This is a genomic window from Collinsella aerofaciens, assembly GCF_015553355.1.
Taxonomy (GTDB): domain Bacteria; phylum Actinomycetota; class Coriobacteriia; order Coriobacteriales; family Coriobacteriaceae; genus Collinsella; species Collinsella aerofaciens_V.
Genome location: NZ_JADNGN010000003.1, coordinates 1 through 57,384, shown reverse-complemented (window position 1 = coordinate 57,384; position 57,384 = coordinate 1). Strand labels below are relative to the sequence as shown.

General features: G+C 59.2%; 52 protein-coding genes, 1 tRNA gene and 2 pseudogenes (1 of these 55 only partly in view). 15 read left to right on the top strand and 40 right to left on the bottom strand.

What is annotated here, in order from left to right:
• Positions 1-231, bottom strand: partial view of a LacI family DNA-binding transcriptional regulator gene (locus I2D57_RS01745; RefSeq protein WP_040358938.1) — the 5' portion only. The gene continues 798 nt to the left of window position 1, outside the view; only the first 231 of its 1,029 coding nucleotides appear in the window; its start codon is at positions 229-231; its stop codon lies beyond the left edge, outside the window.
• A gap of 350 nt (positions 232-581) precedes the next feature.
• On the opposite strand from I2D57_RS01745, the gene lacG (I2D57_RS01740) reads away from it, so the two are divergent.
• Both lacG (I2D57_RS01740) and I2D57_RS01735 read left to right on the top strand, forming a co-directional pair.
• Positions 582-2,024: a 6-phospho-beta-galactosidase gene (lacG, locus tag I2D57_RS01740; RefSeq protein WP_195361262.1), complete on the top strand. Its 1,443-nt coding sequence runs from the start codon at positions 582-584 to the stop codon at positions 2,022-2,024.
• Positions 2,025-2,200: 176 nt separating this feature from the next.
• Positions 2,201-3,961, top strand: a complete 1,761-nt coding sequence (locus I2D57_RS01735; protein WP_022094682.1) for a PTS lactose transporter subunit IIBC — start codon at positions 2,201-2,203, stop codon at positions 3,959-3,961.
• A gap of 178 nt (positions 3,962-4,139) precedes the next feature.
• On the opposite strand, the gene I2D57_RS01730 is transcribed toward I2D57_RS01735, so the two are convergent.
• On the bottom strand, positions 4,140-5,141 hold the full coding sequence (locus I2D57_RS01730; RefSeq protein ID WP_195361261.1) for a LacI family DNA-binding transcriptional regulator: 1,002 nt from the start codon (positions 5,139-5,141) through the stop codon (positions 4,140-4,142).
• Between the two features lie 381 nt (positions 5,142-5,522).
• Between I2D57_RS01730 and I2D57_RS01725 the strand changes: the two genes are divergently transcribed.
• From I2D57_RS01725 to I2D57_RS01715, 3 genes are all read left to right on the top strand, one after another.
• The gene (locus I2D57_RS01725) at positions 5,523-7,202 is read left to right on the top strand and encodes a PTS lactose transporter subunit IIBC (protein ID WP_324249182.1); all 1,680 of its coding nucleotides are present in this window, start codon (positions 5,523-5,525) and stop codon (positions 7,200-7,202) included.
• Between the two features lie 76 nt (positions 7,203-7,278).
• Positions 7,279-8,700: a 6-phospho-beta-galactosidase gene (gene lacG, locus I2D57_RS01720; protein ID WP_229055563.1), complete on the top strand. Its 1,422-nt coding sequence runs from the start codon at positions 7,279-7,281 to the stop codon at positions 8,698-8,700.
• 367 nt (positions 8,701-9,067) lie between these two features.
• Positions 9,068-10,300, top strand: coding sequence for a Fic family protein (locus I2D57_RS01715; protein WP_195361260.1), 1,233 nt, complete (start codon positions 9,068-9,070; stop codon positions 10,298-10,300).
• 48 nt (positions 10,301-10,348) lie between these two features.
• Here I2D57_RS01715 and I2D57_RS01710 read toward each other — a convergent pair whose 3' ends face one another.
• Both I2D57_RS01710 and I2D57_RS01705 read right to left on the bottom strand, forming a co-directional pair.
• A complete protein-coding gene (locus tag I2D57_RS01710) occupies positions 10,349-10,678 on the bottom strand; it encodes a sugar phosphate isomerase family (protein ID WP_324249181.1) in 330 nt (109 codons plus the stop codon).
• Positions 10,679-10,840: 162 nt separating this feature from the next.
• Positions 10,841-12,535: a PTS lactose transporter subunit IIBC gene (locus I2D57_RS01705; protein WP_195361259.1), complete on the bottom strand. Its 1,695-nt coding sequence runs from the start codon at positions 12,533-12,535 to the stop codon at positions 10,841-10,843.
• A gap of 356 nt (positions 12,536-12,891) precedes the next feature.
• On the opposite strand from I2D57_RS01705, the gene I2D57_RS01700 reads away from it, so the two are divergent.
• Together I2D57_RS01700 and I2D57_RS01695 are read left to right on the top strand one after the other, a co-directional pair.
• Positions 12,892-13,812, top strand: coding sequence for a DUF7916 family protein (locus I2D57_RS01700; protein ID WP_022094155.1), 921 nt, complete (start codon positions 12,892-12,894; stop codon positions 13,810-13,812).
• Between the two features lie 72 nt (positions 13,813-13,884).
• Complete coding sequence (locus I2D57_RS01695; protein WP_172678010.1) at positions 13,885-14,604, top strand: GntR family transcriptional regulator; 720 nt, start codon at positions 13,885-13,887, stop codon at positions 14,602-14,604.
• A 271-nt stretch (positions 14,605-14,875) separates the two neighbouring features.
• Here I2D57_RS01695 and I2D57_RS01690 read toward each other — a convergent pair whose 3' ends face one another.
• Positions 14,876-15,640 carry a DeoR/GlpR family DNA-binding transcription regulator gene (locus tag I2D57_RS01690; protein ID WP_271755878.1) on the bottom strand — a complete coding sequence of 255 codons (765 nt, stop codon included), beginning with the start codon at positions 15,638-15,640 and terminating at the stop codon, positions 14,876-14,878.
• Positions 15,641-15,846: 206 nt separating this feature from the next.
• Between I2D57_RS01690 and I2D57_RS01685 the strand changes: the two genes are divergently transcribed.
• Entirely contained in the window at positions 15,847-16,899 is a 1,053-nt protein-coding gene (locus tag I2D57_RS01685; protein WP_195361258.1) for an aldose epimerase family protein, read from the top strand.
• A 91-nt stretch (positions 16,900-16,990) separates the two neighbouring features.
• On the opposite strand, the gene I2D57_RS01680 is transcribed toward I2D57_RS01685, so the two are convergent.
• A complete protein-coding gene (locus I2D57_RS01680) occupies positions 16,991-17,461 on the bottom strand; it encodes a PTS system mannose/fructose/N-acetylgalactosamine-transporter subunit IIB (protein WP_195361257.1) in 471 nt (156 codons plus the stop codon).
• A gap of 157 nt (positions 17,462-17,618) precedes the next feature.
• Here I2D57_RS01680 and I2D57_RS01675 point away from each other — a divergent pair.
• Positions 17,619-17,694 (top strand) — tRNA-Thr (locus I2D57_RS01675).
• Positions 17,695-17,900: 206 nt separating this feature from the next.
• On the opposite strand, the gene I2D57_RS01670 is transcribed toward I2D57_RS01675, so the two are convergent.
• The 3 genes from I2D57_RS01670 to I2D57_RS01660 all read right to left on the bottom strand — a co-directional run bounded on the left by I2D57_RS01670 (position 17,901) and on the right by I2D57_RS01660 (position 20,456).
• Positions 17,901-18,374, bottom strand: coding sequence for a YhcH/YjgK/YiaL family protein (locus I2D57_RS01670; RefSeq protein WP_117778978.1), 474 nt, complete (start codon positions 18,372-18,374; stop codon positions 17,901-17,903).
• Between the two features lie 205 nt (positions 18,375-18,579).
• Complete coding sequence (locus I2D57_RS01665) at positions 18,580-19,515, bottom strand: hexose kinase (RefSeq protein WP_195361256.1); 936 nt, start codon at positions 19,513-19,515, stop codon at positions 18,580-18,582.
• A gap of 59 nt (positions 19,516-19,574) precedes the next feature.
• On the bottom strand, positions 19,575-20,456 hold the full coding sequence (locus I2D57_RS01660) for an aldose 1-epimerase family protein (RefSeq protein WP_195361255.1): 882 nt from the start codon (positions 20,454-20,456) through the stop codon (positions 19,575-19,577).
• A 156-nt stretch (positions 20,457-20,612) separates the two neighbouring features.
• Here I2D57_RS01660 and I2D57_RS01655 point away from each other — a divergent pair, with 156 nt between their 5' ends.
• The gene (locus tag I2D57_RS01655; protein WP_195246910.1) at positions 20,613-21,197 is read left to right on the top strand and encodes a flavodoxin domain-containing protein; all 585 of its coding nucleotides are present in this window, start codon (positions 20,613-20,615) and stop codon (positions 21,195-21,197) included.
• Positions 21,198-21,272: 75 nt separating this feature from the next.
• On the opposite strand, the gene nagA is transcribed toward I2D57_RS01655, so the two are convergent.
• From nagA to tmk, 21 genes are all read right to left on the bottom strand, one after another.
• Positions 21,273-22,442, bottom strand: coding sequence for an N-acetylglucosamine-6-phosphate deacetylase (nagA, locus tag I2D57_RS01650; protein WP_195361254.1), 1,170 nt, complete (start codon positions 22,440-22,442; stop codon positions 21,273-21,275).
• A 117-nt stretch (positions 22,443-22,559) separates the two neighbouring features.
• The gene (agaS, locus tag I2D57_RS01645; protein WP_035137674.1) at positions 22,560-23,726 is read right to left on the bottom strand and encodes an SIS domain-containing protein; all 1,167 of its coding nucleotides are present in this window, start codon (positions 23,724-23,726) and stop codon (positions 22,560-22,562) included.
• Between the two features lie 114 nt (positions 23,727-23,840).
• Positions 23,841-24,572, bottom strand: coding sequence for a GntR family transcriptional regulator (locus I2D57_RS01640; protein WP_022094608.1), 732 nt, complete (start codon positions 24,570-24,572; stop codon positions 23,841-23,843).
• Positions 24,573-24,757: 185 nt separating this feature from the next.
• The gene (locus tag I2D57_RS01635) at positions 24,758-25,840 is read right to left on the bottom strand and encodes a PTS system mannose/fructose/sorbose family transporter subunit IID (RefSeq protein ID WP_022094609.1); all 1,083 of its coding nucleotides are present in this window, start codon (positions 25,838-25,840) and stop codon (positions 24,758-24,760) included.
• Positions 25,830-26,630 (bottom strand): PTS mannose/fructose/sorbose/N-acetylgalactosamine transporter subunit IIC, encoded by an 801-nt coding sequence (locus I2D57_RS01630; RefSeq protein WP_035137676.1) that lies wholly within the window; start codon positions 26,628-26,630, stop codon positions 25,830-25,832. Before I2D57_RS01630 ends, I2D57_RS01635 begins: the two co-directional genes overlap by 11 nt.
• 90 nt (positions 26,631-26,720) lie before the next feature.
• A complete protein-coding gene (agaV, locus tag I2D57_RS01625) occupies positions 26,721-27,203 on the bottom strand; it encodes a PTS N-acetylgalactosamine transporter subunit IIB (protein WP_195361253.1) in 483 nt (160 codons plus the stop codon).
• Positions 27,204-27,239: 36 nt separating this feature from the next.
• Positions 27,240-27,521 (bottom strand): preprotein translocase subunit YajC, encoded by a 282-nt coding sequence (gene yajC / locus I2D57_RS01620; protein WP_195361252.1) that lies wholly within the window; start codon positions 27,519-27,521, stop codon positions 27,240-27,242.
• Complete coding sequence (locus tag I2D57_RS01615) at positions 27,521-27,964, bottom strand: PTS sugar transporter subunit IIA domain-containing protein (RefSeq protein ID WP_117772902.1); 444 nt, start codon at positions 27,962-27,964, stop codon at positions 27,521-27,523. The genes yajC and I2D57_RS01615 overlap by 1 nt, the downstream gene beginning before the upstream one ends.
• Before the next feature lie 630 nt (positions 27,965-28,594).
• A complete protein-coding gene (locus I2D57_RS01610; protein ID WP_195361251.1) occupies positions 28,595-29,677 on the bottom strand; it encodes a hypothetical protein in 1,083 nt (360 codons plus the stop codon).
• A 126-nt stretch (positions 29,678-29,803) separates the two neighbouring features.
• Positions 29,804-30,889, bottom strand: a complete 1,086-nt coding sequence (locus tag I2D57_RS01605) for an isocitrate/isopropylmalate dehydrogenase family protein (RefSeq protein WP_195361250.1) — start codon at positions 30,887-30,889, stop codon at positions 29,804-29,806.
• Between the two features lie 6 nt (positions 30,890-30,895).
• Complete coding sequence (locus I2D57_RS01600; protein ID WP_117564743.1) at positions 30,896-31,594, bottom strand: HEAT repeat domain-containing protein; 699 nt, start codon at positions 31,592-31,594, stop codon at positions 30,896-30,898.
• Positions 31,595-31,609: 15 nt separating this feature from the next.
• Entirely contained in the window at positions 31,610-32,038 is a 429-nt protein-coding gene (locus tag I2D57_RS01595) for a hypothetical protein (protein ID WP_118081574.1), read from the bottom strand.
• A 5-nt stretch (positions 32,039-32,043) separates the two neighbouring features.
• Positions 32,044-33,123 carry an NAD(P)-dependent oxidoreductase gene (locus I2D57_RS01590; RefSeq protein ID WP_195361249.1) on the bottom strand — a complete coding sequence of 360 codons (1,080 nt, stop codon included), beginning with the start codon at positions 33,121-33,123 and terminating at the stop codon, positions 32,044-32,046.
• Between the two features lie 92 nt (positions 33,124-33,215).
• Positions 33,216-34,169 (bottom strand): DegV family protein, encoded by a 954-nt coding sequence (locus I2D57_RS01585; RefSeq protein ID WP_195361248.1) that lies wholly within the window; start codon positions 34,167-34,169, stop codon positions 33,216-33,218.
• Between the two features lie 79 nt (positions 34,170-34,248).
• Positions 34,249-34,833, bottom strand: a complete 585-nt coding sequence (gene hpf, locus I2D57_RS01580) for a ribosome hibernation-promoting factor, HPF/YfiA family (protein WP_035137685.1) — start codon at positions 34,831-34,833, stop codon at positions 34,249-34,251.
• A gap of 317 nt (positions 34,834-35,150) precedes the next feature.
• Positions 35,151-36,161 (bottom strand): substrate-binding periplasmic protein, encoded by a 1,011-nt coding sequence (locus I2D57_RS01575; RefSeq protein WP_229055566.1) that lies wholly within the window; start codon positions 36,159-36,161, stop codon positions 35,151-35,153.
• A gap of 733 nt (positions 36,162-36,894) precedes the next feature.
• A complete protein-coding gene (locus tag I2D57_RS01570) occupies positions 36,895-38,004 on the bottom strand; it encodes a hypothetical protein (protein WP_195361246.1) in 1,110 nt (369 codons plus the stop codon).
• Positions 38,005-38,014: 10 nt separating this feature from the next.
• A complete protein-coding gene (locus I2D57_RS01565; protein ID WP_229055562.1) occupies positions 38,015-38,821 on the bottom strand; it encodes a phosphoribosyltransferase family protein in 807 nt (268 codons plus the stop codon).
• A gap of 102 nt (positions 38,822-38,923) precedes the next feature.
• Entirely contained in the window at positions 38,924-40,624 is a 1,701-nt protein-coding gene (locus I2D57_RS01560; RefSeq protein WP_195361245.1) for a regulatory iron-sulfur-containing complex subunit RicT, read from the bottom strand.
• The gene (locus I2D57_RS01555; protein ID WP_195361244.1) at positions 40,615-41,742 is read right to left on the bottom strand and encodes a DNA polymerase III subunit; all 1,128 of its coding nucleotides are present in this window, start codon (positions 41,740-41,742) and stop codon (positions 40,615-40,617) included. The genes I2D57_RS01560 and I2D57_RS01555 overlap by 10 nt, the downstream gene beginning before the upstream one ends.
• Before the next feature lies 1 nt (position 41,743).
• Entirely contained in the window at positions 41,744-42,427 is a 684-nt protein-coding gene (gene tmk / locus I2D57_RS01550) for a dTMP kinase (protein ID WP_195361243.1), read from the bottom strand.
• 241 nt (positions 42,428-42,668) lie between these two features.
• Here tmk and I2D57_RS01545 point away from each other — a divergent pair, with 241 nt between their 5' ends.
• Positions 42,669-43,652, top strand: coding sequence for a zinc-ribbon domain-containing protein (locus I2D57_RS01545; protein WP_195361242.1), 984 nt, complete (start codon positions 42,669-42,671; stop codon positions 43,650-43,652).
• Positions 43,653-43,793: 141 nt separating this feature from the next.
• Here I2D57_RS01545 and I2D57_RS01540 read toward each other — a convergent pair whose 3' ends face one another.
• From I2D57_RS01540 to I2D57_RS01510, 7 genes are all read right to left on the bottom strand, one after another.
• Positions 43,794-46,388, bottom strand: coding sequence for a DNA topoisomerase I (locus tag I2D57_RS01540; protein ID WP_195361241.1), 2,595 nt, complete (start codon positions 46,386-46,388; stop codon positions 43,794-43,796).
• A gap of 54 nt (positions 46,389-46,442) precedes the next feature.
• A complete protein-coding gene (gene hypB / locus I2D57_RS01535; RefSeq protein ID WP_138374518.1) occupies positions 46,443-47,126 on the bottom strand; it encodes a hydrogenase nickel incorporation protein HypB in 684 nt (227 codons plus the stop codon).
• Positions 47,127-47,181: 55 nt separating this feature from the next.
• A complete protein-coding gene (gene hypA, locus I2D57_RS01530) occupies positions 47,182-47,538 on the bottom strand; it encodes a hydrogenase maturation nickel metallochaperone HypA (protein ID WP_022093859.1) in 357 nt (118 codons plus the stop codon).
• Between the two features lie 6 nt (positions 47,539-47,544).
• A complete protein-coding gene (tatC, locus tag I2D57_RS01525) occupies positions 47,545-48,336 on the bottom strand; it encodes a twin-arginine translocase subunit TatC (RefSeq protein WP_055285525.1) in 792 nt (263 codons plus the stop codon).
• On the bottom strand, positions 48,336-48,926 hold the full coding sequence (locus I2D57_RS01520; RefSeq protein WP_172676307.1) for a twin-arginine translocase TatA/TatE family subunit: 591 nt from the start codon (positions 48,924-48,926) through the stop codon (positions 48,336-48,338). The genes tatC and I2D57_RS01520 overlap by 1 nt, the downstream gene beginning before the upstream one ends.
• Before the next feature lie 153 nt (positions 48,927-49,079).
• Positions 49,080-49,394 (bottom strand): STAS domain-containing protein, encoded by a 315-nt coding sequence (locus I2D57_RS01515; RefSeq protein ID WP_055285529.1) that lies wholly within the window; start codon positions 49,392-49,394, stop codon positions 49,080-49,082.
• Positions 49,395-49,445: 51 nt separating this feature from the next.
• A complete protein-coding gene (locus tag I2D57_RS01510; protein ID WP_195361240.1) occupies positions 49,446-50,750 on the bottom strand; it encodes an aminotransferase class I/II-fold pyridoxal phosphate-dependent enzyme in 1,305 nt (434 codons plus the stop codon).
• 149 nt (positions 50,751-50,899) lie between these two features.
• Between I2D57_RS01510 and I2D57_RS01505 the strand changes: the two genes are divergently transcribed.
• Positions 50,900-51,154 (top strand): hypothetical protein, encoded by a 255-nt coding sequence (locus I2D57_RS01505; RefSeq protein ID WP_195361239.1) that lies wholly within the window; start codon positions 50,900-50,902, stop codon positions 51,152-51,154.
• A 375-nt stretch (positions 51,155-51,529) separates the two neighbouring features.
• On the opposite strand, the gene nhaA is transcribed toward I2D57_RS01505, so the two are convergent.
• The 3 genes from nhaA to I2D57_RS01490 all read right to left on the bottom strand — a co-directional run bounded on the left by nhaA (position 51,530) and on the right by I2D57_RS01490 (position 55,202).
• Positions 51,530-52,888 carry a Na+/H+ antiporter NhaA gene (gene nhaA, locus I2D57_RS01500; RefSeq protein WP_195361238.1) on the bottom strand — a complete coding sequence of 453 codons (1,359 nt, stop codon included), beginning with the start codon at positions 52,886-52,888 and terminating at the stop codon, positions 51,530-51,532.
• Between the two features lie 267 nt (positions 52,889-53,155).
• Positions 53,156-54,079: a manganese-dependent inorganic pyrophosphatase gene (locus I2D57_RS01495; protein WP_118226883.1), complete on the bottom strand. Its 924-nt coding sequence runs from the start codon at positions 54,077-54,079 to the stop codon at positions 53,156-53,158.
• A 169-nt stretch (positions 54,080-54,248) separates the two neighbouring features.
• Positions 54,249-55,202 (bottom strand): ROK family protein, encoded by a 954-nt coding sequence (locus I2D57_RS01490; protein ID WP_035137699.1) that lies wholly within the window; start codon positions 55,200-55,202, stop codon positions 54,249-54,251.
• 282 nt (positions 55,203-55,484) lie between these two features.
• On the opposite strand from I2D57_RS01490, the pseudogene I2D57_RS10065 reads away from it, so the two are divergent.
• From I2D57_RS10065 to I2D57_RS01480, 3 genes and pseudogenes are all read left to right on the top strand, one after another.
• Positions 55,485-55,673 (top strand): annotated as a pseudogene (locus tag I2D57_RS10065) (winged helix-turn-helix domain-containing protein); the annotation flags it as partial.
• A gap of 107 nt (positions 55,674-55,780) precedes the next feature.
• Positions 55,781-56,203: pseudogene (locus tag I2D57_RS09830) on the top strand (GntR family transcriptional regulator); the annotation flags it as partial.
• Between the two features lie 74 nt (positions 56,204-56,277).
• Positions 56,278-57,210, top strand: a complete 933-nt coding sequence (locus I2D57_RS01480; protein ID WP_411161248.1) for a type I phosphomannose isomerase catalytic subunit — start codon at positions 56,278-56,280, stop codon at positions 57,208-57,210.
• Positions 57,211-57,384 lie beyond the last annotated feature (174 nt).

Below are 57,384 nucleotides of genomic sequence, written 5' to 3'. Positions count from 1 at the left end.
GTTGTACATGCACAGGCCAATAGAACGATACGACCCGCCGCGCAACGCCGCTCCAGCAAAATTGGGACGAAAGCCCAGCTCTTCCATGGCGGCCAGCACGCGCTTGCGCGTCTTTTCCGTCACGTTGGGCATACCGTTGACCACGCGAGACACAGTCTGGCGGCTCACGCCAGCGAGCGCCGCAACCTCTGCCGCGCTCGCCGAACGACCATTCCTTGTCTGCTGATCCATGCCTTCCACGCTAACCTGCTTCCCAACTATTCCCCGCGCCCATGGCGCATCGTACATACATCGATAACGTGCTCATGATACCCGAGCCATATACCACAACATGAAAACTTCTGTCAATCAAAACCGCTTACCGAACAAATACAACCGTTCGCAGCTGTTTGAAGTTGTTTTGTTTCTATACATCCCAGCCGGATGTTAACGTGCTCATTGTCAAATGTTCACGTGCTCATTTTGGTTCTAATCATTTTAAGATAGTGTTTATCGGGCTTTTTCACCGCTGAACGCTAACCAGGGAGCCTCCTGAGCGCAAACGCACAATATCGAACAGCGAGACGAGAGGATGTATGCATATGTCTTTGCTAAACCGCGTACAGCAGCTGCCGAAGGGCTTTGTTTGGGGCGCCGCAACCGCCGCGTACCAAACGGAAGGTTCCACGAAGGTGGCAGGCAAGGGTAAGACCATGTGGGACGATTACCTTGTCGCCCAGGGTCGCTTTTTGCCCGACCCGGCCAGTGATTTCTACAACCGCTACGAGGAGGATATCCGCCTTTCTGCCGAGCATGGACTCAACGCCATTCGTGTGTCCATCGCCTGGACCCGCATCTTCCCCAACGGCGACGATGCCGAACCCCTCGCCGAGGGCGTTAAGCACTACCACGAGCTGTTCGCCTGCTGCAAAAAGTATGGCGTCGAGCCCTATGTGTCCCTGCATCACTTTGACTCCCCCGCCGCCCTGTTCAACCCGGGCGACTGGCTCAACCGCAAGACCGTCGACGCCTATGTGCGCTATGCCGAGTTCTGCTTCCGCGAGTTCCGCGAGGTCAAGAATTGGTTCACCATCAACGAGCTCATCAGCCTCTCGCACTCCCAATACATCCAAGGCAACTTCCCGCCCAACCATCACTTTGATGTGACGAGCGGCATCCAGAGCCAGCACAACGAGCTCGTTGCCCACGCCCGCGCCGTCAACCTGTATAAGGATCTTGACGAGACCGAGCACCTGGGCGGACGCATTGGCATGGTCAACGTCCTGACGCCGGCATATCCTGCCACCGACTCGCCCGCCGACCAGCACGCCGCCGACCTGTACAACGCCTTCTACACCGACTTCATCATGGACGGCGCCTTCCTGGGTCACTACTCCGCGCGCACCCTCTCACTCATCAACGAGATTCTGCGTGCCAACAACGCCACACTTACGGTTGAGGACAGCGACATGGAGGAGCTCGCCAAGGCGGCGCCCCGCAACGATATGTTCGGCCTCAACTACTATCAGTCGGCGTTTATCGCCGCCTACGATGGCGAGTCCACCAACAGCTTTAACGGCACCGGAGACAAGGGCACCTCGTGCTTTAAGTTTAAGGGCGTCGGGCAGCAGGTCGATATGCCGGGTATCCCCACCACCGACTGGGATTGGCTCATCTACCCGCAAGGCCTCTACGACACGCTCAAGCACATCAGCGCCACCTATCCCAACCTCCCCGTCATCTATATCACCGAAAACGGCCTGGGCCACAAGGACCCCGAGCCCGACGCAAACGGCATCGTCGCCGATCCCGAGCGCATCGACTTTGTCGACCAGCACATGGAGAAGGTGCTCCAGGCGCGCGCCGAGGGCGTCGACGTCCAGGGCTACTTTATCTGGAGCCTGCAGGACCAGTTCTCGTGGGCCAATGGCTATAACAAGCGCTACGGCCTGTTCTACATCGACTTCGACACGCAAAAACGCTACATCAAGCAGTCGGCACTCTGGTACAAGGAGCTCGCCGACACTATGGCGGACGCGCAGTAGCGCATCGCCTCGCTTTCCCCCGAGAAGGGAGCGGCCCTATGCGATACAAACCCAGCCGCTCCCCTCTCTCCCCCTGGGACCGACCCCGCCTGCACCCGGGCTTTTAGCAAGCGGGAGACCATATAGGTTTTCAACGTCCATGCCATTAAGATTTCATGCAAAGAGGAGCGTGAACTATGGAATCGATCGTTAAGTTCTTGGAGAAAGGTCAGCCGTACTTCGACAAGGTCTCTAAGAACATCTACCTTCAGGCCATTAAAGACGGCTTTTTGGCAGCAATGCCCATCATCCTGTCTTCTTCTGTCTTCCTGCTTATTTCGACCCTGCCGGGCGTTGTCGCCACGGTCGGCGGCTTTACGCTGCCCGACTGGTGGAACGTCGACGTCGTGAACTTCTGCAACAAGGTTTACAACTTCACGATGGGCGTCGTGGGCATCATGGTCGCCGGCACCACCGCAAGCGCGCTGACTGGCTCCAAGAACCGCCGCATGCCTGCCGGCAAGGCCATCAACGCCACGAGCACCATGGTCGCCGCCATGTGCGCTATGCTCATCTTGGCCGTTACCCAGACGAGTGCCAAGATCGACGGCGCCGATGTCTCGGTGTTCTTTACCGACAACATGGGCACCAAGGGCCTGCTGAGCTCCTTTGTCGCCGCATTTGCCACGGTCAACATCTATGCCTTCTGCATTAAGCGAGACATCACCATCAAGCTGCCCAAAGAAGTCCCCGGCGCCATCGCCCAGAACTTCCGCGACATCTTCGCCTTCAGCTTCTCCATCCTGTTTGTCGCCGTCATCGACGTTATCTGCCGCACCTGCTTGGCCGTCCCGTTTGCCAACGTCATCTCCACGCTGGTGAGCCCGCTGTTCGCCGCTGCCGATTCCTACGCCGGCCTCGCCCTCATCTGGTTCATGATCCCGCTGTTCTGGTTCATGGGCATCCACGGCCCCTCGGTCGTTAAGCCTGCCCTCAACGCCGCGCTGTTTGGCAACATCACCACCAACCTCGCCACGCTGCAGGCCGGCGGTCACCCCGCCCTCGCCCTGACCGAGAACTTCGGTAACTACATCGGCGAACTCGGCGGCACCGGCGCCACGTTCATTGTCCCGATCATCTTCCTGCTCTTTATGCGCTCCAAGCAGCTCAAGGCCGTCGGCAAAGCCTCTGTCGTACCCGTGATGTTCGCCGTCAACGAACCGCTGCTGTTCGCCGCGCCCATCATCCTCAACCCGTACTTCCTGATCCCGTTCCTGTTTGCCCCCGTGGCCAACGTCCTCATTGGTAAGTTCTTCATCGACTTTTTGGGCATGAACGGCTTTATCTATGCCATGCCGTGGGCACTCCCCGGACCGATCGGCACCTTCATCGACACCAACTTCCAGCCGATCTCTCTGGTCCTGGTTGTCGTCCTGCTGGTCGTTGACTTCTTAATCTACTACCCGTTCTGCAAGGCCTACGACAACGTCCTGTGCAAGCAGGAGGCCGAGACCCTGGCCGAAGAAGAGGCCGAGGAGACCAAGGCCGTCAAGACCGCTGCCGCCCCCGCCGTTGAGGCTCCTGTTGTCGAGACCGCTTCTGCCACTGAGGCCTCCGCAGCTCCGTCCGCCCTTAAGGGCAAGGATCTGAGGGTTCTGGTTCTGTGCGCTGGCGCCGGCACCTCTGCACTGCTCGCCAACGCGCTTAAGGAAGGCGCCGACGAGCTGGGCATCGACATTACCGCCAACGCCGGTGCCTACGGCAGCCACTACGCCATCATGGACCAGTACAACGTCATCGTCCTGGCTCCGCAGGTTCGCACCTATTACAACGAGATGAAGGCCGACACCGACCGCCTGGGCATCACGCTGCTGTCGCCCAAGGGCAAACAGTACATCGACCTCACTAAGGATCCCAAGGGTGCCGTCGCCTGGATCGAGGAAAACCTCGAGGCATAAGACGCTGACACCACCTGCCGCTTGCAGACAATAAATGGCCCGTGCATCGATGTGTGATGCGCGGGCCATTTTGTTTAGACCGCACCCGTCCTCCTGTTCATCTCAATCTGTAACATCTAGCCGAGTTTTTCGGTCCTAGCTGTTACAGATCGAGACAAACGGAATAGGCCGAGCACGTCTACGCCCGCAGATCCCGCACGCTCGCGCGCTCGACCAACACGCCCGAGACGAGCGTACGGCTTCTGGAGCTCGGAGCTTCTATGCCCGCAACGACCTCGTTAAGCGCACGGACGCCCAGCTCGCGGTGGCGGAACTTCACCGACGTCAGAATCGAGTTGGGAATCGTCTTGTAGAGCTCATCGTCGAAGCCGATCACGGACACGTCGTCGGGCACACTGAGCCCTTTGTCACGTAGAGCCATCATCACGCCGTTTGCCATGCAGTCGTTAGCAGCGAGGACCGCCGTGCAATCGGGTTTATCGGCAAGCACAAGGCCCGCGGCATAGCCACTATCCGCATTCCAATCGCCTTGCAGAGGCTCGGGCGGCTCAATGCCACGCGTCTCGAGTGCCGCACGCCAACCTTTCATACGGCACTGGCTCGACAGCGACTCTTTCTTACCAGAGACGAAGTACACATTCTTGTGTCCGCGATTCAAGAAGTACTCGCATGCCATGCGCGCGCCGCCCTCTTGGTCGTCACTGACGGTAGAGCAGGTAGGATGTTCCATCGGTGTGATAATCACCGTCTTGAGGTCTTTCGGCGCCTCAAAGGTATCAAAGTCATCGACCATCTGGCGCAGGTTGAAAATCATGCCGTCGACGGGGAGCTGCGACATCCTACGCGCCGCTTCGGCAAGGGTCATCTTCTCCCCCGCCCGCTTTTTAATCATCGTGAGCGCAAAGCCGCGTTCTTCGGCGGCATCGGCGATACCGTCGATCATGTCCACGGCACCGCCCGACAAGTGGAACAGCACGACGCCGATGCACCCGTAACGGCCCAACTTGAGCGAACGCGCGGCAAAGTTGGCTCGAAACCCGAGCGCCTCCATGGCCGAATGAACCTTATCGCGTGTCGACTCTCGCACGCTATCGGGCTCGTTAATCACGCGCGAAACCGTCTTGAGAGAAACACCAGCGGCAATCGCCACATCATTCATTGAGACATTTTTCTTGTCCATCGTTGCCACTGCTTCTCCAGTCGGTTTTACATCGCTTGTTTTTGCGTTCTAGCATACACTACCTGCCTGACTGATAAATCAACCGTTTACCGAACAATATCGACCGCTCACCCGTATATCCTTGTTGCTCTTCCAAAAATGCCTTACGTTGTCATTAACGAAATGACAACGTTGTCATTTCGCAATGCCTTCCTTAAGCAGGAAGGTTTCCGGGCAGTCCTGACCATCCATCGACGACCAGTTCCATCCACATGCATCGCGCATCAAGTAGCAAAGGAGCTCTATGGACGCCATCGTAAAGATGCTCGAAAAGCATCAACCGTTCTTTGAGAAGATCTCGAGGAACATATACCTCCAGGCCATCAAGGACGGATTCCTTGGGTGCATGCCCATTGTCTCACCTCTTCGATCTTTCTGCTCATTGCCACCCTTCCCGGCGTAGTCGGCGTCACGCTGCCCCAGCCGCTCATCGACTGGTGCAACAAGCTCTACAACTTCACCATGGGCGTCATGGGCATCATGGTTGCCGGCACCACTGCCAAGAACTTCACGGCTTCCATGAACCGTCGCATGCCCGCCGGCAAAGTGCTCAACGACGGTTCCACCATGGTGGCCGCCCAGTGCAGCATGCTGCTGCTCGCAGTCACGCAGTTCACCACCAAGTTCAACGGCTCCGAGCTTTCGGTCTTCGATTGCACCAGCATGGGCACGCGCGGTCTGTTCTCGGCCTATATCGCCGCGTTCATTACCGTGTGGGTCTATAAGTTCTGCGTCTCGCGCGATCTGACCATTAAGCTGCCTAAGGAGGTCCCGGGCGCCATCGCTCAGAACTTCCGCGACATCATCCCCTTTGGCGGTGCTGTCATCATCTGCGGCATCATCGATGTCGTCGTGCGCAACCTCATGGGCGTTCCGTTCTCCGAGCTGCTTATCAAACTGCTCTCCCCGCTCTTCACCGCTGCAGAAACCTATCCTGGCCTTATCCTTATCCAGGCAGCCACCGCGTTCTTCTGGTTTATCGGCGTCCACGGCCCCTCGATCGTCCAGCCGGGCATCGACCCCATCCGTCTTGCCAACCAGGCCGAGAACCTGCAGGTTCTGCTGGCCGGTGGCCACCCCGCCCACTCCCTCACCTTTAACATGTCGCTCGTGGGTGAGTTCGGCGGCACCGGCGCCACGTTCATCGTGCCGCTTCTGCTGATTCTCTTTATGAAGTCCAAGCAGCTCAAGGCCGTCGGTAAGGCCTCGATTGTTCCTGTTGCCTTCGCCGTCAACGAACCGCTGCTCTTTGGCGCGCCGATGATCCTTAACCCCTACATGCTCATCCCCTTTGTTGCCGCTGGTTGCGTCAACGTGAGTGTTGCCAAGTTCTTTATCGATAACGTGGGCATGAACGGCTTCTCCTTCGTGGTGCCTTGGGCTACCCCTGCCCCCATCGGCATCTTCATCACCACGAACTTCCAGCTTATCGCCCTGGTATTTGTCGCGATTATCATCTTGCTGGACGCCATCATCTACCTGCCGTTCTTGAAGGCATACGATAAGCTGCTCTGCGACCAGGAGGCCGAGCGCGCCGCCGAGCTGGGTCTCGAGTCCGATGGTGCCGCTGCCATCGCCGCCAACGCCCCTGCGCCCGCTGTCGAGCAGGCTACCGCTTCCGTCGAGACGACTGTTGCCGCCGCCGACAACAAGCCTGTCGTCGATCAGCCCGAGCCCGCTGCCGATGCATCAGCCAAGAAGGATGTCGATGGCCTGAAGGTCCTCGTCCTGTGCGCCGGCGCCGGCACCTCTGCCATGCTCGCCAACGCCATCAAGGAAGGTGCCGCACAGACCGGAGAGAACATCGCTTCCTCCGCAGGCGCCTATGGCCAGCACACTGCCATCATGGATCAGTACGACGTTATCGTGCTTGCCCCGCAGGTCCGTAGCTACTACAACGACATGAAGGCCGACACCGATCGCCTGGGCATTAAGCTGCTCGCCCCGCGCGGCAAGGAATATATCGACCTTACCCGCGACCCCGCCGGCGCCATCAAGTGGCTCCGCGAGAACCTCGACTAGTTACCTCCCTCTGTTGGTGCCCGAATCCCCAGTTCGGACACCTCTCCCTATTCGTATCCCACAGAAAGGATGACTCATGACCAACCCCATGCAGTTCCCCGACGGCTTTGTGTTTGGCGGCGCCACCGCTGCTTACCAGGTTGAGGGCGAGACCCGTACGCACGGCAAGGGCAAAGTGCCCTGGGACGATTTCCTGGCTGCTCAGGGTCGCTTCTCCCCCGACCCCGCAAGCGATTTCTACAACAAGTACCCGGTCGATATCGACCTGTGCCAGCGCTTCGGCATCAACGGTATCCGTGTCTCCATCGCTTGGAGCCGTATCTTCCCCAACGGCACTGGTGAGATTAACCCCGAGGGTGTTGCCTTCTATCACGAGCTCTTTGCCACCTGCAATAAGGCCGGCGTTATCCCCTATGTCACGCTCGATCACTTCGATACGCCCGAGGCCTTTTACCAGAACGGCGGCGAGGGCTTCCTGACGCGCACGACGATCGACGCCTTTGTCGAGTACGCCAAGTTCTGCTTTGCCGAGTTCACCGAGGTCAAGCACTGGTTCACGTTTAACGAGATTCCCGCGACCGCCGAGGGCAGCTTTATCGTCGGCAACTGGCCGCACGGCGAGAAGTACCGCCTGGACAAGGCCTTCCAGCTCATGCACAACATGATGGTGGCCCACGCCAAGGCTGTCGTCGCCTTCCATGAGGGCGGCTTTGAGGGCGAGATCGGCATTGTCCAGAACCTGGAGCCCAAGTATCCCCTCGATCCCAACAACGCCGCCGACTGCGAGGCAGCTCGCATGGCCGACGTCATCAACAACCGCTGGGTACTCGACGCCACCTTCCGCGGCCACTATGCAGCCGATACCATGGAGGCTGCGACCAAGCTGGCCCATATCGCCGGCGGCGAGCTCGACGTTCGTGACGAGGATATCGCCGCGCTGACCGCCGCGCTCCCCTACAACGATTGCCTGGGCGTCAACACCTACAAGTGCCAGTTCCTGCGTGCCGCCGAGGGCGAAAACGACATCAACCACAATGGCACCGGCGACAAGGGCTCCTCGCGCTGGTTCCTCAAGGGCGTGGGCGAGTCATGCGTGCGCGAAGGCATACCCACCACCGATTGGGACTGGATCATCTATCCCGAGGGCCTGTACGACCTGCTGCTGCGTATTAAGAACGATTACCCCAACTACAAGAAGATCTACATCACCGAGAACGGCATGGGCTATAAGGACGACTTCGAGGACGGCTTTATCGACGACGCCCCTCGCATCGACTACATGCGTCAGCATCTCGCATGGATCCTCAAGGCGATTGACGGCGGCGTGAACGTCGACGGCTACTTTGTGTGGTCGCTGCAGGACCAGTTCTCCTGGACCAACGGCTATAACAAGCGCTATGGCCTGTTCTACATCGACTTTGAGACCCAGAAGCGCTATCCCAAGGCGAGCGCGTACTGGTACAAGAACGTCGCGGAGACCGGCCTGCTCATGGCCTAACTTCAGCCGCGTATCCCCTGTCGGCCGCATGCGAATCCCCCACGGGTTCGCATGCGGCCTTTTTTGTTTTTGGTGAGCCCGAGCAGGCCGTTTATCTCGATCTGTAACATCTAGCAGGGATTTTCAATCCTAACTGTTATAGATTTAGACGAACGGGCGACCAGGGCTGAAAGATCTCAATCTGTAACACGTAGCCCACTTTTAACCGTCTAACTGTTACAGATCGAGACAATAAGATAGTCAAATCCGAACTTCTCAAGCAGTTATGAGGCATGGTTTCTAGTTTTCGGTATCACGAACATATTTTCGGTATCATTTAATGGTATTATGATATCGAAAGTATGTTCGTGATACCGAAAGGAGCCGCATGCGCCAGTTCGATTACACCACAGTCCCAGCGGAACTCGAAGCAACTCCAATCACCAACCTCCTCCTCTCGATACGCGAGCATAAAGGCCGACAGCTTGTTCTGAGTCAAGTCAAACCCGAGCTTCTATCGTCCCTTATGGAGGAAGCTAAGATCCAAAGCACCCAATCCTCCAACGGACTTGAAGGAATTGTTACCACCCAAAAAAGACTCAAAGCAATCATGGCGTATTCCGCCAAGCCAAGCTCCCGCGCAGAGGAAGAAATCGCTGGATACCGAGATGTGCTGTCGCTTATTCACGAGCAACACGATTCCATTCCCGTAACGCCATCGGTCATTCTGCAGTTGCATCGTGACCTCATGGCGCACACGGCAATCTCGTATGGAGGCCATTGGAAAGATAGCGATAACGAAATCGTCTCCATTGACGATCAAGGTAATCGATTTGTGCGCTTTAGGCCCCCTTCGGCTCTAGCAACCCCGGGACTTATTAAAGAAGCCTGCCAGTCCCTCAACGATGCTTTATCTCGCCAAGTTTGCGATCCCCTCCTTATATCGCTCCGCTTTATCTTCGATTTTGTTAGCATTCATCCCTTCAACGATGGCAATGGCAGGATGAGCCGGCTCCTTACAACGCTGCTACTCGAAAAGACTGGATACGACGTTGCGCGTTACATCAGCATCGAACGACTTATTGAAGACAACGAGGCGCTCTACTACAACGCCCTCGCTGCAAGCTCCACTGGATGGAATGAAAATCAAAACACCGAAGTACCCTTTATCCGTTTCATGCTCGGAACAACCCTGGCCGCCTACCGACAGCTCGAGCAGCGTACCTTAATTGAATCAAGCACTCGTCCCATGTCGAAGCAAGCGCGCATCGCTGTTCTATTTCAACAGAGACCCGGCGTCATTAAGAAATCCGACATCCGGTCCAACTGCCCCGATATCAGCGAGGTAACCATTAAACGAACCCTCGGCCAGCTTGTTAGTTGCAGCGCAATCGAAAAAACAGGAGCGGGTCGTTCGACGGGCTACATACTCAAAGACGTCCATGCTCTAGAACTATTCTTGCAAGCCACAATACCCGATGGCGAGGCCGCAATAACAAAAGAGGCTCCAAAGGATAAGCTCCTTGAACGTGTAAACCACGCCGAGGATGAAAGCAGAGAAGGGCTCTATGAAGACTACGATTCATTCTCAAGGGACATAAAGACGAAATACGGAGTCTAGTCATATCTCAGAATAGCCTCATCCTTGTTGCCCAAAGTTATTTACTCGTCATTTTAAAGCGGTACCCCTGCGCCGGCAGAAGGTGTAGAAGTCGCGCTTGCCGATCTTGCTGGAGTCGGCGATGAGGTAGCGCGAGTCGGCCTTGCTAAAGGCGAGCTGCTGGATGCGGCCCTCTTCCATGTTAGACGTGGACACGTCGCCGTCCAGAATGCCGTTGGCACCGATAAACGCCGTGTCAATCCCTAGTGCGCGCAGGGCATCCTCGGCCGTTGGTCCCACAAAAGCGGCGGTGCGGCGGCGGTACATGCCGCCCACCAGGCACAGCTCGCAGCCCTCGCGCGCCTCGAGCAGGCTAAAGGCCGAAAGCGAATTGGTCACATAGATGGAAGGCAGTTTGTCGGTGACTCGGAGAGCGCCAATGCGATCTCACGACGGTTGCGCTCATTGTCTCAATTAGATACTCAACGAAATACGGCCCCGCAGCTCAATAAGCTGCGGGGCCGTACTATACACCGACGAATCAACGACGGAGTGCATCCACTATTTGGCCAGCTCCTGAACGATCCAGTCAATTGCACCTTCGGGATCGTTGGTAAGGTCGATATACTCCTTGCCCCTTGTGGTGAGCAGTTTAATTCCAAGGCGATCGGTATCGGCCTTCATAGCGTCATAGTACATGCGTGCCTGGGGCGCCAGAACAATCACGTTGTACTGATCCATCGTCTCATAGTGGCTTCCGTACGCACCGGACTGAGAAACCAAATCGATACCCTTAGCAGCGGCACCTTCGCGAAGAGCATTTGCCAAGAGAGTCGAAGTGCCGGCACCCTGGCAAAGCACAAGCACGCGGATCTGCTCCGCCTTGTCCTTTACCGCCTCGAGAGCTTTTGCGACATTTTCCTGTTCGGCAATAGCATCTGCATCCGAGTTTCCTGCAGTCTCCTTTGCAGACTCTTCCAAACAAAGCTGATGGTCATACGCCTTGCAGAACGGATAGTAAATCACAAAGTCAACGACCAACAGCACTGCCATCAATACGAGAGAACGCAGATCGAGACCCGTGGTGAGGAACGCACCAATTGGGCCGGGAAGCGCCCACGGCATGGTATACATGGGGGCGTTCATTCCAATGACGTCAATGAAAAATTTACCGATAATGGCGTTGACCATAGGAGCCACTAGGAAGGGCACGAACATATAGGGATTGAGAACAATCGGCATACCGAAGATAACGGGCTCGTTAACTCCAAAAATCACCGGGATAATCGATGCCTTGCCCATGGCTTTAAGCTGCTTGGAGCGCATAAACATGATCAGGATAATAGGAACGATGAACGTGCAGCCAGAACCGCCCAGACCGCCGATGAAGCTTGTAAAGTCCTGCGTGAGAGCAATTGACGGGTGTCCACCTGCTTGGAAAACCTCAAGATTGGTAACGGTATTGCCGTAGAGCGCAGCATTGATCGGACTCATGACAACCGAAGCACCGTGGATACCCATAAATTGGAAAAGTGCGACGGCGCCTTCGATAAGCGCCATGCCAGGATAGGTGTCGACCGCGGAGAACAGCGGCGAGATGAGAGCGGATACCAAATTGGCGAACGGCACAGCAAGCAGCTTGCGGCTCGCAAGATCGATAAAAGCGCACGCAAGGATCGAAAACCCAAATGCAAAGATATCGCGAAAACTCTGCGCAATAGAGCCAGGGACCTCTTTGGGGAGCTTGATCGTCACATTATGGCTAATGCACACCTTATAGATATTAACGGTCAAGAATGCGGCTACGAACGCAGCGAGAAAACCCTTGGTTCCCATATAGCCGGTTTCAAAAACAGATGTATCTGCTCCGCCAATCGAGACAACATCGTTCGTCACCGATAGCAAGAGCATGCCGCACATGGCACAAACCATGCACGAGGTGGGGTTGAGAGATTTGCCCGAAGGCATGCGACGGTTCATCGACATGGCAAGTGAGCTCGCCGTGGTGCCGGCCACCATAATGCCAAGAAGCCCCATGGTATATGCATAGATTTTATTGAAGAAATCCAGCACCTCAGACGGAAGCGTGATGCCTACATAGGCAGGGAGCGTCGAAAGAAGAAGGAACAGGCTCGAGAACAGCACAATTGGCATATTCGAGAGAAAGCCATCCTTGATCGCCACCAGATAAATGTTCCTCGAGATTTTGTCGAAGAGGGGCTGGTGTTTTTCAAGGAATTTGACGATAGCGTCCATAACACATCCTTTCATGATTCCCGGGCACACAACGATTTATCCGGACTCAACCGTCGTCGTCCCCGTTTGTATCCACGTATGTAAGTGAATACGTTCTCGTGCGAAATGTAATATCATTTGCGCGATTTGTCATAACCAATTCTTTTTCCGCTTTGTCGATATGTCAAGAATTCAAATACTTATTCGGTGAACGGTAGTTGATTAATATAAGGTTTTCCCAGCTAAAGGCTATTTTTTCCAAACAGTACAATAAGCTTGCAACCGTTCACCGATTGGATATAACATATTGAATATATTGTTGTAACAATATTAGAGACAATGTCACAAGCCTGTCGTTCTAGTCAAAGGAAGTAACAATGCCCAAACGATTACTGAACATGTCCGCATCCGATTTTGCCGCCACGTCACCCATGGATCTAAAGCAGGCAATTCTGGCTTCCGAGGGACGTACCATCATGGCGGAAAACGTACCCTCTTCCCAATTTCTCGGCGGCGTTACTAATGCAGAAATCGAACGTGCCGCAGGTGCCGACCTACTTCTGTTTAACGCGCTCGATGTGTTCGATCCAGTTATTGCCGGTATTCCAGATGATCTCAATGAAAACCCGGTCACTTGGGTGAAGCGAGCATGCGGAAGGCCCATTGGCGTCAATCTGGAGCCAGTTGATAACGAGGCAGAGATGTCTGAATCCCGAACGGAAATCCCCATGGGTCGTCGCGTCTCTCCCAAGACCTTAGAAAAGGCTAACGAACTCGGATTTGATTTCATCTGCCTGACGGGCAACCCTGGAACCGGCGTCTCCAACGATGCAATCGCCCATTCGATTAAACTCTCCAAAGAGCATTTCAATGGCCTGGTCATAGCCGGAAAAATGCATGGAGCGGGCGTTGCGGAACCTGTCATGACGCTCGAAATTGCGCGCAAGTTTGTTGACCTCGGCGTCGATATCCTTCTCGTGCCAGCCCCCTACACCGTCCCTTGCTTCCAAGAAGCAGACCTGCGCGCCATCGTAGACTTTGTACGATCCCACAACGTAGGCAAGTCAATTGAAGAGAAGGTTCTCGTCATGGCGGCGAACGGGACGAGTCAAGACTCCTGCGACAGCGAGACCATTAAGAAAATAGGCCTTGCAGCAAAAGCAGCCGGCGCTGACCTCCAACATATCGGGGACTCCATGAACGGTATTTGCCTGCCCCAGAATATCTTCACGCTCGGACAAGCCCTTCGTGGATACAGGCATCAGATCGTCATGCTGAGCCGCTCTGTGATACGTTAAGGTTACCTTGCCCACGCTACATCCCGACTGAGGCAACCATCAGGTATAACCAACATGCAAACTGAGGCTCTAATGCTCGATACACACGAAAAACGGCCACTCTATTTACAGCTCACCGACGCGCTGCTCAAGCAGATCGTCGATGAATATCAAGCAGACGATAAACTTCCAACAGAAATGGAACTCTGCGACGAATACGCCGTAAGCAGAACAACCGTCCGACTTGCCATGAGTGAGCTGGAGCGTCGTGGAAGTATCTATCGAATCCAAGGTAAGGGGTCGTTTGTTGCACCGAAACGCGTTAGCGAGCTCAATTCACTTTTAGACTTTGACTTTGCAAGCCATTGCGATGGCGTTGATCCGGATGCCATCACCAAACATTTCGGCGGCCTCACATCAGGTCGTCCAATTTCCGTAATGATGCTCCAACAATTTGGATGTCAAAGTCGCGATGAAATTCAGCGTCTTGAATTGACCTACGAACTTGAAGGCAGCTTCATAGGCGCTGATACGTTCTTCATTTCAAAGTCGCGCGTTCCGAATAACCAGTTAGATTTTCAGGCATTTAGCAGAATCATGGACGACTTGTCCAAGTCTATCCAATCTGTTAGGGAAAGCTATAGAGCACGTCAGCTTAGCGATTCCGAAGCCAGTAATTATGGTGTTGCAAAACTTCCGGTCATCGAGCTGACTCATTATGCTTACGACTCCGGAGGCAAACTAATCTCAATTGTCTGCCGCACCGTCTTAACTGGGCGAATCCCTTATCAAAACTTTATTTTCAAGTCCTAATGTTCTTTTTCTTTTGTCTCGATCTGTAACACGTAGCCGAGTTTTTAAGTCCTAACCGTTACAGATCGAGACAAACGGAATAGGCCGGGTCAAAAATCTCAATCTGCAACATCTGGTTGGTGGTTTCACCCCTACCTGTTACAGGCTGAGACGATTTGATAGTGGAATCCTCATTTGCGCGTCATATCGCGTAGCGCTGACGCGCTGGTTTCCACAATGACAGGAGGTAAAAGTCCTCCCGCATCGCCTGTTGGCAATCCCGTAGCGCTAGCTAGCAAATGACCTGCGTGTGCTCCTCGATGGCGACACGATCCTCGGCGGCGATACCCGGCTCGCACACCACGGCGTCCAAACTGTCCAGGCGGCAGAAGGTGTAGAAGTCGCGCTTGCCGATCTTGCTGGAGTCGGCGATGAGGTAGCGTGAATCGGCCTTGCTAAAGGCGAGCTGCTGGATGCGGCCCTCTTCCATGTTAGACGTAGACACGTCGCCGTCCAGAATGCCGTTTGCGCCGATAAAGGCTGCGTCGATCCCCAGTGCGCGCAAGGTGTCCTCGGCCGTGGGGCCCACAAAGGCGGCAGTGCGGCGACGGTACATACCGCCCACGAGACACAGGTCGCAGTCTTCGCGCGCCTCGAGCAGATTAAACACCGAAAGCGAATTAGTCACGATGCGTAGGCGGCACGCCGGCAGCATCGAGGCCATCTGCTCAACTGTAGTGCCCGTCCCCAAAAAGATGGTCGAGCCCTCCTCGATGAGCCCAACGGCGCGGCGCGCGATCTGCAGCTTTTCCTCGGCATGCTTAGTGCGCTTTTCACTGTGCGAATACTCATGGCGCAACATAGCGTGCGGGCGACTCTGCGCACTACGGGCGCCGCCGTGCACGCGCTCGATCTCGCCTAGGCTCGCAAGCTCCTCAAGGTCGCGACGGATCGTCATGTCCGAGACACCTAACGCATCCGAAATCTCCTTAACCGAAACCGTGCCCTGCTCATCGAGCAGCTGGCGAACCCTATCCTGTCGCTCTGCCTTAATCACGATGAATCCTCGCCGTTCTATGCGTGCATATCATTCAAACAGTAACGAACAAATTGTATCAGACCCGTGCGCGTCAAAAATGAACGCCCGCACAGCTCCAATCATCACTTTTTTGAGAAAAATACCCCCTGCTTTAGTGGGGTGTAGTGATAATCTCGCCTGTTCGCGCTACAGTTTGTCGGAAATACCTCGATGTTAGGAACCAAATGATCACTTCCGAGCTTTTCGGCACCGCGCCGTGCGGTACCCCCGTTCATCGTTACACCCTCAACGGGCCCGAGATCTGCGTTCGCATTATGGACTATGGCGCCACCGTGCTTGGTATCGACGTGCCCGACATTCCCGGCAACGTGCGCGATGTGGTGCTGGGCTTCGATAAGCTCGAGGATTACTTTGACAACCCCGCCTGCTTTGGCGCGACCATCGGCCCCGTGGCAAACCGCACCGCGGGCGCCACGATCACCATCGACGGTACGGACTGGCATATGCCCGCCAACGAGGGCGCCAACAACCTGCACAGCGATCTTGAGCACGGTCTGCATAAACGCGTGTGGGACGTTGAGCTCGACGAGACTCACAACGCCGTGCGCATGACCACCTCGCTTGAGGACGGTGAGCTGGGCCTTCCCGGCAAACGCACCTTTACGGCCGTGTTTACCGTTACACGCACCGGCGTCTTTCGCATCGAGTATGGCTGCGAGAGCGACCGCGCCACCTACGTGTCCATGACCAACCACACATACTTTAACCTTGCCGGCCATAACGCCGGCATGGACTGCGAGCACTTCTTTGTTGCCAACGCTGCCCACTACCTGCCCATCAACGAGCAGAATATCCCCACCGGCGAGATCGCTCCGGTCGAGGGAACACCGTTTGACTTTCGCGAGCTGCGCCCCGTCGCGCCTGGCATGGAAGCCGACGACCCGCAGATTAAGCAAGCCCGTGGCTACGACCACTGCCTGTGCATCGACGGCTATCAGTACGGGCGCAACCTGCGCCGCGCGATGCACGTCGAGGAAATGTGGACCGGCCGTGAGCTCGACTACTACACCACCGCCCCGGGCGTGCAGCTCTACACCGGCAACTGGCTGGGCGACGAGCACGCCAAGGACGACGCCAACTATGGCTGGGGCGCCGGCTTTGCCCTCGAGGCAGAGATGTACCCCGACACGCCGCACCAGCCGCTGTTCCCGCAGGGCATTGTGGGCCCGGGTCACCCCTACAGCAATGTGATCGAGTACCACTTTATGAGGCACTAAGCCCGCAACGCAACATATCGCACAACAGCGCCCGCCGGCACACCGCCGACGGGCGCTGTTCTACCTAGTCATTGGGGACGTTCTTAAATGACTAGGTAGATGGGTCGGGATTGGAACTGGGGAGATAGCGGATTTCTAGCTCTATGCCGAGCGCCTGCAGTTCTTTGAGGGCAGCGACGTCTGCGTCGCCCACGGCAACCGCGGGCGCTATGGGGCGCTTGCCCTCCCCTGCTTGCATATGGCCAATGCTGATCTTGGTGATTGGCACGCCGCCCTTAACCAGCGCGAGCGCATCGACGGGTGAGGCTACCATGATCAGAATCCATTGACGCGGCGTTGCGGTATGAATGATGTCGATAGTCCTTTGCACCGAGAAAAACCTTGTCCAGACGCCTTCTGGCGCCGCCGCCCTCATGGGTGCCCATTGGCGCGAATCCGCCGCGATCTCATCGTTGACGATTAGGACAAGGTTGGAACCAGTCGCCTCGTTCCACAGCTCAACGTCTTGCCCGTAAATGAAACGGTCATCGATACGCGTGAAAAGAATCTTGGGTTGAGCCATGGCTGCCCCATTCTGTTTGAGACCCATACGAGCGGGACATCACGTCTCCAATATTAGTGCATTTAAAGTGAGAAAAGCCGTCAGAACCCTTGCGCGGATGTGCGATGTCCCGTATCATAAACAGCCGTTGACGCCTCAGTTGCGTCACCACATGGCCGCCAGCGTAGCTCAGTTGGTAGAGCACCGCTCTCGTAAAGCGGGGGTCACCGGTTCGAGCCCGGTCGCTGGCTCCATTGCACAAGATAGCCGCCTTCGGGCGGCTTTTTTCTTGCCGATTTATCGCACAATGCCAATCCAAGCACAACGCCGCCGGCAACTCCCCTACTCAACAAAAAGCCCCGCCAGCCGCAATCCCCAAAGGAACCGCGATCAGCGGGGCCTAAGCGCGCTCCTCCAAAGGAAAACGCTCACAACACGAACAGCTCAGCCGAGCAGCGCGTTACTCCTCCCAGTAAGCGTCTGCAAGCAGCTTAAAGCAGATCTTCTTGACCGGCTGTGCGCCATCGCCCGGGAACTCGAGCGTGGGCATGTGAGGCTCGCCGGCAACGAACAGCGCGAACTTATCGTCGGCAAGATCGCCGGCGATCGAGGCGTCGGAATCGACCAAATCGTAGTCGTCCTTCTCGTCAAACTCCTGGACCAGCGTCAGGCTGCCCGTGGCGACCTTAAAGGCCTCGCGACCCTCGACGTCGATCTGCAGGTCATGATAGCGCTGATGCGTCTCGTAGTGAGCCTCAGCCTCGGGACGCGTCGTGGGAGCCATGACGTTCGCAAAGACCTTGTCGCCCAGAATCGGATGGCTGCCGACCTCGAGCTCCGCCGGGTCGTTCTCCTCGAGCCAGTCGATCAGCACGTCGAGGCCCTTGAGCATTCCGCGGTACTCCTCGATATCGCCCAATGCACCGTAAATCATCTAAATCCCCTTTCGGATCGTTTTTTTTGGCGGCTACTCGGTAAACGCGTTACCGACGCTGTTGCCACCCACATACGTCTCGACCAGGGTAAGGTCGGGATTGAACACGACAGCGTCGGCGTCGCGCCCCGGCATAATGCTACCGCACTTGTCGTCGGCTCTAACTATAAGCAAACAACCGATGCCGGGGCCGTCGCCCAAGCTCTTACAGCTCGGTCACGACAACGCCGTTGTAGACCTCGTCCCAACGGTCCATGACTAGATGGCCAGTCATGGGATCCATGGCATTGAGCTTGCCGCAGGTGTTGGCGGTACGCAGCACCGTCTCGTCGTCTGCGCCAGCAGCAATGGCATGCGCGAAGCCAGCGATAGTGGAGTCACCAGAGCCCGTGGCGTTAACGGCAGGGATATCGGGCGTCTTTGCGCGGAACGCACGGCCGTTGTGGAAGCCAACGGAGCCGGCAGCACCCATGGACACGACGACCCAGGGGATATCGGAGAAGCGGGCATCAGAGGCGAGCGCGGCGCGGAGCTCGTCCACATCGTCGGTGGTAAAGCTCGTGCCCAGAAGGCCGTTGATCTCGGTCAGGTTGGGCTTGACCAGCTCGGGCTTAATTTCGGACTTAAGGGCGGCCTCGAGCGAAGCGCCCGAGGTATCGAGCAGCACCTTGGCGCCGGCGTTCTCTGCAATGCCCGTGATCTTGGCGTAGTAGTCCGCCTCGACGCCGCGGGGCAGCGAACCCGAGATGGTAACGACATCGGCCTTGCTCGCAAGCTCGGCGAACTTGGCGGTAAAGGCATCGAGCTCCTCGGGGGCAATCGTCGGGCCGCTCTCGAGCAACTCGGTCTGGTTGCCAGCATGAAGGATATTGAGGCAAATGCGGGTCTCGCCCTTGATGGGCACAAAATCATTCTTAATGCCGTTGGCATCCATGAGCTCGGCCATATAGGCGCCCATATGACCACCAAGCAAGCCGGTTGCCACGACATCGTCGCCCAGCTGGCCCAGGACGCGGGCCACGTTGAGGCCCTTACCGCCGGCGGTCTTTTCGGGCGTCACGCGGTTGACGTCGTCGATAATGAGCTCATCGAGCTGATAGCGCGTATCGACAGACGGGTTCATCGTAACGGTGAGGATCATTTTTAGCTCCTTATCTCGCAGGCTCCTTATGCCTCGCGATACGAGTCGACAAAACGGAATTACAGAATCTCAATCGTGAACGAGCGAACGACGGTCTCCTTGGGCTTGGCGACAAGGCAGCCGCGCTTATGCTCAAGCACGTCGTCCTCATCGGAGCAGGTCGAAAGGCCGCCCCAGGGCTCAACCGCCACAAAATCGCCCTCGGGCTTGCTCCACACAATGAGATATGGGAAGTCCTCAAAGCTCAGGCGGACGCCCTTGTCCTCGCCCTTTTTGGAAAGCGTGACCTGACGGCTCTCGAGCACGTCAAAGATGGTCTCCGCAAAATCGAAGAGCTCATGTGACAGAGGCAGCGTCTTTCCCACCATGGGGTTCTTGGAGCGATTGGTCACGTCAATCAAGCCAGTCGAGGGGACGGCGGTGCAGAGCTCCGCAGCCTCGTCCTTCTCAAAGCGCAACTCGTAGTCCGTATAGGCCTCGCCCTCATCGAGCGGACACCTAAAGCCGGGATGACCGCCAATAAAGAACGGCATGTCCTCGGTGCCCTCGTTGGTGACCTCATAGGAAACGCGCACGGCAGCGTCCTCGAGCGTATAGCGGGCGACAAGCTTAAACGGATACGGATAATCGCTCAGCAGCGCGGCGTTATCCTCCGAAGCCAGGCACATCGCCAGCTCGTTCTCGCTCTGGCTCAGCAGCTTCCACTCCTGTTTGCGCGCAAACCCATGGCGAGCGAGCTTTACATGATGCCCGGCAAACGTCATGGCGTTGTTATCGCGCAAGCCTCCGCAAATCGGGAAGCAAATCGGTGCCTGGCCGGACCACACGGCGGGATCGCCCTGCCACAGATACTCGCGACCTCCGGCCTCGATCGAGGTAAACGAACCACCAGCCGTGGACACCTTAATAGAAATCGAATCGTTGGAGAGAGCGTATTCCATTGCCCATCCTTTCGAACAACTGCTTTTTGCTCGCAAGTACCCGTCTCGGCCCTGACCAAAGGACAAACCCGCACGTTCATCGATGCGTCCGGTATCCCAGCCATGTAACGGGGTACCATACAGACATTGATGCAATTACAGCTGAAAGGCCTTCTTATGCGAACCATCATCCTCTACGCCTCGCGCCATCACGGCAATACGAAAAAGCTCGTGGACGCCATCGTCGAGGCGCACCCCGAGATCGATACCCTCGACGTGAAGTCACTCGGCAAAAACGAGTACCCCAACCTGCACGAATATCATCTAATCGGCGTCGCCACGGGCATCTATTACTCCGAGATCGACAAGGATATGGCACGTGTACTGACCAACGTGCTGCAGCCGCAGGACAAGGTGTTTGGCCTTATGACCTACGGTGGCAAAAACAAGTGGTACGGCAAGGATATCGATGGCATCTGCCGCATGAGGCAGGCCATCTTTATGGGTGTCTACGGCTGCCCCGGCTTTGATACGTGGGGGCCGTTCAAACTCGCCGGCGGTGTCCAAAAGGGACACCCGACCGCTGAGGAAATTAAGGGCGCCGTCGACTTCTTCGACAAGATCGAAGATGAGTACGGCGATATCATCGTCGAAGAGTACGCCAAACGTGAGAAGCGTCTAGCATACGAGAAGGAGCATCCTGCAGGAGGCCTGGTGGCCGGCGTTAAGCGCACGGCAAAGAAGATCGCTAACAAGCTGTAACTGTGAAGGTGCTTTTGAGCGTTTAACCCATACGGCGGGTCCGAGCAGATTCGGGCCCGCCGTCTTTTTCTATCGTTACTCGGTAAAGGCGTTGCCGACGCTCTGGCCGCCAACATACGTCTCGACGAGGGTAAGCTCATGGTCGAACACGACAAAGTCGGCGTCGCGACCCGGCATGATGCTGCCGCACTTATCCTCGATGTGCGCGGAGCGTGCCGGCACCTCGGTTGCCATGCGAATGGCGATATCGGCGCTGGCGATGCCCCAGTCAACGATGTTCTTGACGCCCTGGGCAAGCGTGAGCACCGAGCCGGCAATGCTCTTGCCGTCGGCGAGCCAGCACAGGCTGTCCTTCATGATGACGTCCATGCCACCACTGGTGTAGCTGCCCTCGGGCATGCCGCCGCAGCCCAGGCAGTCAGTGATGAGCACCGTGTGTTGCCAGCCCTTTGCCTGCAGCAGCGCCTTGATGGCGGCAGGGTTAACGTGCTTGCCGTCACAGATGATCTCGGCGTAGGTCTCGGGCGTGGACATGGCAGCGCCCACGACACCGGGCTCACGGTGATGCAGCCCGCGCTGACCGTTATAGGTATGCGTAAAGCAGCTGGCACCGGCGTTGATGGCGGCGATGCACTCATCGTAGGTGGCGTCGGAGTGACCGATGCTGGTCACCACACCCTTGGCATTCAGAGCAGCCGCATAAGCAGCGGCACCGTCGCGCTCGGCCGCCATGGCGCTCTTGACGATGCGACCACCCGCAGCCTCCTGCCACTGATCGAAGACCTCCTCGGAGGGATCGATCAGGTAAGCGGGGTTCTGCGCGCCCACGTGCTTCATGGTAAAGAAGGGGCCCTCCAGGTAGATGCCCTGAATGCGAGCACCGCAGAAGTCGGGGCCGCGACCCTCGTCCGCCTGAGCGATGGCGGCGCAGGCGTCCTTGATCTGCTCGACGCCATCGGTGAACGTCGTGGGCAGCCAGCTGGTGGTGCCGCGACGGGCGAGCTCGGTCGAGCTGATATCGATGCCCTCGGGATCGTTATCGGTAGTTGAGTGGTTGTAGAAGCCATGGATGTGAGTATCGACCATACCCGGTGCGATCCACGATCCCGTGTAGTCCTTAATCTCGCAAGAGGGCTCGTCGGCCTGCCAGGCGCCAAAGACGCCATCCTCGACCATAAGATAGCCGCCCAGTTGCGGGCCTGCCGGCAAGAAGAACTTGTCAGCCTTAATTGCGTACGTGCTCATATGCACTCCTTGCTTCTAAAGCAGTTGACTGTAGTGATGCTTATACCCAGCTCACGTAAAACAAAAAGCGCCCGCCCGCCGTTATGAGCGGACGGGCGCCCTTACAGGGGGACGCGATTAAGCGGTGAAGGGGTGAATCGTCACGCCCTTAACCACGCGGTTGACCGTGCCGGTGGGGCTCGGCGTATCGGGCGTGTTGCCCACGCGCACGGAGTTGAGCAGGCTGATAGCCTGGGCAAACATCACGAACGGCAGAGCAAGGTAGCCCTCGGGAAGTGCCTCGTAGCCCTTAAAGGTGAAGGACTCGCCCTCGTAGACGGTGGCACCTTCCTGCTGAACGGCGATGGTGTGCTGAGCGATCTCGTCGCCACCGATCTCGTTGAGGATGTCGATGTCGTACTGACGGGTGTAGGCGTCGTTATTGACGAACACGAAGACGAGCGTCTTATCGTCGACGAAGGACTTAGGTCCATGACGATAGCCCATGGAGGTGTCGTAGGAAGTAGCGACCAGACCGTGAGCGAGCTCGAGGATCTTGAGCTGGCTCTCCTGGGCAAGGCCACCGAAGGAGCCAGAACCCAAGTAGGTCACGCGGTTGAAGTCGCCAGCCAGGTAATCGGCGATCTCGGGCTCACGGGAGATGACCTCCTCGCCCATCTTGGCAATCGTCTCGACCCACTCGGCCTTCTGCTCGTCAGAGGCAGTGTCGAAAATAAGGGTGGAGAGCAGGGTCATGCAGGAATAAGAACCGGTCATGGCGAAGCCCTTGTCGTTGGCGCGCGGAATGAGCAGCGTCAGCGCGTTAGGATCATCGGCAGACTCGACGGCGAGCTTGCCCTCGGGAGCGCAGGTGATGTTGAGGAACTTGACGTTGTGGACGAGCTCCTTGGCAACGGCAACGGCGGCAAGGCTCTCGGGGCTGTTGCCAGAGCGGGCAAAGGAAACCACGAGCGTGGGATCCTCGGCGCGCAGGAAGTCGCGCGGGGCGCTCACGATGTCGGTCGTGGCGATGGGCTTAAAGTCGTAGAGATCAGTGTTGCCAGCGTGACGCAGGTACGGGGCGCAGGTATCGCCAACGTAGTCGGACGTACCGGCACCGGTGAAGACAACGGACAGACGCCCCTCGCCCATAGCGCGAGCCTCGGCCAGGAAGGCCTCGATGGCCTCCTTGTTCTCGCGATAGATGTTGAGCGTATCACGCCAAAGCTCGGGCTGCTGAGCAATCTCGGCCGTGGTGATCTGGGCGCCGAGCTCGGTGAGCTCCTCGACACTCTTCTCGAACATTTTTAATACCTCTCTCTAGAAGTAATCCTCTGACGTGCAATTATACACTTCGGTTGGTTATCTGGTAGTAACCAGTTAAATGCAAAGAATCACCATATGGAAACGATGCGAGCACTAGTTACTGCGCTGGTGGTAAACCTTGTATTTAAACTGATCGGCACGAGCAACCGAGAGTGTGTACTCCACTACCTCGTTTGACTCGTTATACGTAGTCCTGACCAAATCGAGCACAGGCGAGCCCTCGACAATTCCCAAAAGGTGGGCATCGGTGGGACGGGCTATGCTCGCATAGAACTCCTCTTCGGCCACGCGAATCTTTTGCTGAAAGTCCTGCTCAATCACATCGTAAAGCGGCTTACGCTCCAGCAGCGGTCGCTTTAGGGACAGAAATTGACGAACCGGTAGATAGCTGCGTTCGACCATCATGGGCATGTTGTCGGCAGAACGAAGGCGCTTGAGCTTAAAAATGCGATCACCGATGCGCAATCCCATATGCTCGGCCAGATTCTTATCGGCCTCCATCTCGCAAAACTCGAGAATCGTGGTCTCGGGTTCTCGACCCATCGCGCGCATCTGCTCGGTAAAGCTGTAGGACTGCATAAGATTGGTTGCCTTTGCCGAACGGTCGGTCACAAAGGTACCGCGACCGTGCTGCCGAACCACCAGTCCTAAACGCTCCAGTTCCTGCAGAGCCAGGCGTACCGTTGTGCGCGAGAGACCATAGCGCTCCGAAAGTTCGCGCTCGGAAGGAATCATGTCACCGGCGCGATATTCATGGTCAATCTTTTCGGTCAGAATATCGACCAGCTGATCGTACAGCGGTTGCTTACGCGCTCCGATCGCCATCCTATCCTCCCTTTTGCTCGAATTCGGCTAACTACCTAGGGTGTTAAGCATTATCAGTCTGCAACATCCGAATCATCAAGAAAACAAAAGCCGCGCGCTCTTTCGAGCACGCGGCTTTTAACATACACATGGCTTAAGGGGTCGGGGTGTGAGCCGCGTAGGGACACACCCCTCAAGCTAGAGCCTTACCAGATGCTCGGCCAGAGACCAAGCGGGCCAGCGCCCAGGATGCCAAGGACGAAGAGCAGGAGAATGCCCTTGGTCGGGGTCCAGCTGTGCTTAGCGAACATGTAGTAAAGCAGCAGCGTAAGCATAAGCGGGACGAGCTTCGGGACGATGGTGTTGAGGGTGTCGGCAACAGAGAAGTTGACCGGATCCTCGGTAACGGTGCCGTAGGTAACGGACTCCATGCCGTTGCCCAGATCGGTGACGCCGCACTCGACAGCGTTGCCGTCGGCATCGGAAGCGGTGAGGGCGTTGCCGTCCTCATCGGTCATGGCGATGGTACCGGCCTCAGCGGTCTCGGTATCGATGCCCTCCATACCGGTGAAGTTCTCGGCCTCCTTCTCGGAGACGATCACGGTAGTAGCGGAGAGGCCACGGGTGGTGCCGTTGGGGATCTGGAGGTTGATCTGGGTGCCACCCATGGTGACGACCAGGCAACCGACGACGAAGACGCCCATGATGGAAGCGGCACGCGTGAAGGCCTGCATGTTGGCAGTCAGAGCGTCAATAGCGCTGGTGCCAAGCTTGTAGGACCAGTTCATGAGCCAGAAGCGCAGAGCGAACTGGACGACGTTGAAGATCACCAGGAAGATGATCGGTGCAGCGGCGTTGCCGTTGATGGCCATGTTGGAGGTGATGCCGGCCGTGATAGGCACGAGCGTCAGCCAGAACAGAGCGTCACCGATACCACCGAGCGGGCCCATTGCGGCAACGCGGACGGCGCGGATCGTGGGGATGTCAACCTTGTTCTGCTCGAGCGAAAGCACGATACCCATAACAAAGGTGACGAGGAACGGGTGGGTGTTGAAGAACTCCAGGTTGTGGCTCATGGAAGCCGCGAGGTCGTTCTTGTTGGTGTGGATCTTCTCCAGACCGGGGATGATGGAGTAGAGCCAGCCAGCGGCCTGCATACGCTCGTAGTTGAACGAGGCCTGCAGGAAGCAGGAGCGCCAAGCCATCTTGTTGAGGGTCTTCTGGTCGAGCTGCGGAGCAGGAGTGAGATCCTCGTAGTGCTCCGGGATCACATACTCATTAGATGCCATCTTCGAAGTCACCTCCGTCAGAAACAGCTGCACCCTTCAGCTCGGTCTGCTGCTGGAAGTCCCAGAAAGCGATGCCGAAGCCGATGAGAGCGAGGATGAGCAGGGCAGGGGTTGCCAGAGAATCGTTGGCAACGGTGATGAGCGCGAGGCCAAAGCCCATGAGGAAGAAGCCCCACATATCGCGGTTCATCATAACCTTGAGCAGGACGGCGAAGCCGACGAAGCGCATCATGCCGCCTGCAGCGGAGAGACCGGTCTGCAGCCAAGTCGGGATGGCGGAAGCGATGGTCTGACCGATGGTAGCGCCAGCGATGAAGAACAGGGTGACGACGACAGCGAAGATCAGGCCGAGCAGAGCCATGGCGAAGTAGTTCAGACGCTCGATACCCTTGGTGTCAGCGTTGTGAGCCATGTTGTCCGCAGAGGACATGAGCGGCGACATAAGCGTGAAGACCAGGGTAACGCCGAGCTGACCAAGCAGAGCGAACGGAATGGCAAGGCCGACTGCCGCGTTGGGCTCGAGGCCCGTAGCGATAGCGAGAATGGCTGCCATGATGCCGCCGATGACGGCGTTAGGCGGCTGAGCACCTCCGATCGGCATGTTGCCGATCGTCATGAGCTGATAAGTACCACCCACGAGAAGACCGGTGTTGAGGTCGCCAAGGATAAGACCGATGACGGCGCCGGTGACGATGGGCTGATAGAGAGACTCGAGGAAGTTAAACTGGTCGATTGCCGCGACGAACGTGACGATGAAGACCAGAGCGACCTGGAAGATCGTGTATTCCATCTTGCTCCTCCTTTCAAAATGTATGTACGCACTTTGGATTTCACGTACAGAATGTCAGGGTTTCACTCCTGACAACGTGGATCACGAAGACTACGAGAAGAGCTTGCTCGTGTCCTCAACAGGCGTGCTCGGAACGCGCCTGATCTCCAACTCCACCCCCAATTCCTGCAGCTCTTTAAACGCAGCGACATCCTCGTCGTTAACTGCGACGGAGGTGGCGACTTGGCGCTTTCCTTCCGACATGTGCATGTTGCCGATGTTTACCTTCTTTATAGGCACACCGCCCTTGACGAGCGTAAGCACGTCTTCCGGTGTTTCGGCCACGATGAAGATCTTCTGGCGCGGGCTCGCCTTGCCAATGACGTCGATGGTCTTCTGCAGGGAGAAGAAACGCGTAGCGACGCCGGTGGGAGCGGCCATCTTCATGAGGTTCTGGCGCATGGTGTTGGTCGCCACGTCGTCGTTGGCGACGAGGATGAGGTTGGAGCCCAGGGTGGAGTTCCACTGGGTGGCAACCTGACCATGAACCAGTCGGTTATCGATGCGGGTAAGAAGAATGTTGGGTTCTGCCATGTTGATCAGCTTCCTTTCGTTATTTGCTGACGACAGTTACTTGATCTCCTGAATCGCGTAACGCGAAACGTCTACGATGGCTCCGGATCGGACTTTGATCTGGACCTTTTCGCCTTCGATGCCTTTTACGGTTCCGTAGATACCGCCGGCGAAAAGAACCTCCTGACCCGGCTTGAGCTCGGTGTGCAGCTCCTTGAAGTACTTCTGCTTCTTCTTCATGTTGATTTGCGACCAGATGGTGTAAATCAAGCCCATGATGACAAGCAGGCCTAAAAGGGCGACCGAGGAGCTCAGGACGTTGGCTCCGAAATCGGCCATTAGATGCCGTCCTCGTCGCCGAAGATATCCTCTTCGTCGGAGCCGGCAACGGATGCGACCGTCTGGGCGGTGACGCCCGTCTGGCCAACGGTCACGGCCTGCTCGCCAAGCTCGGCGAGCGTGGCATTGCCGCGGAGGAACAGAAGCTCAATAACCATGGGGAGGTTAGTGCCAGTCAGAACCTCGACGTTGTCGACATCCTGGGCAATCATCATCGACTGGTTGAACGGGGTGCCGCCAAGCAGGTCGGTAAAGACGAGCACGCCATCGCACTCCTCGCGCATGGCGGTAATAGCGGCGCGGAGATCCTCACCGTAGGAAGCAGCCTGGTCGCCCTCGAAAGGAACGACGGTAAAAGCGGGCTGGTCGCCGGCAACCATAGCGATAGCGCTTGCGAGACCGGGTGCGAACTGTCCATGACCGGTAAGAATAAAGCCAACCATTCAAATTTCCCTTCCGAAGGTGTGTACGATCTGAGTCCGATGATTTTCGGAAGCCAGCGGGCGATCGCCCTTAAAGCTTCTTAGAAAGCGTTCTTTAAAGACCAGTGGTTTCTCAACTGGTAGTAACCACGTGATGTGTTATTGCCACTATATCACCACAGAAGAGGTCGCTTTCGTTGATTCATACGGTAAAACGTTTTTGCACCGCTCACGGTGATAAATCGACCGTTTACCGCTCGTTAACACTTCTACCTGCGGTTTTGAAACCGTTTCGAAACGCTTTGGCAAAAGTTCGGGACTTTTCCTGTGCCTAAACAACGCAGGGCGGCTAAAAATAGCGTAAAGAAAAATTGCAGGTCATTGTGAAGATTTGTGAATTGGTCTTTTTGACTTAATACCAGTTAGAACCAGTTTTGAGATTATCGGTGAACGGTAGTTTTCGACCGTTCACCGGTCACTTGCAATCGTTTGCAGTTGTTTTCCCAGATGAATTAGGGAAACGCGATGGAACGCTTGCGCGGGCGCGAGGCCTATCCTATTGATTTCGGCAACAAAAAGCCCGCTAGAACGTTGTCCGTTCTAGCGGGCTTAATCAGGTGATCGGTTAACGCGCAGTAGTGCAGGCAAACCTTACGCAAACAGGCCGTAGATGCTGATGTTGGCCTTGGCGTAGAGGCCGTTGGCGTACTCGGTCCACTTGGAGCTGGCGCTCGAAGCCTGCGAGGAGTACTGCTGGTAGGCAGTGTAATAGGCGGTCATGGCCTGCTTATAGGTGGCGCTATCGGTCGTAAAGGCATCATCCGCAAAGGCCTTGGCATAGGTGCTGTCGGCATCCTTCCAAGTGCCTTTCTCGCTATCCCACTCGTCGCCGGCAAGGTTGATGATGTAGTCGGCGTAGTCCTTGCTCGCGGTCTCCTCGTTGCCGTCAGCAGGCTCGGTCGGGGCGGTCGGCATGCTTGCGGAGCTGTCTCCGACCTTCTTCTTGTAGAGCTTCTGCAGCGTCGCGGACTGGCGGACGATCTGCTTGGCCTGATCCTTGGACACGCCATACTGCGTGGCCATGGTCTTGTAGTCGGAGGTGCCGATTGAATCCTCGGCGTACTTCTTCATTTCCTTAGAAGAGACGGTGATGCCCTCGTCCTCGGCAGCGTCCAGCAGGATCTTGTTGCGCACGTAGGACAGGATGACGTCGGCAGAAGGAGCGGTGTAGTTGCCATCGCTATCCTTGACGGTATCGAGGCTGTACTGGCTCTCGATGGCCTCGCGCGCAGTGATGTCGCTCTTCTTGCCGTTGTAGCTATAGCTTGCCACGGTCGAATCGAGCTGGTCCTCGGTGAGGGTCGCCGAGCCAACACCCTTGCCGCCAAAGCCGCCATTGCCAATAAAGAAGCCGACCACAGCAGCGATCACGACGGCAACCACAAAGGCGGCAATCATCGTCTTCTTGTGCTTGGATGCATGGTCGTCTTCATCGGAGTCGTCCTCGTCCTGCTCCTCGGGCATGAGGTTCTCGTCAGCGGCATCCGCGGCAATCTGAGCCTCCAGGCGGGCGTCCTCCTCCTCGGCGGTCGTGCCGGCAGCAATGTGCTCGGCAGACGTACCGGCGACCAGGTCGATCTTCTCGTCCTCGTCACCGTCGGGGCCTTCGCCGCGCTCGATGATCTGGATGCCGTCGATCTCGTCCTTCTCGTCCTTCTTTTGAATCAGACCCATATCAGTTACTCCTTGTTAGGAAACATAGTCCGCAATAGAATACGCCCGACAGAGCGCCGGGCGTATTGATTCTCAGGTTATACGCAAACACTTAAGTACTATTTAGGCGTTTGCAGTCTGCATGCCTTAGGCCAGGTGCGCGATGACAGCATCGGCAAAGGCCTGCGTGCCCACAGCGCCCTCAACGGAGCCGGTCTGGGCACGACGAACGTCGCCGGTAACCTGCTCACCCTCGTCGAGCGTGGTAGAAACGGCGGCGCGAATGCGATTGGCCGCGTCGTTCTCGCCCAGGTGATCGAGCATCATCGCAGCAGAGAGGATCTCGGCCGTGGGGTTGGCGATATCCTGGCCAGCGATATCGGGCGCGGAGCCGTGCGTCGCCTCAAAGATTGCGCAGTCGGCACCGATGTTGGAGCCGGGGGCCATGCCAAGGCCGCCCACTAGGCCGGCGCACAGGTCGCTCACGATGTCGCCGTACAGGTTGGGCAGCACCAGAACATCGAAGTCGCTGGGGTTCTGGACCAGGCCCATGCAGGTGGCGTCGACAATCTTGTCGTTGAACTCGATATCGGGATAGTTGGCGGCCACCTCGCGCGCCACGCGCAGGAACAGGCCGTCGGTCGCCTTCATGATGTTGGCCTTATGCACGGCCGTCACCTTTTTGCGGCCGCAGCGGCGGGCGTACTCAAAGGCATACTCCACAATGCGACGGCTCTTGGCGATGGAGATGGGCTTGATCGAGATGGCGGAATCAGCGGCGAAGGTCTTCTGACACGAGCGCTCGACGAGCTGCGAGAGCTCCTCGACCTCGGCAGCGCCCTCATCGAACTCGATCCCGGCGTAGAGGTCCTCGGTGTTCTCGCGCACGATGACCAGGTCGACGTCGCGGAAGCGCGAGCCGTCGCCCGGCTGCGACAGGCAGGGGCGCACGCAGGCATACAGGTCGAAGTGTTTGCGCAGGGCGACGTTAACGCTGCGGAAACCCGTGCCGACCGGCGTGGTGATGGGGCCCTTGATGGCAACCTTGGTCTCGGCGACCGCATCGAGCACGTGTTGGGGCAGCGGCGTGCCAAACTCGTCCATGACGCCGGCACCGGCCTCCTGGACGTTCCAGTTAATCTGGACACCGGCAGCCTCGACCACGCGGCGCATGGCCTGCGTAATCTCGGGACCGATACCGTCACCGGGAATCAGGACTACATCGTGCGCCATAATCTGTTACTCCTCGTCTTCGGCGTCGTCAGATTTTTTAACGCTAGCACGCTTCTTCTTTTTGGAGAGATCCAGGCCAAAACGTTTAACAAGCATTTCGCAAATCTCGCTCGAACGGGCCTTGAGATAGCTGCCCTTGCCGTTCTCGGCATCGAACTTAAGGCGCAGCGCGAGCTTCTCGGCAACCTCGGCGTCGATCTCGCCCTGGCAAAACTCGTACAGGCAACCGAGCATGTCACGATACTCAAGGTCGCCGTGGTAGCACTGGATGGCCTCATCCAGGATGGGCCAAGCCTCGCGCGAACGCTCGACGCTCGTGGCACCCCACACGCACAGCAGGCGGAAGGCGGCATAGCGCAGCGTGGAGGAGATCTCGTCGAACAGTGCAGTCTCGGCGCCCTCAAAGGCATCGCCCAGCTGCTCGGGGCAGGTGGTGGCGAGCGCCGTCAGGGCATCGAGGGCCTCCCAGCGGGTCTGCGCCTCGGGGCGGTCGAGCGCCTCGATCAGCGCGGGCACGCAGGGCACGACGCGCTGCGGATCGCGCTCGGCCAGCAGATGCAACACGCGGGCGGCAAACTGGCGGATGCGGCGCGTGGGGCAGCCGAGCTCCTGGACCAGGCGGTCGACGGCGTTCTCGTTCTCCTCTGCCAGCTGAAGCTGTGCCAGCTCCTCGTCAGTGAGCTGTTCGTCTTTGTTTTCTGCCATAGTTACCTCTTCTTACTATTTCTTAGCGTGCTTGCCAGCACCCTTGCTGTCATCGGTGACCGAGATGAGTTGTCGGTCGGCCGCGCCATTGCGACGCGCACGGCGGCGTTCCTCAGCGTCGCCCGCGTCGGCGGCGGCGCGATGAGCCTTGTTGACGTTAAAGACCTCGTCGTGCTTGCGCCACGGACCGACGGACTCGCCAAAGCTCATCTTAAGGCCGGCGATAAAGCCGCCGAGCCAGCCGATCGGCGCAAACTGCACCAGCGGGAACAGCGAGAACACCCAGGTCAGCAGGATGACTGCCGCCGCTCCCGCAAAGTTGGCAATCCAGTAGTCGCGCTTGGTGATGACGCGCTTTTCGCACGCCCACTGGCCGCACAAAAAGCCGATGTAAATCGCAAAGAGAAAGAGCACCAGCGCAAGCACCACGAACGTCCAGCTCATGGGCGCTACTCCCCGTGATGGTGGCCGCAGCAGCACTCGTGGCCGTCATCATGGCCGTGGCCGCCGCAGCACTCGTGGTCCTCGTCGTGGTGGTGGCCGCAACCGCACTCGTGGTCGTCGCCATGCTCGCCGCAACCGCAGCCTTCCTCGTGAGCGCCATGCTCTTCGGGACGATACTGCGACCAGTCCAGACCGGCGGCGATGGCGTCGGCCTCCTCCTTGTAGAGGACCGTGATGGCCTGGGTGCCCAGCTTGGCGCCACCGATGGCGTCGAGCATGTCGTAGAGCGTAAAGGCCACGTCGGCGCCGGGCAGCGCAAGCTCGCGGTCGTCGGCATAGGTGAGCGCCAGACGCAGGTCCTTGATGAAGTGCTCGACCATAAAGCCGGGCTTGTAGTCGCCGTCGAGCGCCTTGGGCGCCAGGCTCTCCATGGCGCCGGACTTGCCGGTACCGCCCAGGATCATCTGGCGGGTCTTCTCCAGGTCAAGGCCGCTCAGCTCGGCAAATGCCATGGCGTCTGCCATGCCGACCATGCAGGCGCCCAGCGACACCTGGTTGGCGAGTTTGGCAGCCTGGCCCTTGCCGGCGCCATCGAAGCAGCAGATGTTGGCCGCAAAGGTGGCAAGGATGTCGCGGACCGGCGCGATGTCGTTCTCGGTAGCACCCACGATAGCCGTGAGCGTACCGGCGATAGCACCCGACTCGCCGCCGGTGACGGGGCAGTCAAACGCCATGCGACCAGAAACCTGGGCGGCCTCGGCAATGTCACGGGCGAGCTCGGGCGAGCTCGTAGTGAGGTCGATCAAGACCGCGCCCGGCTTAGTGCACGCGAGCAGGCCGTCGCCCGCCAGGTAGAGTTCCTCGACCTCGGAGGGATAACCCACCATGGTAAAGACGACATCGGCGTTCGCCGCGGCATCGGCCGGCGTATCGGCCCAGACGGCACCGCGCTCGATAAGCGCTGCAGCCTTGGACTCGGTACGGTTGTTGACCGTGACGGGATAGCCGGCATCCAGGATGTGGCCGGCGATGGGGGCACCCATGATTCCGGTGCCGATAAATGCGACGGAGAGCTTGTTTGCCATGAAACCTTTCCTTTTGGGTTGGGTGTTGTTACCAGGTTGAATACTCAGCGCCAGCGCTTGGGCTGCGGGACGCCTGTGATCGTGGCGCCTACCTACTCGCCGCGCACGCGACGCGCGATGCGGTCGGAAAGCGACGCCTTGTCGGCGCGGTTCTTACCCCAAAACGCGCAGGCCACCATGCCGGGGCCCACGTGCGAGCCAATGGTGGGACCCACGGAGCTGCGAATGATCGTGACGTCGGCGCAGCCCTCCTCCTTGCGGATGGCGGCTTCGAGCCAGTCGCCGTCCTTTTCGGCATCGGCCGTCATGATGGCGATGGGCATGGTGCGATCGGGCACGTAGTTCTCGCGGAACGACTTGAGGATGGACTTGAGCGCCTTCTTGCGGCCGCGGTTGACGCCGATCAGCGACAGCGAGCCGGCCAGGTCGTAGGAGAGCTCGGGCTTGACGTCGAGCTTTGCCGTGAGCTGCGCCGCCGCGGGAGGAATGCGGCCGCCGGCAGCCAGTGCGTCGAAGCTCTCGAGCGTAAAGTAGCCGTGCACGTAGGTCTTTGCCTCGTTTGCCCAATCGACCAGCTGCTTGGCGGTCAGTCCCGCCGAACGCTGGCGCACGGCCTCGAGCGCCAGGAGCGCGCCAGTCGCGCAGGGCAGAGCGTTGTCGACCACGTAGAGCTCAAAGTTGGGATACTCGGCGCGCACGGCATCTGCCGCCTGGCACGCGGAGTTGTAGCTCGACGACAGCGCCGAGGTAAAGCACAGGTAGACCGTGGGCGTGCCCTCCTTGGCACACTCGGTAAAGAACTCGATATAGCGACCGAGCGACACGGCGGAGGTAGACACGCGAGCGCCGGCGCGCATGCGGTCGTAGAACTCCTTGGGTGTGATGCTCGACCAGATGTCATCCGTGCGCTCCTCGCCATCGATAATGAAGGGGAAACCCAGGATATCGACATCGAGGTTCGCGGCGACCTCGGGGCTAAAGTCGCAGCAAGTATCGACGACGATGCGGCAACGGTCCGAATGACCGGCGGATGCGGCCTTGTCCATCAAAGCGACTCCTTACGTAAAAAGGCGGCCACCCGCATGGGATGGCCGCCAACCGTTAACTCATGCAAGTTAACGTATTTTACTCGTCAAGTGTTTCGATGCGGGGCTTGATGATGCCATATCCACCATTCTTACGGTGATACACCACATTGATGAGACCGGTCGTCGCGTTCTCGAACACGTAGAAGTCGTGGCCCAGCAGATCGGTCTGCACCAGCGCCTGCTCCTCGGTCATCGGGGTGACGTCGATAACCTTCTCGCGGACGAGCAGGTCGTCCTCCTCCTCGGGCAGCAGCAGGTCGGCCAGATCCTCGACGCGCTCGACCGGTGCGACATCCGCTGCGCTGGCACCGCCCTGGCGGTTGTCCACGACCTTGGTCTTGAACTTGCGCAGCTGGCGGGTGACCTTATCGGCGGAGAGATCGATGGCGGCGTACATATCTGCACCGTGCTCGGCAACGCGAATCACCGAACCGCGGGCACGAACCGTAACCTCGACGATCGCCGGGTTGGGGTTCGAGGGGTTCTTCTCATAGCGAAGTACAACGTCGACCGTCATGGGCTCGATATCGAAAACCTTGAGCGCCTCGCCGATCTTCTCATCCACATGCGCACGCAGAGCATCGGTTACCGTCGTCTTGCGTCCAGAAACCTTGATATCCATACGTGGCTCCAATCTGCCTCGGGGACTTACTGTACTGGCTATGTACCCATTGCCGTGCATTTAATCACGCGGATTCCTAAAGACCCGAATAACGATTGCTTGATACCGCATACCGAAGTCTCGCACTTTTCTGTAGCAAAGTGCGCTATAGGAAGGCGTCGGCAAAGCTAGTTTTTCTCCTGAAAATCAGCTTTTACCTGCTGTTTTTACCAAAATAGAAAAGCCGGGCTCCCCTATTGGGGAGACCCGACTATGCGTGTTGAAACCATGAAGAAGCGCCTCGTTCAATGTATGGCAGACGCCACCCCTACCAATAACTAGCTATTGAGCTTGTTGATGTCATCGTCGGTGATGGTGCCTTCCTGGCTAGACGACGGGCTGTCGCCGTTGTTATCGGAGGCGTCGTCATCGGAGGGCTCAGTCTCGTTGGACGTGGAGTCGGATGTCTGCACATTGGCTCCCGAAACGGTCTTGGCGGTAAGGTCATAGGGCATCTGGCCGTACCAGACGCAGTGGACTGCCTCGAGCGTGCCATCGACCGTGATACCATCGAGGGCATCGCTCACGGCACGGCACAGCTCATCGTTAGAGCTAAGGCCTGCGACACCAAGCGTGGAGGGCGTCTCGAGCGTGCCGACATAGGAGATCTGGCTCATCAGGCGCGCGAGGTAACCACCGGCCGTGGAATCACAGATCACGTAATCGACTTCGCCCGACTCGAGCGCCTCAAAGCACTCATTGATGTCGGAGAAGGTCTTTTGGTTGGCCGTAATGCTCTGCTTGGCGAGCGCTTCCTGCGAGGCCGAAGAGGTCTGAACGCCCAGGGTAGCGGTGTTAAGCGTTTCGGTCGAAACGCTCAGCGACTCTCCGTCGCTGCTCTTGCCGAATACGGCGGGGGCGTCGTACAGACAGGTGCCAAGCGAGCTGATATCGCCGTCCGTAGACCTGACGTCACCAATGAAGATGTCGGCCTTTTTATCGCTGAGCGCGGAATCGGCCGAGGACGCATCGACAAAGGCGACCTTGAGACCCATGCGGCATGCGAGAGAACGAGCGGCATCGACCGCATAGCCCGTGAGGTTTCCGTCGGCATCCTGCATGGCTTGCGGGGCATCGGAAGTATCGAGGGCGACCGTCAGGGTTCCCGGCGTGACCAGGGCATCGTCCGATACCGTGGGGGTGACGGTCTCGCGCTCGATCTGGTCGATCGTGGGCGTCGTGAACGTGGACAGTGGATTGAACGCGCATCCACTCAGGCCCAAAACGGCAATGACCGCCGCGGTCCCAGCACCCAACCGAGCCGCATGCATCAAGCTGCCCCTCACCATGTCCACTACCCTGCCTTCTGTGTCGTATACGATCCGTGCCCCGCACGGAATATCGGGTTGTTCCCACCAGCTGACCTGGTATTTGACCCCACACTTGCGCACCGGGGCGTTTGCTCGGGAGGCCGCAGCCACCTTCACGACTGGCCCGCTCGCCCGCGAGGCGGTATTGCCCCAAAGAAAGTAGAACGGACGGTGCGGCTTACATCTAGGACGCGCCATGATCGCGCCGCGCGCACGCGGTCGCTTACGTGGATCCCTTTGACCGCGTCTGTCTTGGACTAGGACGGGCATTTCGTCCGTCCGCAACCACAGCCTGGTAGGAACGTAGCGCATTATAGCTAAGTTCAAGCTAAAGTTTAAGGTTAGGGGCGTCATTCGCATCGCGAGTACAGATTTCGCAGGTCGGAGCGGGCTATTCGTGCCCCCATGAAGCCCGGAGCTCCCCCACGGGGAGCTCCGGGGCACCCGTCTCAGGGTGCCGTGTGCAAAAAACGGCAAATATGAGTACTGTCACCAATTTAGTAGCAGCGTATTACCGCCTCACGAGCCCTTTTTGAGTTCCGCACAGCCTGCTTGGCGCCAAGATATTCCACATTCGTTTATTATCTCTTCGCTGAATCCAGATTTTCGGCCCAAGTTTCTTTGTTTTTGCTGTCACTAATCTAGTAACAGTACTCATATTTGCCGTTTTTTGCACAGAGCATATAAACAGACCCCCTATAAAGCTATAGTTTTACGCTGGCTTGAGCCCAAAGCACGCTCGGAGCGTATTCAGCAGAGCATCTTGCCTCTTTCGACGAGCCTCTACGCGATTCTGATATCGCTTACCCATACGCTGGTGGATGCGCCATGCGAGCGCTTCCATCGCTTCCATGTCGCGGAGCATTTCGTTGTTGACCGTCGCAACCTCGATTCCCATAGTAATCAAGCCCGTGTTGCGTTTTTCGTCATGGATACGTCCCCTCCGAGAGGAATGGCCCAGCTCACCGTTGTATTCCAGGTCAAACCGGGCTGTTTCCTGATACGCATCGCAAACTGCATGCGGCATCCCCGAGATTGCCTGCGCGCGGTCATCGAACTCAATCTTGTAGTCGGTCTTAAAGGGACCGCAGGCAAATCCGCCATAGGAAAACGGAAGCGAAAACAGAGCGAGCATGATGCACTCCATGGGCGAGCGCAGGTTTTCTGACAAGTAGGGACACAGACGCTGCAGCTGCTTGGCCGCGTTCCCCTTGCATACCGCGAGGTAATCTGCCAGACGATCGGGCGTCAGCACCGGCTCAACCTCAAAGTAGCCCACGTCTGCTGGCTGGTCCTTGTCCTTTGCAAGCTTATTCGTAACGGGCGAGGTGTAGGGAGGCAGATACTTCCCGCGATCACTCAGCGAAATCTTAGAGCACAGCTCCTGAGCCAGGGCAAATGCCTGGATGCAGCCGACCTCGCGCGCAACGGCAACACAAAGGGCCTCGGGAGATAGACTGTACACCCCCGGTTCCACCTCTAGAATCGAGCCGACGGGCAACCCGGAGCATACGGACCAGCTCACGCCAAGAATGCGGCGGCGCTGCGCTGCAGACCCTACCAGCAAGCACAAATCCTCTTGCACCTCGCCGCTTGCGACCCCAATCCGCACCAAATCGGGAAGATAGATGTCCTCGGTCGAGGGCGACGACGTGCGCAGCACACGGCGCTCTTCATCGGGATCGAGGTCCTTCCAGCTTATGTAGCCCATCTGCCGGCGTTCGGCGCGCATCATGCGTAGCGCCGAGGCGCCCGTTAGGATTACGGAAGCCGCTAGCTGTTCGTCTGTCGGCTCGTTGCGCCGCTCAATCTTCACTGCCACAAAACCACCCCTACCAAACGCGTGCGATAGCGAGACCATCGACTGCCGCGGCGCCGGCACGCTTGAGCTCCGCCGAGGCCGCTGCCATGGTCGCGCCCGTGGTAATGACATCGTCGACGAGCAGCAGGCGGCGGCCGCGCACATCCTCGACCGTCTCGTACATACCCCGAGCGTGTTCCCGGCGCTCATCGCGACCGAGCTCGCGCTGGTCACCATGGCCGTACTTAACGAGGGCGTCGAGCAGGGGAACACCCGACAGCTCGCAAAATGGACGCGCAATAGCCTCCATATGATCAAAACCACGCCGCCGAAACGCTGCCGCCGTCGCAGGCACAAACACCACCGCATCCGCACCGGACAGCACACCTCCATAGCGATCGGGCGCTACGACCTGGGCATGCAGGGCGGTGTCGTAGAGCAGCTCCGCCAGATACGGAGCCAGACGTCGCTCGCCCGCATCCTTGTACGCTTTAATGATGCGCGGCAGCGGATGCGCATAGACGGCGCACGCCAGGCAGCGGTCGAGCGCCTCCGTCATTGCCGAGGACGTGCCCTCGACCGAACACTCAGTGCACAGCAAATCCCCAAACGGGGCGCTGCATCGGGTGCAGCTATGACGTGGGTCGATGAGCGTGAACGCGGCAAGGCAGTCTTGGCAAATAAGCGCACCGGCGCGCTCGCAGCCGGCACATCGTGTTGGCGACAATGCCTCGAGCGCCTCGCGTGCCACCCACTCGGCAAACGGTAGCAATTCGTCCGCAAACGGTAGGGCACCGGCACCCTGCAAACAGCTCAATATGTTCAGATGGCTCTTCAAGACACAACCCTCCCTACGTTCGGCCGCAGGGAGGGTTGTTGATTCGGCGCTATGATACCCCGATGCGCTCGGGGCAAGGCGGGTTAAATCCGCTCGCGGGCGTTATTCGCCGGCGGGCGGTTGTGGTGCGGACGAAGACGGGGTCGAGCCCTCGCCACCATCCTGGCGCGGCTTGCGGGAACGGCGACGGCGACGGCGCTTTTGACCCTGGTCGGCCGAGCCCTCGCCACCGCGATCCTCGCGCGGCTCGCGCTCGTCGCGAGCGGCGCCACGCGAAGCCTTGGCAGCCGCTCCCCCGCCATCTCCGGGACGACGGCGCGTGACCTTGACCTCGCCATCCGAGACCTGATCGGCCACGGAGGGCACTGAGGGCTTCTGCTGCGCGCCCGAGGAATGGCGACGGCGCGGGCGCGGCACGCGCTCGTCATCGTTGCGTTGCTTGCCGCCCTTGTCGGCAGGCGTATCGGAACCCGAACCACCCTTGGGGGCGGCACCAGCCTCGCGAGCAGCTGCGGCGCGGAAGGCGTCCTCGCGCTCCTCGCTCGACAGATGACGACGGCGACGACGTGTGGGGTTCATGCCACCGCCGCGATTCTGCTGCTGGGGCTGCTGAACCTCGCGCTCGCGAGAGGCGTTCTTGCCCGTGGCTGCAGCCTCGCCGGCATCGCCCGAACCCGAGCGTTTGCGACGACGACGGCCACCGGCGGCCTCCTCGGCCTCGGGTGTCTCAACCTTACCACGGCCCTTCCCGCGGCCACGGCCCTCGCCCTGCCCCTGACCGGCGCGAGCATCGGATTCGGCATCGCGACGACGGCGCTTGGGCATCGACGTGCCGGCCAGACGGTCGGCACTCGACAGACCATCGCCCACGTCGACGCCGTTCTCGCGATCGAGTTCCATGAGCGCCAGGCGCATCTCGGGCGACTCGATGCGCTCGAGCACGTCGCGCGTTACGCAATCGGGGCGGCAGTTGCAGCCCTGCTCGGCGGCCTTCTTTTTGCAGCCCTCCGAGCACGTCATATCGGCCAGGTTGACCTTAAAGACTTTGCCGTTCTCCAGGCGCAGCACCAGCTGCTCACGCGGCGTGTCATATTCCTGAATACGCGCCTTGCCAAGCGGCGTATCGATGAGCGTCTTCTTTTTGGGCGCACGGCTCTTAAAGTCCTTGTACGCCTCGAACTCATAACGCAGGCAGCACATCAGGCGGCCGCACACGCCGCTGATCTTGGACGAGTTGAGCGGCAGGTCCTGCTCTTTTGCCATGCGGATCGAGACGGGCTCAAACTGTCCGCCAAAGCGCGTGCAGCAGAGCTCCTGTCCGCACTGGGCATAGCCGCCCACCAGGCGGGTCTCGTCGCGCACGCCGATCTGGCGCATGTCGACGCGAATGTGCAGCGTCGAGGACAGATCCTTGACGAGCTGGCGAAAATCGACGCGCTCCTCGGCCGCAAAGTAGAACACGGCCTTCTCGCCGCCAAACAGGTACTCGACGCCGACCGGCTTCATCTCGAGGTCGAGCTCCTTGACTAGGCGGCGGAAGTCGACCATGGCCTCGTCGCCCTGGATGGCCAGGTCGTCGGCAAGCTGTAGGTCGATGTCGCTCGCCACGCGTAGCACGGGCTTGAGCGGCTGACCGATCTCGTCTTGCGGCACCTCAAAGGGATCGGCCGTGACCAGGCCGATCTCGGTTCCGCGCTCGGTGGAGCAAATGGCATAATCGGCCTCGAGGATATCCAAATCCTGCGGATCGAACCACAGGTCGCGCGAGGCGTAGGTAAACTTAACGGGTACGACTAACGGCATTTCAGTGCCTTCCTGATATCGAACAGCATGACCTCGATGGCCAGCTGGGGAGTAACGTTTCTGGCGATGTTGCGCTCGGCGGTCGCGACTGCCTCGAGCGCCCGCGTGGCACCCGCAACATTGGTCGCGGCGGCAAGCCGCCCGATCGTGTCGCGCACGTCTTCGTTCACTACGTCGGCCGCCTCGTCCTGAAGCGTCAGCAGCACGTCGCGCATGAGCGTCCGCGCGCTCGCCAGCGCTTCCATGATACCCGAACGCTCGCGCGCGTTGAGTTCGCGCTTGTTGCGGTCCTCAAGCTGCTTCAATGCTCCACGCGACAGGTAATCGGCGTTTTGCTCGAGCACCTTTTCCTGCGTGGACTTGACCTCGGCGAGCGGCGCCTTAACGGCGACGATGAGCGACTTGGCGCGGCTGAGCACATCGGCCTCATCGGCAGCGATGAGCGAATCGATGGCACGGACCATCTGGCGGCGAGCATCCTGGCGCTCGGCGCTCTTGAGGAACTCGATGCCGCGCGTTGGGCTCCCCGCCACGGCAACAGCCATGCGACAACGCGCGATATCCTGACCGGTAGCGCGGCTCACGGCACGCGCGGCGACGGCGGGCGACACCAGCCGAAACGGCACGCACTGGCAGCGGCTCACGATGGTGGGCAACATCACGTCTGCCGAGGTGCCCAGCAAGATAAACATAACGCCCTCGGGCGGCTCCTCGAGTGTTTTGAGCAGTGCGTTGGCGGTGTTGGCGCGCAGCTGCTCGGCACGGTCGATGATGTAGACCTTGGCCTTGGCACGGATGGGCGCCAGAGGCACGTCGTCGAGCAGCTCGCGGGTCTGGGCGATGAGGTAGCCCGTGGCGCTCTCGGGCGTGTAATAGTGCACGTCGGGGTGCGTATGGCGGGCGACGCGCACACAGCTATCGCATGAGCCGCAGCCATCCTGCTCGCACAGGAAGGCTTGGGCGAGCGCCCACGCGGCGTCGAGCTTGCCCGCGCCGGGCGCGCCCAAAAACAGGTAGGCGTGCGACACGCGACCGCTGGCGACGGCATTGGTCAAAAAGTCGCGCACGCGCTCTTGGGTGTCGAGCTTGGCCAGCAGACTTGCCTGAGCGGGGGCCATGTTACTCGGCCTCCTGGGCAAGCGCAGCGGTGATGGCGTCCTGGGAAATGTCGAGGCCGTAGGCGCGAACCTGCTCGACCGTCTTCTCGAAGACTTCCTCGATGGTCGCGGTGGCGTCGATGAGCTTTACGCGGTTTGGTTCCTCGGCGGCAATGGCGCAAAATCCCTGGTAGACGCGCTCTTGGAAGGCCATGCCTTTTGCCTCCATGCGATCTGCCGCGCCACGGGATGCCATGCGTAGCGCCGCCTGCTCGGGTGTGATGTGGTAGACGAGCGTGAGCGCCGGGTGCGTCCCCGCAACGGCCAGGTTGTTGGCATCGCGCACCATCTGGCGATCGAGGCCGTCGGCAAACGCCTGATAGCAGGTCGTGGAATCGTAGAAGCGGTCGCACAGGACCACCTTGCCGGCCGCGAGGGCGGGCGCGATAACCTCATGCACTAGCTGGGCGCGCGCCGCCTCGTAGAGCAACAGCTCGCAAGTATCGCCCATCGCCGTATTGGCGGGGTCGAGCAGCAGGGCGCGGATCTTTTCGCTGATGGCGGTACCGCCCGGCTCGCGCAGGCTCACAACCTGGTAGCCAGCGAGTTCAAGAGCGCGGGCAAGCAGGCGCGCCTGCGTGGACTTGCCGGCGCCATCGACGCCCTCGAGCGTGATAAAGCTATGTTGAGCGGGCTCAAAAGCCATGGGCGCAGCCCCTTCCTACAAGGCGCGTAAATGCAGATATATATCAACCAAGCCATGATACCCCAGTGCTCGGTGCGTCCCCAATGGCTAAAGGTGCCTTTCCAAAGTTGCGGTGAAATAGGGACTGATTGAAGCTCTGAGACCGCCAAACAGTCCCTATTTCACCGCAACTTATGAAGGGGAATTTTGGACGCTGGGTATAATCGTCGTATTGCATTGAAATGTGGCGAAAGGAGTGGCAATGTCTCGGTATTGCGCCTCGTGCGGCAAGCTTCTTGCAGATAATGCCAAGTTCTGCACCTCGTGCGGTGCACCCGTTGAGCAAACAACCGCGAGCGATAGCCAGCCCGCTTTTGAGCAGACCGGCTCCCTTGATACGCCGCAAGCCAAGGCGGACGACCCCCTCGCCTATCGCCCCGACCCCGCCGCAAGCCCTGCGGCCGTCGAGACCACGCAGCGCATACCCGTCGCGAGCGGCTCGCCCCAACAGCAGCCGGCTCCCGCATACGCGCCCGCTTCGCCACAGACCCCCGCTCCCAAAAAGAGCGGCACCGGGCCGCTTATCGCCGTTATCGTTGTGCTGGTGGCGATCATCATCGCCCTGGTCATCTTCTTTGCAATCAGACCTTTCGACAACGCCGCCACGCAGACGGCTGCCGAGGTAGCTAAGCTGCACCATGACGTCGACGAAGATGACCTAAAGCCTCTCGGCGATCCCAACAGCCTGTACGACGATGATGACGATGACGACGAGGATGGCGGCGAAGCAACGCTCTCCGAGCAGAACCTCTACCGCCGACTGAGCGAATACTACGACTTGCTCGAAGACCTCGACAACTACGTCCGTGGCTGCGCGCAGAACTTCAACGGCAGCTATCTGGAAGAAGATCGCACCACCCGTCAAAATCTCGCCGACGTCGCCGAGCGCACAGAGGACACCATCGAGCAGTATTACGACATCGTCGAGGACCTGGACGTCCCGACGAGCTCTAAGAACTACAGTTCCTGGAAAGACATCGTTGCCCTGTATGACGACCTGGATCACCGCATTGACGCAATCTGTGATGCCTGGGAGATCAGCCTGAAATACACCAAGCCTGCGGATCACAAGAATGAGATCGTGGCGCCGCTGTCGCGCGACAACGTGGCGGGCACCAATGACAATAAGTACCGCCTAGACTTTGAGGAGCGCTACCCCGGCGCCAAACCCGTCGAAGTGAACTAGCGCTTTGTCGTTCCCGAGCCGGCAGTTAGGGACGTTCCTAAACTGCCGGCAGAAAAGGAACGTCCCTAACTGCCGGTCAAAAAACGAGCGAGGATCGTGGGGTCCTCGCTCGTTTTTTTGGGCAATGTTTCGACTGCGCCGTTACTTGTCGGCGGCTGCTTTCTTGGTAGTCGACTTCTTCGCGGTCGTCTTCTTGGCGGCAGTTGCTTTCTTGGCCGTCGTCTTCTTGGCCGCCGTCGCCTTCTTGGCCGTGCTCGCCTTGGTCGTAGTCTTGCGGCCGCGGGCCGGCTTCTTCTCCTTGGTCGGACAGTCCATGTTGACGCAGATACGCCACGGGCCGCGCGCCGTGTTGACCACCACGATGGGGGCGCCGCACTCGGGGCAGGTCTCACCCGTCGCCTCGAGCTTACCGCGCGCCGGTAGAGGATAGCTCACGCCGCAATCGTCATAGTTGGTGCAGCGGATAAAACGCTTGCCGCTCTTCTCGCTCTTGTGCGCGATCAGGTCGCCATGGCGTCCGGCCTCGGCACACACCTTGCACTCGCCCACCTTAAGGTCGGGCTCGTAGTTGGTGGGGCATGTGGGGTTCACGCAAATCTCGAAGGCCTTCTGGCGGAACGGCTGACACTTAATGCGCGGCGCACCGCACTCGGGACACACGGCGGCCTCGCCCTCGAGCGGGCTCACCTTGACGCCGCTCGGCACCGGATAGGTCACGTCGCAGTCGGGCCAGCCCATGCAGCCAATGAAGCTGCCACGGGTCTTGGCGCTCGTCTTCATAACCAGGTCCTTGCCGCACTTGGGGCAGGCGCCCACGCGCGCATCGGCCGTGACGGCGTCGCTGATGGCGTCGCCCAGCTCCTGCGTATGCTTGAGCAGCTCGTCGAGCACGCCAGCCAGCAGCGCGCGCGAGTGCGTCACGACATGCTCTTCGGTATCCTCGCCGCGCTCCACACGGGTCATGTCGCCATCGAGCTCGCTGGTCATATCGGGGCTCGTGATGCGCGGGGCAAACTGCGTCAGTGCGTCGATGATGGCGATGCCCAGCTGGCTCGGCTCCACGGGATCGTTTTTGAGATAGCGCACGGAGTACAGGCGCTCGATGATGCTCGCGCGCGTGGACTTGGTGCCCAGGCCGCGCTTTTCCATCTCCTGCACGAGCTTGCCCTGGCTGTAGCGCGCGGGCGGCTCGGTCTGCTTGGCCTCGAGCTTAATGTCGAACACGTCGACCGTATCGCCCTGCTCCAGCGGCGGCATCTGCTCGTCGCGCTTGAGTCCGTACGGGTACGCCTCGCGGAAACCCGGGGTCACGAGCACATCGCCCGAAGCCACGAACGGCTCACCGTTCACGTCGAGCTCGAGCTTAGTGTTTTCGATGGTCGCGGGACCCATAAGCGTCGCCAGGAAGCGACGGGCGATGAGGTCGTAGAGCTTGCGCTGGCCGCCGTCGAGCGTGGACGGATCGCCCTCGCCCGTGGGGTAGATAGGCGGGTGGTCGGTGGTCTCGACTTTACCGCGCGTGGGCTTCATGGGACCAGCGAGTACCTTTTTGCACACGGGCGCCAGCGCCGGGTTGATCTTTGCCAGGTCACTCACCACGGCGCCCAAATCGAGCGTCGCGGGATACACGGTGTTGTCGACACGCGGGTAGCTGATGAGGCCCGCCATGTAGAGGGACTCGGCGATACGCATGGTACGCGCAGGCGAGATGCCCTCGGCTGCGGCGGCAGCCTGCAGCGAGGTGGTCGCAAACGGCGTGGGCGGCTGCTGCTTGCGCGAGCGCTTGGTCACCGCGGCGACGGCTGCCGTCTTGGCGCCGTCGACGTGACCATACGCTGTCTCGGCAGCGTCCTTGTCAGTAAAACGTGCCGTCTTGTGCGCAATCTTAAATCGGTCGTCCTCGGCAGTACCCTGTGCGGCGCCCATGCCGCGGATCTGCCAATAGTCCTCGGGCACAAACGCCATGCGCTCGCGCTCGCGCTCGACCACCAGGGCAAGCGTCGGCGTCTGCACGCGGCCGGCGGAACGCACGTTGCCAAAGCCGCCAAACTTGGCGAGCGTCAGGTAGCGCGTGAGCACCGCACCCCAAATGAGGTCGATGTGCTGACGGCTCTCGCCGGCGTCGGCCAGGTTCTGGTCGAGCGAGACAAGGTTATCGAAGGCCTGCGTGATCTCGGCCTTGGTAAACGAAGAATACTGGGCGCGGGCGACCGGCAAGTCGGGCGCAACCTCGCGCACCTTGTTGAGGGCGTCCGAACCGATCAGCTCGCCCTCTCGATCGAAGTCCGTAGCGATGATGACGCTGTCGGACTTTTTGGCGAGGTTCTTGAGCGAGCGGATGAGCTCCTTCTCAGCCGGCAGCTTAATGACGGGTGCCCAGGTGAGATAGGGCAGGCTCTCAAGCTTCCAGCCCTTGATGGAGATGCCATCGGCAAGGAACGGCTTACGCTTGGTGTCGTAAGGCGGACGAGCCAGGCCATCGGGCATGTCGGCCGGCAGCATCTCGCCGTCCTCGGTAACCGAATACCAGCCCAGCTTTTTATCGAACAGCACGCTGTCGCAAAAATCGGGCGCAAGGATGTGACCGGCCAGGCCGATGGTCACGCACTCCTCGCCCTTCCACTCAAAACGGTAGATGGCGGTGTTGTACACCTTGTCCTTTTTGGGTTTACCCGTGGACAGACGCTCGGCGATCTGACGCGCGGCGTCGTTTTTCTCGGCGATGATGAGCTTCAAAAGAGGCTCCTATCTCGTGTCTCTGCGGCTACGCCCGCCCGTATGGCGGCCGATTTACGCCCTTGCTTGCTCGATCTGCCCGATGAGCCAATCGCACCAGGCATCCATGCCCTCGCCCTTGCGCGCGCTCACGGCAAACCGCGGCGCCTGCGGATTGAGGTCATCGAGTGTCTTAGTATACCTATCCATGTCAAAATCGAAAGCCGGGGCCACGTCGACCTTATTGAGCAGCTGCGCGCCGGCGTGCTGGAAGATGCCCGGGTACTTGATGGGCTTGTCGTCGCCCTCGGGCACCGAGAGAATCATGATGGACAGGTTCTCGCCCAAGTCAAAGTCGACCGGGCAGACCAGGTTGCCCACATTTTCGATAAAGATGACGTCGATGTTCTCCAGACCAACGGCCTGGTCGAACGCGTCAACGGCCTCCATGATCATGTTGCCCTCGAGGTGGCACAGGCCGCCCGTGTTGATCTGGATGGCGGGCATGCCGGCTTCCTTCATGGTGATGGCGTCGACGTCCGAGGCGATATCGCCCTCGATGACGGCGCAACGCAGGCCGGCCTTGTCGCGTAGGCGCTCGTTGGTGCCCAAAATCGTGGTGGTCTTACCCGAGCCGGGGCTCGACAGCACATTGATCACATAGGTGTTTGTCTCTTTAAATCGCTGACGCAGCTGATCTGCCAGACGCTCATTGCGCGACAGAATCGGCGACGCGATATCAATCGTTTTCTCGGCCATACTCGGCACTCCTTACTTTGGCCCCTTTATACCCCATCACCAGATGGCTAGCGGGCTAATCGTCGGGGGTTTCGATTTCGATACTGGCGATGTCGAGCTCGCGACCGTGCAGCAGGCGCACGTTGGCGCCGCCACACTGGGGGCAGCGACAATGAAAGCGGTCGTGATCGAAGACCTCGCCGCAGTCCAGGCACTCGCTTTGTGGATGGACTTCCTCCACGGCAAGCTCGCAGCCGCGCGTGAGCGGGTCCTCGTCGCGAAACGTCTCCCATGCAAAGTCGAGCGCCTCGCGCACGACCTCGGTCATATCCCCGATACGCAGCGTAACCAAAACGGCGCGCGAGGCCCCCGCCCCACGCGCCGCGCGAATCACTGTATCGAGTATGCCGTTGACAATGCCAACCTCGTGCATACCGATTTACTCCTCGTCGTCCTCATCGTCCGAGAACAGGTCCAGACGACTCACAAACAAGCCCTCCTTGCCCTCGCGCGCGGTAATGACCACACGGGCGATGGCGAGCGAAATCTCGTAGAGCGAGAGCAGGGCGCCGTACATAAGGCCCAGCGTAACGGGCGATCCGTCGGGCGTGATCACAGCCGAACCCACGAGTAGGCCTACGTACACGTAGCGCCAGGCGCTGCGGAAGGCCGCGTAGGAAACGATGTGGAAGACGGACAGGTAGAAGATGATGAGCGGCAGCTCAAACGCCACACCAAAGCCGATCATAAAGAGCAGCTCCATGTTGACGTAGTTCTCCAGGTCGGGCAGCGCCGTAGCGACGGCCGAGGTTTCGCCGATGAGCCACTCAAAGCCCGCAGGGATGATGATGAAGTAGCAAAAGATAGCGCCCAGGAAGAACAGCACCGTCGAGGCGAGCACCGTGGGCACGACCCACTTGCGCTCGTTGGGACGCAGTGCCGGCAGGAAAAATGCCAGAATCTGCCAGATAATCATGGGTGTACACATGACCACGGCCATCTTGATGGCCAGCGAGAAACGCAGGCCAAAGCCGCCGAGTGTGGTGGTGATGTAGAACTTACCGTCCGGCACAAAGGAGCGGATGGGGTCTTCCAAGATGTCGAGCACCACAGGCGTGGCGAAATACAGCACGATGGCGGCGGCAAACACCGACACAACCACGATGGTCAGGCGGCGACGGAGCTCTCCCAGGTGATCGAAGAGCGGCATACGCGCAGGTCCGATAGGCATTACTCATCGCCTCCCTTCGGGGCATCGGCGGCAGCGGCGTCGCCCTCGGCCTCGAGCTCGCGAGCGAGCTGGTCGACGACGGCCTTGCGCTTGCGGGGACGACGGGCGTAGAGGTCGGCCGTCGTGGGCTCTGCCGGCTCAGGCTCGGACTCCGGCTCTGCAGCAGGCCCGGGCTCGACGACAGGCTCGGCGGCAGCGGCAGGCTCGGCGCCCTCGGCCTCGGACTCCTCAGCAGCACCCTCGCCCTCGGCGGCAGCCTCGCTCGCGGCCTTCTCGGCAGCAAGACGGGCGCGACGCTCGGCAAAGGTCTCCTTCTTGGCGGGAGCTGCCGTCTCGGCGGCATCCTCGTCCGCATCGGAATCGTCGTCGGTCGCAGCAGCCTTCTTGGGCTTGACCGGAGCCGAAGCGGCCTCACTCACCGGATCGATAATCTCGGACTGAACAACGGCCGTCATCTTTTCCTGCGTCTCGCGGAACTGACGGATGGCACGGCCGATCGTGCGGCCCATCTGCGGGAGCTTATCCGGGCCAAACAGCAAAAAGCCGAAGACCACGATGATCGCGAGCTCACCCTCTCCAATACCAAACACACATACCTCCAAGGCTCGATGTGAGTCGAGCCCGCACCGCGCCATTCGGCCGGAACTCGTCTATTCATTCGGTCAAGTATAGCGCCCGGACGCCAAAACGTCCGAGCGCATCACAAACATATGCCAAACGGCACGCCCTTTTGGGGGCAAAGATTATGCAGCGGTGATCGAAATCTCCTGGTCGACACCCAACAGCTGGACCACGCGCATCACCGGGGGCTGCACATTGGTGCAGCTAAAGCGCTTGCTGTGGTCGGCCGCGTGGTGCGCGGCGCCCACGAGCACACCAATGCCCGTCGAATCGATGTAGCTCACCTGGGCAAAATCGAGCTCAACGGCCTCGGTGGGCTGCTCGAGCGCCAGGTCGATGGCATTGCGCAGGCTATCGGCGTTAGAGATATCGATCTCGCCGGTTACCTTAATGGTGTAGAGCTCTGGCGTGGGGTTGGTGGAAATACCCAAATCCATGTATACGCTCCTTTACGTATCGAAAGTGCAGATAGTACGGGAAGCCGCGCGTTAGGCGCGCTCGGCACGCGCAAGCTCGGCAGCGACAAGCTTAACGGCCAGCACCAGTACATCGAGCGCGGCCTCCAGGTCCTCGACCGTGGGATAGCTCGGCGCGATGCGGATGTTGGTATCGCGCGGGTCCTTGCCATAGGGCCAGGTAGCACCGGCCGGCGTGAGCTTGACGCCCAGGTCGGCACAAAGCGCAGCAACCTTCTGGGCCGAGCCCTCGGGACCATCGAAGCTTACAAAGTAGCCGCCGCGGGGGTGCGTCCAGGTGGCGCAGTCCGTGTCGCCCAAGCCCTCGGTGAGCTTGCGCTCGACGGCCTCAAAGCGCGGGCGCAAGAACTCGGCATGCTTTTTCATGTGCTCCTTGACCGCCTCGATGGTGGGAAGGAAACGCACGTGGCGCAGTTGGTTGAGCTTATCGGCGCTGATGAGGCCGGCCTTCAGGCGCTTGGAGAACTCCGCGATAACCGCGGGGCTCGCACCGATAAAGCCGATACCGGCGCCCGGGAAGGTGATCTTGGACGTCGAGGCAAAGGCCACCACGCGGTTCTCGGTGCCCGCCGTGCGGGCAAGATCGAAGATGTTGGCGAGCTCGTCGGTCTCGTCGTACAGGTCGTGCACGCAGTAGGCGTTGTCCCAGAAGATGCGGAAATCGGGCGCGGCCGTGGGCATCTCGACCAGGCGACGTACGGTGTCCTCGCTAAAGGTGATACCCGTGGGGTTGGAATACTTGGGCACGCACCATATACCCTTGATGGAATCGTCGGCGGCGACGAGGCGCTCGACCTCGTCCATGTCGGGGCCGTTGTCGGTCATCGCGACGGGGACGTTCTCGATACCCAGATCGGCGGTGATGCCAAAGTGGCGGTCGTAGCCGGGAACAGGGCACAGGAACTTGACCTTCTTGCCGTCGTGGGCAGCCTCGTAGGCATCCCAGGGCTCGCTGCCGCACGAGCCGCAGCGCCAGAACATGCCGGCGATGTCATGCTCGATCAAAAGGCTCGACGAACCCAGCACGAGCGTCTGCTCGGCGGGGCAGCCCAGGAACTCCCCCGCCAGCTTGCGTGCCGAAGGAATGCCCTCAAAGCAGCCGTAGTTGGAACAGTCGACGTTGCCGTCGTGCAGGTCGGCATCGGCATTGAGGATATCGAGCATGGGTCGAGAGATGTCCACCTGGGAGGGCGACGGCTTGCCGCGGGCCATGTCGAGCGCCAGGCCCTTGGCCTTGACCTCGGCGACCTCGGCCTTGAGCGCCTCGATGGCGGCATCGAGTTCGGTGGTTTCCATCTTCTGGTAGATCGTCTGCATGGGTGCGACCTTTCACGAAGCGGTACGTTGCAATTCTTCTAAGTATAGACCGCCACCGTCGCAACGTTATGAAGCCGTGATAGATTAAGTCCATCGCAATGAATTACGAATCGCCGCGCATGCCGGCATGAAGCGCCCAAGGAGGCACTATGGAGTACGGATCGTTCCAGGCCGAGGAATTCGGCGACCTTCAGCGCCTGGTCGAAGGACTGTTTTACGACCGCCACGCCATCGACCGCCTGGATCTGATCGTACAGGCCGAAATCTTGGACCTGGCGCCCGATCTCATGGAAATCGTGAACCTGCTGCCGCCCGGCTATTACGACCGCCAGTCACTTTGCGACCAGCTCAACTCCGCCTTGGCCGCCCACGGCTGGGGCGCCGTCTACGGAACGGTGGAATAAGCCTCGAGGCCGACGATTTGGCCCGTTTCCCGACCCTGGCGAGGCTTGTTTTAGGGCTTGTGGCCAAAAAAGGGCAAATATGAGTACTGTTACCTTTTTAGTAGCAGCGATTCTTGGTCGAAATCGGCAAAGCTGGACTTGAAACTCCTTAATCACCGTCAGTTAGCGCCGAATTGGAAGTCGATGGTCACTCATTAACGTACAGCTCTTATAACTTTGTTCATTATTTTCCACACCTAAAATGAAACGCCGTTTGTGACAGTACTCACAAACGGCGTTTTTTGACCACGGGGGGGCATCTGGCAGGGGGCCAGTAGCACCCGGATCCGAGTTTCGAACGCATCCAAACCGGTTCTGGTGTCTGTTTTCGAGCTTTTAATCGCCCTTGGGCGCGGGGTGTTTGCAGACCACGCTCATGTAAATCATGCCAAGTACGGCCGCGGTGACAGAGCCGGCGAGAATAGCGGCCTTGGCGGCCAGAACCTCAAACTGGGCCGTCGGGAAGGCGAGGCCGCTGATGAGAATCGACATGGTAAAGCCGATGCCGCCCAGAATGCCCACACCGGCAATCATGTGCCAGTTGACATTGCGCGGCAGCTCGCAGGCCCTAAGCTTAACCAGGGCAAACGTCATGCCAAAGATACCGATCGGCTTACCCAGCAGCATGCCAAAGTACACGCCGAGCGTCACCGGGTCGGTGAGCAGCGTGCTCATGTCCACGCCCACTAGGCGAACCTGTGCGTTGACGAACGCAAAGATCGGCAGGATCACAAAGTTGACCGGCGTGGAAATCAGACGCTCCATGCGAATGAGCGGCGGGGTCACGCGGTGCATGACGCGCTCGACCTTGGTGGTCGAGACGGTAAAGTCGTGCTGGCCCAAGATGTGCGCCTCGTCGTCGTAGCGGTCGTCGAGCAGCGGCAGGCACTCGCCCAACCAATCGGTGAGGCTATCGAGCTTGACGCCGCACTTGGCCGGGATGGTGAAGGCCAGGATGACGCCCGCAAGCGTAGCGTGCACGCCGCTCTTGAACATGCAGAACCACAGCAGCAGGCCCAGCACCGAGTACGGGGCAAGGCGGTAATGCTGCGTCTTGTTGAGCCACACGAGCGCGCAGGTCACAAGCGCGGCGGCGCCCAACCAAAACGGATTGGGGCTCTGACCGTAGAAGATGGCGATGGCGGCGATGGAGATGAGGTCGTCGGCGATGGCGAGCGTCGAGAAGAACACGCGCACGCCGTTGGGCACGCGGTTGCCCAAAAGCGACAGCACGCCCAGCGCAAAGGCAATATCGGTTGCCATGGGAATGGCCCAGCCGTTGTGCGCGCCGGCATGGTTAAAGATCAGGTAGATGCAGGCGGGAACGACGACGCCGCCCACGGCTGCCAGCATGGGAAGCATAGCCTGGCGCGGGTTTTTGAGCTCGCCGACCGTCATCTCGTACTTGAGCTCAATGCCCACCAACAAAAAGAAAATCGCCATGAGGAAGTCGTTGACGAATAGCTCAACGGTGAGACCGGCCGTAAGGTTGCCCAGACCCACATACAGCGGGGTCTCCAAAAAGTGATGGATGGCCTCATAGGCATCGGTATTGGCGCAAATGACGGCGGCGATGGCGGCGAAGACCATGACGGCGGCGGAAATCGTGCCGTTCTCGGCGATGCGCTCCCAGATGTCGTGGCGCTCAAAACGCTTGCGCTCACGAACGTTGAACAGCTGCTCAGTTGCTGCCATGGGCGGCTCCTTTCACGGGAAAGCTCCCGTCTTAAAAAAGCACGGCCCGCCCAAGTGGCGGCGCCGCGCTCTAACGTATTACGCTTGCATCTAGCCTACCCTGCACGACAAGCACGCAGGCGTGGCCGAAAAGCGGAACCACAGGTTGAACATTATTTGCTCAACGGCACGGGCACGCCTGTCCAAGAGACGACGCGGCGCCGTGCACAAAAAACGACCGGAGCGCGGGGCGTCCGCGATCCGGTCGTAGCGTTTGGTCAACTAAACCTAGCAGGCGGCCATGATGGGGGCAGCGACCTGCTTCTTACGGGAGAGGACGCCCGGCATCCAGACGCCGTCGTGCTCGTCAGCAATGCCCAGACCCTTCTGAGCAGCCTCGGTCTCGCCCTCGAGCAGGACCTGCGAGCCCTCCTCCATGATGTCAGTGATGCACAGGACGATGCCGTCGGCACCCTTCTCGGCGGCGTAGGCGCGCATGGCCTCGCGAATCTCGTCGATCATGCCGAGTGCGCGGGTCTTGTCGACAGTCTCGTACTGGCCGATGAGCAGCTTCTTGCCGGCAGGCTCGAACATCTTGATGTCGTTGCCGACCATCTCGGCTGCGGTGAAGGAGCCGGACGGACGGGTGAGGAAGACTTCCATGCCAAACTTGACCGGGTCGACGCCCACCTGCTCGCCGAGCTTGGCGGCGACGGCGCGGTCGACATCGGTGGTGGTGGGGCTCTTGAGCATGAGCGTGTCGGTCATCATGGCCGAGAGCAGCAGCTTGGCCTGAACGTCGGAAAGCTCAACGCCGAGCACGCCGGCGAGCTTGGTGACGATGGTGCAGCTGGAGCCCCAGGGCAGGCAGATGTAGTGCAGCGGGCCGGCGGTCTCGAAGTCGCCGATGCGGTGATGATCGACAACGCCAAAGACCGTGGCGTCCTTAAGGCCGGCGACGGACTGGGCGGACTCGTTGTGGTCGGTGAGGACGACGAGCTGACCGGCCTCGACGGACTCGATCACGCGGGGCTCGGCGATGCCGGCGTCGGCGAGCAGCTTGGCGGACTCGGCCGGAAGCTGACCAAGGGCGCAGGCCTCGTAGGTGTTGCCGGCATACTCAACCTGGTTGAGCAGCTGGGACAGGACGACGGCGCTCATGATGGCGTCGTTATCGGGGTTCTGGTGACCAAAGACAAGAACGTTTGCCATGGGTATCCTCCACTTGATATGTGTACTTGGACGTAGCTATGGTAGCACGCCGATGCCGAGCCTTCGCAGACGGAAGGGCCACGGCATATTTTGGGGCGCAGGCGCGGGGGGCCAAGGCCATCCCTTTTGCACCATGTTGGTGCAAAGTAACCTCTCCCCCTTGCACCAGCTATTTACCGGCGGCGCGCAGGGCTACGTAGGCGGCACCGATGATGCCGGCGTCGTTTCCGAGCGAAGCGACCTTAATGGGTGTCTCGCGCGAGGCGGAAAGCGCATACTGCTTAAAGTGCTCGCGAACCTTGTCGAGGTAGACATCGGCCGAGGCGGAAGCGCCGCCGCCGATGAGGAACATCTCGGGATCAACCACGTTGGCAATAAGCGCCAGTGCGCGGCCAAGATAGTCGGCCATGGTATCGGCCGCGGCCAGCGCGAGCTTGTCGCCCTCGCGGCAGGCCTGGAACACGTCCTTGGAATCGGAGGGGCCGGTCAGCTCGATGGGCTCGACGCCCGCCTTCTTGCACTCGGCAAGGTAGTTGCTCACCACGCCGGTGGCGCTGGAATACTGCTCCAGATGGCCATGGCCGCCGCAGCCGCAGGTGCGCTCCTCAGCCGGGTTCAGGCACATGTGGCCAATCTCGCCGCCGGCGCCCACAACACCCGATACCACGTCGCCGTTAACGATAACGCCGCCGCCCACGCCGGTACCGATGGTGACCATCACCACGTTCTGTACGCCCTTGGCAGAGCCGAGCCAGGCCTCGCCCATAGCAGCGGCGTTGGCGTCGTTCTCGTACTTAACGACCGCGTCGGGGCAGTGCTCCTGAATGGCGATCTTGAGCTCGGGCAGGTTGATGGCGATGTTCGCCTTGACCTTGGCATCGCCCGATGCCGGGATGGGGCACGGAACGGCCAGGCCAATGCCCGACACAAAGGCACGCGGAATCTGGGCCTTGGCGACCACCTGGTCGATAGCCTCGGTCACCGCGGCAAAGCCCGCAGCGTCAACGATGGGAGGCGTAGGCACACTGGCCTTGGCCAGCAGGTTACCATCCTCGTCGAACAGTCCTTCCTTAACCGAAGTGCCGCCGACGTCAATGCCGATGTAGTATTGCTTAGGTTCCATGGGAGCCCACCTTTCTCGTTTAAACATTGCCTGTATGGTACCGCTCCCAAGGCAAAAACCTACCAAAAAGGGACAGGTTTGTTTTTGCAGGTTTTATCTGGGAAAACGCGAATGACCGCTTAACACGACATTACTCAGATGTTTATCTATTTAGAGCGCTCTAGTTTATATGCAAAGCGACTTTTAATTATATCTTTCTCGAACTTTTTAAATATATAATAGGGATGCTTAGGTGTTAACTATACTTTCTTTTATACTCAACCAAGTTGGAAAGGAGGTTCCATGATTCCCAAATACGAGGCGATAGCTGCGGATATTCGTCGCACTATCGAGGATGGCGCTCTTAAACCGGGCGACAAGCTTCCTACCGTCGTTGAGTTCTGCAAGCTCTATAACGTTTCCAAAATCACCGTCAAACGAGCTATTGAACAAATCACCGAAGAAGGTTTTATTACCAGCCGGCGTGGATCGGGTACCTACGTTAAGGACACGGCGGGGCTTCCCGGCCAGGCGTTTTTCCAGGGCAAAAACGACCGTACCCAGGGTTTTTCGTATGAGCATCGCGGGAAAAGGTTACCTCAGTGGTCTACGATTTCTCGATTGTTAATCCACCAGCGGACATCGCAGCCCAGCTGGGAATTGCCGAGGATGACTTTGCCTATCACATCGTGCGCGTGCGTCAGGCCGACGAGAAGCCCATCGTTATCGAGTACACCTACATGCCCCTCGAGCTGATTCCAGGCCTTAAAAAGAAGGACCTGTACGGATCGCTCTACCGCTTCATCCGTGAGCAATGTGGCCTGAAGATTTCGAGCTTTCACCGTACCATTCGCGCCGTGGCAGCAACCGAGGAAGAAGCCGAGCGTCTGGACACCAAACCTGGCTCTCCCCTGCTCGAGCTCACCCAGATTGGCTTTTTGGACAGCGGTGCCGCCTTTGAGTATTCGACCTCGCGCAACGTTGGCGACCGCTTTGAGTTGCACAATGTAACGTTGGCATAGGTTTTTGTAGTCATGCGGGCGCTCGTTTTGAGCAGTTTTACGCGGCGCCCACGCAGCACAATGGGAGTATGAACATGTCCGATTTGATTAAACTGACGCCGATCTTCCACGAGAAGATCTGGGGCGGCCGCCAGCTGGAGGCCGTGTTTGGCTACGACATTCCCGAGGGTCCCATCGGTGAGTGCTGGGCCATCTCGGCCCATCCCAACGGCGACTGCCAGATCGCTGAGGGCCCGTACGCCGGTCACACGCTGTCATGGCTGTGGGCCGAGCACCGCGAGCTCTTTGGCAATTGCGAAGGCAAGGAGTTCCCGCTGCTCATTAAGATTCTGGACGCCAAGGACGACCTTTCAATCCAGATTCATCCCAACGACGAGTACGCCGCCAAGCACGAGAACGGCAGCCTGGGAAAAACCGAGTGCTGGTATGTGCTGGACTGCGAGCCCGGTGCCACGATCATCGTCGGCCAGCGCGCGCATGACCGCGCCGAGGCCGCGCAGATGATCGAGGACGGCCGCTGGGACGACATGCTCAACGTACTGCCGATCCACAAGGGCGACTTTTTCCAGATTGATTCCGGTACCGTGCACGCCATCAAGACCGGCACGCTCATTTTGGAGACGCAGCAGTCGAGCGACGTGACGTATCGCCTGTACGACTACGACCGTCCCGGCACCGACGGCAAGCTGCGCCCACTTCACATTGAGCAGAGCCTCGACTGCATCGACTTTGGTGCTCAGGCTCCGACCGACGGCACGGTGACCGCGCCCGAGGTGGATGGCGTGACCGAGCTCGAGTCTGGCTCCCACTACACCGTCGATCGCGTGCGTGTCGACGGCAGCAAGACCCTCGACCAGCGCTGGCCCTTCATGTGCCTGTCGGTCATCGACGGCGAAGGCACCGTCTGCGGCGACCCCGTCCACAAGGGAAGCCACCTGCTGGCTCCGAGCACCGTCGGCTCCATCGACCTCGAAGGCAAGATGGAACTGATTGTCTCGCACCTGTAAGCTACCGGTCCCCGAGCGCTCGCCGGGACGGGGCGCGGGGTTTGGTCGCCTGCTCGGACAGTCCTGCTCGCACGGAGAGCACATTAAGTGCTCTCCGGCTCGTGCGGAACTCGCGATCGACCAAACCCCGCGCCCCGTCCCGGCGAGCCTCTGGCTAGTTACAACAATCGAAAA

Bases quoted from the DNA above. Each gene is read 5' to 3' on its own strand.
- lacG (WP_195361262.1), top strand. From the start codon at position 582: ATGTCTTTGCTAAACCGCGTACAGCAGCTGCCGAAGGGCTTTGTTTGG.
- I2D57_RS01735 (WP_022094682.1), top strand. From the start codon at position 2,201: ATGGAATCGATCGTTAAGTTCTTGGAGAAAGGTCAGCCGTACTTCGAC.
- I2D57_RS01730 (WP_195361261.1), bottom strand. From the start codon at position 5,141: ATGGACAAGAAAAATGTCTCAATGAATGATGTGGCGATTGCCGCTGGT.
- lacG (WP_229055563.1), top strand. From the start codon at position 7,279: ATGACCAACCCCATGCAGTTCCCCGACGGCTTTGTGTTTGGCGGCGCC.
- I2D57_RS01715 (WP_195361260.1), top strand. From the start codon at position 9,068: ATGCGCCAGTTCGATTACACCACAGTCCCAGCGGAACTCGAAGCAACT.
- I2D57_RS01705 (WP_195361259.1), bottom strand. From the start codon at position 12,535: ATGGACGCTATCGTCAAATTCCTTGAAAAACACCAGCCCCTCTTCGAC.
- I2D57_RS01700 (WP_022094155.1), top strand. From the start codon at position 12,892: ATGCCCAAACGATTACTGAACATGTCCGCATCCGATTTTGCCGCCACG.
- I2D57_RS01695 (WP_172678010.1), top strand. From the start codon at position 13,885: ATGCTCGATACACACGAAAAACGGCCACTCTATTTACAGCTCACCGAC.
- I2D57_RS01685 (WP_195361258.1), top strand. From the start codon at position 15,847: ATGATCACTTCCGAGCTTTTCGGCACCGCGCCGTGCGGTACCCCCGTT.
- I2D57_RS01680 (WP_195361257.1), bottom strand. From the start codon at position 17,461: ATGGCTCAACCCAAGATTCTTTTCACGCGTATCGATGACCGTTTCATT.
- I2D57_RS01670 (WP_117778978.1), bottom strand. From the start codon at position 18,374: ATGATTTACGGTGCATTGGGCGATATCGAGGAGTACCGCGGAATGCTC.
- I2D57_RS01665 (WP_195361256.1), bottom strand. From the start codon at position 19,515: ATGATCCTCACCGTTACGATGAACCCGTCTGTCGATACGCGCTATCAG.
- I2D57_RS01660 (WP_195361255.1), bottom strand. From the start codon at position 20,456: ATGGAATACGCTCTCTCCAACGATTCGATTTCTATTAAGGTGTCCACG.
- I2D57_RS01655 (WP_195246910.1), top strand. From the start codon at position 20,613: ATGCGAACCATCATCCTCTACGCCTCGCGCCATCACGGCAATACGAAA.
- nagA (WP_195361254.1), bottom strand. From the start codon at position 22,442: ATGAGCACGTACGCAATTAAGGCTGACAAGTTCTTCTTGCCGGCAGGC.
- agaS (WP_035137674.1), bottom strand. From the start codon at position 23,726: ATGTTCGAGAAGAGTGTCGAGGAGCTCACCGAGCTCGGCGCCCAGATC.
- I2D57_RS01640 (WP_022094608.1), bottom strand. From the start codon at position 24,572: ATGGCGATCGGAGCGCGTAAGCAACCGCTGTACGATCAGCTGGTCGAT.
- I2D57_RS01635 (WP_022094609.1), bottom strand. From the start codon at position 25,840: ATGGCATCTAATGAGTATGTGATCCCGGAGCACTACGAGGATCTCACT.
- I2D57_RS01630 (WP_035137676.1), bottom strand. From the start codon at position 26,630: ATGGAATACACGATCTTCCAGGTCGCTCTGGTCTTCATCGTCACGTTC.
- agaV (WP_195361253.1), bottom strand. From the start codon at position 27,203: ATGGCAGAACCCAACATTCTTCTTACCCGCATCGATAACCGACTGGTT.
- yajC (WP_195361252.1), bottom strand. From the start codon at position 27,521: ATGGCCGATTTCGGAGCCAACGTCCTGAGCTCCTCGGTCGCCCTTTTA.
- I2D57_RS01615 (WP_117772902.1), bottom strand. From the start codon at position 27,964: ATGGTTGGCTTTATTCTTACCGGTCATGGACAGTTCGCACCCGGTCTC.
- I2D57_RS01610 (WP_195361251.1), bottom strand. From the start codon at position 29,677: ATGGGTCTGATTCAAAAGAAGGACGAGAAGGACGAGATCGACGGCATC.
- I2D57_RS01605 (WP_195361250.1), bottom strand. From the start codon at position 30,889: ATGGCGCACGATGTAGTCCTGATTCCCGGTGACGGTATCGGTCCCGAG.
- I2D57_RS01600 (WP_117564743.1), bottom strand. From the start codon at position 31,594: ATGGCAGAAAACAAAGACGAACAGCTCACTGACGAGGAGCTGGCACAG.
- I2D57_RS01595 (WP_118081574.1), bottom strand. From the start codon at position 32,038: ATGAGCTGGACGTTCGTGGTGCTTGCGCTGGTGCTCTTTCTCTTTGCG.
- I2D57_RS01590 (WP_195361249.1), bottom strand. From the start codon at position 33,123: ATGGCAAACAAGCTCTCCGTCGCATTTATCGGCACCGGAATCATGGGT.
- I2D57_RS01585 (WP_195361248.1), bottom strand. From the start codon at position 34,169: ATGGACAAGGCCGCATCCGCCGGTCATTCGGACCGTTGCCGCATCGTC.
- hpf (WP_035137685.1), bottom strand. From the start codon at position 34,833: ATGGATATCAAGGTTTCTGGACGCAAGACGACGGTAACCGATGCTCTG.
- I2D57_RS01575 (WP_229055566.1), bottom strand. From the start codon at position 36,161: ATGGTGAGGGGCAGCTTGATGCATGCGGCTCGGTTGGGTGCTGGGACC.
- I2D57_RS01560 (WP_195361245.1), bottom strand. From the start codon at position 40,624: ATGCCGTTAGTCGTACCCGTTAAGTTTACCTACGCCTCGCGCGACCTG.
- I2D57_RS01555 (WP_195361244.1), bottom strand. From the start codon at position 41,742: ATGGCCCCCGCTCAGGCAAGTCTGCTGGCCAAGCTCGACACCCAAGAG.
- tmk (WP_195361243.1), bottom strand. From the start codon at position 42,427: ATGGCTTTTGAGCCCGCTCAACATAGCTTTATCACGCTCGAGGGCGTC.
- I2D57_RS01545 (WP_195361242.1), top strand. From the start codon at position 42,669: ATGTCTCGGTATTGCGCCTCGTGCGGCAAGCTTCTTGCAGATAATGCC.
- hypB (WP_138374518.1), bottom strand. From the start codon at position 47,126: ATGGCCGAGAAAACGATTGATATCGCGTCGCCGATTCTGTCGCGCAAT.
- hypA (WP_022093859.1), bottom strand. From the start codon at position 47,538: ATGCACGAGGTTGGCATTGTCAACGGCATACTCGATACAGTGATTCGC.
- tatC (WP_055285525.1), bottom strand. From the start codon at position 48,336: ATGCCTATCGGACCTGCGCGTATGCCGCTCTTCGATCACCTGGGAGAG.
- I2D57_RS01515 (WP_055285529.1), bottom strand. From the start codon at position 49,394: ATGGATTTGGGTATTTCCACCAACCCCACGCCAGAGCTCTACACCATT.
- I2D57_RS01510 (WP_195361240.1), bottom strand. From the start codon at position 50,750: ATGCAGACGATCTACCAGAAGATGGAAACCACCGAACTCGATGCCGCC.
- I2D57_RS01505 (WP_195361239.1), top strand. From the start codon at position 50,900: ATGGAGTACGGATCGTTCCAGGCCGAGGAATTCGGCGACCTTCAGCGC.
- nhaA (WP_195361238.1), bottom strand. From the start codon at position 52,888: ATGGCAGCAACTGAGCAGCTGTTCAACGTTCGTGAGCGCAAGCGTTTT.
- I2D57_RS01495 (WP_118226883.1), bottom strand. From the start codon at position 54,079: ATGGCAAACGTTCTTGTCTTTGGTCACCAGAACCCCGATAACGACGCC.
- I2D57_RS01490 (WP_035137699.1), bottom strand. From the start codon at position 55,202: ATGGAACCTAAGCAATACTACATCGGCATTGACGTCGGCGGCACTTCG.
- I2D57_RS01480 (WP_411161248.1), top strand. From the start codon at position 56,278: ATGTCCGATTTGATTAAACTGACGCCGATCTTCCACGAGAAGATCTGG.